This is a genomic window from Algoriphagus sp., assembly GCF_030694375.1.
GTDB lineage: Bacteria > Bacteroidota > Bacteroidia > Cytophagales > Cyclobacteriaceae > Algoriphagus.
Genome location: NZ_JAUXYL010000007.1, coordinates 288,358 through 346,028 on the forward strand (window position 1 = coordinate 288,358; position 57,671 = coordinate 346,028).

At 43.3% G+C, this 57,671-nt stretch carries 49 protein-coding genes (1 of these 49 running past the window's edge); 23 read left to right on the plus strand and 26 right to left on the minus strand.

What is annotated here, in order from left to right; genetic code table 11:
- Positions 1–33: 33 nt before the first annotated feature.
- Both Q8M62_RS02505 and Q8M62_RS02510 read right to left on the minus strand, forming a co-directional pair.
- Positions 34–279: a type B 50S ribosomal protein L31 gene (locus tag Q8M62_RS02505; protein WP_304900049.1), complete on the minus strand. Its 246-nt coding sequence runs from the start codon at positions 277–279 to the stop codon at positions 34–36.
- 254 nt (positions 280–533) lie between these two features.
- Positions 534–1,178: a carboxypeptidase-like regulatory domain-containing protein gene (locus tag Q8M62_RS02510; protein WP_370690538.1), complete on the minus strand. Its 645-nt coding sequence runs from the start codon at positions 1,176–1,178 to the stop codon at positions 534–536.
- 108 nt (positions 1,179–1,286) lie between these two features.
- On the opposite strand from Q8M62_RS02510, the gene Q8M62_RS02515 reads away from it, so the two are divergent.
- The 6 genes from Q8M62_RS02515 (at position 1,287) to Q8M62_RS02540 (ending at position 7,195) form a co-directional block, all read left to right on the plus strand.
- Positions 1,287–1,670, plus strand: coding sequence for a metalloregulator ArsR/SmtB family transcription factor (locus tag Q8M62_RS02515; RefSeq protein ID WP_304900050.1), 384 nt, complete (start codon positions 1,287–1,289; stop codon positions 1,668–1,670).
- Positions 1,671–1,677: 7 nt separating this feature from the next.
- A complete protein-coding gene (locus tag Q8M62_RS02520; protein WP_304900061.1) occupies positions 1,678–2,373 on the plus strand; it encodes a YjjG family noncanonical pyrimidine nucleotidase in 696 nt (231 codons plus the stop codon).
- Between the two features lie 71 nt (positions 2,374–2,444).
- Entirely contained in the window at positions 2,445–4,079 is a 1,635-nt protein-coding gene (gene pruA, locus Q8M62_RS02525; protein ID WP_304900051.1) for an L-glutamate gamma-semialdehyde dehydrogenase, read from the plus strand.
- A 252-nt stretch (positions 4,080–4,331) separates the two neighbouring features.
- Positions 4,332–4,703, plus strand: a complete 372-nt coding sequence (locus tag Q8M62_RS02530) for a VOC family protein (RefSeq protein WP_304900052.1) — start codon at positions 4,332–4,334, stop codon at positions 4,701–4,703.
- A 49-nt stretch (positions 4,704–4,752) separates the two neighbouring features.
- Positions 4,753–5,907 carry an aspartyl protease family protein gene (locus Q8M62_RS02535; RefSeq protein WP_304900053.1) on the plus strand — a complete coding sequence of 385 codons (1,155 nt, stop codon included), beginning with the start codon at positions 4,753–4,755 and terminating at the stop codon, positions 5,905–5,907.
- A 325-nt stretch (positions 5,908–6,232) separates the two neighbouring features.
- Complete coding sequence (locus Q8M62_RS02540; RefSeq protein ID WP_304900054.1) at positions 6,233–7,195, plus strand: NAD(P)-dependent alcohol dehydrogenase; 963 nt, start codon at positions 6,233–6,235, stop codon at positions 7,193–7,195.
- A gap of 11 nt (positions 7,196–7,206) precedes the next feature.
- Here the strand turns inward: Q8M62_RS02540 and Q8M62_RS02545 are convergent, their stop codons facing one another.
- Positions 7,207–8,628: a DASS family sodium-coupled anion symporter gene (locus Q8M62_RS02545; RefSeq protein ID WP_304900055.1), complete on the minus strand. Its 1,422-nt coding sequence runs from the start codon at positions 8,626–8,628 to the stop codon at positions 7,207–7,209.
- Positions 8,629–8,834: 206 nt separating this feature from the next.
- Here Q8M62_RS02545 and Q8M62_RS02550 point away from each other — a divergent pair, with 206 nt between their 5' ends.
- Positions 8,835–9,281 carry an Hsp20/alpha crystallin family protein gene (locus Q8M62_RS02550; RefSeq protein WP_304900056.1) on the plus strand — a complete coding sequence of 149 codons (447 nt, stop codon included), beginning with the start codon at positions 8,835–8,837 and terminating at the stop codon, positions 9,279–9,281.
- 100 nt (positions 9,282–9,381) lie between these two features.
- On the opposite strand, the gene Q8M62_RS02555 is transcribed toward Q8M62_RS02550, so the two are convergent.
- From Q8M62_RS02555 to Q8M62_RS02565, 3 genes are all read right to left on the minus strand, one after another.
- Positions 9,382–10,131: a hypothetical protein gene (locus Q8M62_RS02555; RefSeq protein WP_304900057.1), complete on the minus strand. Its 750-nt coding sequence runs from the start codon at positions 10,129–10,131 to the stop codon at positions 9,382–9,384.
- A 3-nt stretch (positions 10,132–10,134) separates the two neighbouring features.
- On the minus strand, positions 10,135–10,782 hold the full coding sequence (locus Q8M62_RS02560; protein WP_304900058.1) for a glycosyltransferase family A protein: 648 nt from the start codon (positions 10,780–10,782) through the stop codon (positions 10,135–10,137).
- Between the two features lie 385 nt (positions 10,783–11,167).
- On the minus strand, positions 11,168–12,529 hold the full coding sequence (locus tag Q8M62_RS02565) for a M28 family peptidase (protein WP_305668008.1): 1,362 nt from the start codon (positions 12,527–12,529) through the stop codon (positions 11,168–11,170).
- A 272-nt stretch (positions 12,530–12,801) separates the two neighbouring features.
- Between Q8M62_RS02565 and Q8M62_RS02570 the strand changes: the two genes are divergently transcribed.
- A complete protein-coding gene (locus Q8M62_RS02570) occupies positions 12,802–15,606 on the plus strand; it encodes a PQQ-dependent sugar dehydrogenase (protein WP_304901912.1) in 2,805 nt (934 codons plus the stop codon).
- A 118-nt stretch (positions 15,607–15,724) separates the two neighbouring features.
- On the plus strand, positions 15,725–16,477 hold the full coding sequence (locus Q8M62_RS02575) for a DUF1080 domain-containing protein (RefSeq protein WP_304901913.1): 753 nt from the start codon (positions 15,725–15,727) through the stop codon (positions 16,475–16,477).
- Between the two features lie 72 nt (positions 16,478–16,549).
- Here Q8M62_RS02575 and Q8M62_RS02580 read toward each other — a convergent pair whose 3' ends face one another.
- The gene (locus Q8M62_RS02580) at positions 16,550–17,476 is read right to left on the minus strand and encodes a C1 family peptidase (protein ID WP_304901914.1); all 927 of its coding nucleotides are present in this window, start codon (positions 17,474–17,476) and stop codon (positions 16,550–16,552) included.
- Positions 17,477–17,748: 272 nt separating this feature from the next.
- On the opposite strand from Q8M62_RS02580, the gene Q8M62_RS02585 reads away from it, so the two are divergent.
- From Q8M62_RS02585 to Q8M62_RS02595, 3 genes are all read left to right on the plus strand, one after another.
- Positions 17,749–20,073, plus strand: coding sequence for a DUF1549 domain-containing protein (locus Q8M62_RS02585; protein ID WP_304901923.1), 2,325 nt, complete (start codon positions 17,749–17,751; stop codon positions 20,071–20,073).
- A gap of 2 nt (positions 20,074–20,075) precedes the next feature.
- Entirely contained in the window at positions 20,076–21,506 is a 1,431-nt protein-coding gene (locus Q8M62_RS02590; RefSeq protein WP_304901915.1) for a DUF1501 domain-containing protein, read from the plus strand.
- Between the two features lie 294 nt (positions 21,507–21,800).
- On the plus strand, positions 21,801–22,385 hold the full coding sequence (locus tag Q8M62_RS02595; protein ID WP_304901916.1) for a YceI family protein: 585 nt from the start codon (positions 21,801–21,803) through the stop codon (positions 22,383–22,385).
- Positions 22,386–22,560: 175 nt separating this feature from the next.
- Here Q8M62_RS02595 and Q8M62_RS02600 read toward each other — a convergent pair whose 3' ends face one another.
- The 4 genes from Q8M62_RS02600 to Q8M62_RS02615 form a co-directional block, all read right to left on the minus strand.
- Positions 22,561–24,081 carry a Fic family protein gene (locus Q8M62_RS02600; protein ID WP_304901917.1) on the minus strand — a complete coding sequence of 507 codons (1,521 nt, stop codon included), beginning with the start codon at positions 24,079–24,081 and terminating at the stop codon, positions 22,561–22,563.
- A gap of 168 nt (positions 24,082–24,249) precedes the next feature.
- The gene (locus tag Q8M62_RS02605) at positions 24,250–27,021 is read right to left on the minus strand and encodes a carboxypeptidase-like regulatory domain-containing protein (RefSeq protein WP_304901918.1); all 2,772 of its coding nucleotides are present in this window, start codon (positions 27,019–27,021) and stop codon (positions 24,250–24,252) included.
- 238 nt (positions 27,022–27,259) lie between these two features.
- Positions 27,260–28,099: a GLPGLI family protein gene (locus Q8M62_RS02610; protein WP_304901919.1), complete on the minus strand. Its 840-nt coding sequence runs from the start codon at positions 28,097–28,099 to the stop codon at positions 27,260–27,262.
- 274 nt (positions 28,100–28,373) lie between these two features.
- The gene (locus tag Q8M62_RS02615) at positions 28,374–29,207 is read right to left on the minus strand and encodes a GLPGLI family protein (protein ID WP_304901920.1); all 834 of its coding nucleotides are present in this window, start codon (positions 29,205–29,207) and stop codon (positions 28,374–28,376) included.
- A gap of 135 nt (positions 29,208–29,342) precedes the next feature.
- Here Q8M62_RS02615 and Q8M62_RS02620 point away from each other — a divergent pair, with 135 nt between their 5' ends.
- Complete coding sequence (locus Q8M62_RS02620; protein WP_304901921.1) at positions 29,343–30,908, plus strand: HAMP domain-containing sensor histidine kinase; 1,566 nt, start codon at positions 29,343–29,345, stop codon at positions 30,906–30,908.
- Positions 30,905–31,585, plus strand: coding sequence for a response regulator transcription factor (locus tag Q8M62_RS02625; protein ID WP_304901922.1), 681 nt, complete (start codon positions 30,905–30,907; stop codon positions 31,583–31,585). Before Q8M62_RS02620 ends, Q8M62_RS02625 begins: the two co-directional genes overlap by 4 nt.
- Positions 31,586–31,635: 50 nt before the next feature.
- Here the strand turns inward: Q8M62_RS02625 and Q8M62_RS02630 are convergent, their stop codons facing one another.
- A complete protein-coding gene (locus Q8M62_RS02630) occupies positions 31,636–32,901 on the minus strand; it encodes an alpha/beta hydrolase (protein ID WP_305668009.1) in 1,266 nt (421 codons plus the stop codon).
- Between the two features lie 318 nt (positions 32,902–33,219).
- Between Q8M62_RS02630 and Q8M62_RS02635 the strand changes: the two genes are divergently transcribed.
- The 4 genes from Q8M62_RS02635 (at position 33,220) to Q8M62_RS02650 (ending at position 35,796) form a co-directional block, all read left to right on the plus strand.
- Entirely contained in the window at positions 33,220–34,326 is a 1,107-nt protein-coding gene (locus Q8M62_RS02635; protein ID WP_304899123.1) for a right-handed parallel beta-helix repeat-containing protein, read from the plus strand.
- Between the two features lie 93 nt (positions 34,327–34,419).
- Positions 34,420–34,683, plus strand: a complete 264-nt coding sequence (locus Q8M62_RS02640; protein ID WP_304899124.1) for a nicotinamide mononucleotide transporter — start codon at positions 34,420–34,422, stop codon at positions 34,681–34,683.
- A complete protein-coding gene (locus Q8M62_RS02645; RefSeq protein ID WP_304899125.1) occupies positions 34,680–34,997 on the plus strand; it encodes a cupin domain-containing protein in 318 nt (105 codons plus the stop codon). The genes Q8M62_RS02640 and Q8M62_RS02645 overlap by 4 nt, the downstream gene beginning before the upstream one ends.
- A 28-nt stretch (positions 34,998–35,025) precedes the next feature.
- On the plus strand, positions 35,026–35,796 hold the full coding sequence (locus tag Q8M62_RS02650) for an alpha/beta fold hydrolase (RefSeq protein WP_304899126.1): 771 nt from the start codon (positions 35,026–35,028) through the stop codon (positions 35,794–35,796).
- A gap of 75 nt (positions 35,797–35,871) precedes the next feature.
- Here the strand turns inward: Q8M62_RS02650 and Q8M62_RS02655 are convergent, their stop codons facing one another.
- From Q8M62_RS02655 to Q8M62_RS02720, 14 genes are all read right to left on the minus strand, one after another.
- Entirely contained in the window at positions 35,872–36,741 is an 870-nt protein-coding gene (locus Q8M62_RS02655) for an alpha/beta fold hydrolase (protein WP_304899127.1), read from the minus strand.
- An 85-nt stretch (positions 36,742–36,826) separates the two neighbouring features.
- The gene (locus Q8M62_RS02660; RefSeq protein WP_304899128.1) at positions 36,827–37,795 is read right to left on the minus strand and encodes a zinc-binding alcohol dehydrogenase family protein; all 969 of its coding nucleotides are present in this window, start codon (positions 37,793–37,795) and stop codon (positions 36,827–36,829) included.
- A 228-nt stretch (positions 37,796–38,023) separates the two neighbouring features.
- Positions 38,024–39,169 carry an ergothioneine biosynthesis protein EgtB gene (gene egtB / locus Q8M62_RS02665; RefSeq protein WP_304899129.1) on the minus strand — a complete coding sequence of 382 codons (1,146 nt, stop codon included), beginning with the start codon at positions 39,167–39,169 and terminating at the stop codon, positions 38,024–38,026.
- A 26-nt stretch (positions 39,170–39,195) separates the two neighbouring features.
- A complete protein-coding gene (locus tag Q8M62_RS02670; protein WP_304899130.1) occupies positions 39,196–40,170 on the minus strand; it encodes an L-histidine N(alpha)-methyltransferase in 975 nt (324 codons plus the stop codon).
- Between the two features lie 57 nt (positions 40,171–40,227).
- Positions 40,228–40,938, minus strand: coding sequence for a hypothetical protein (locus Q8M62_RS02675; protein WP_304899131.1), 711 nt, complete (start codon positions 40,936–40,938; stop codon positions 40,228–40,230).
- Positions 40,935–41,618 carry a hypothetical protein gene (locus Q8M62_RS02680; protein WP_304899132.1) on the minus strand — a complete coding sequence of 228 codons (684 nt, stop codon included), beginning with the start codon at positions 41,616–41,618 and terminating at the stop codon, positions 40,935–40,937. The genes Q8M62_RS02675 and Q8M62_RS02680 overlap by 4 nt, the downstream gene beginning before the upstream one ends.
- Positions 41,619–41,648: 30 nt before the next feature.
- Positions 41,649–42,173: a DinB family protein gene (locus Q8M62_RS02685; RefSeq protein WP_304899133.1), complete on the minus strand. Its 525-nt coding sequence runs from the start codon at positions 42,171–42,173 to the stop codon at positions 41,649–41,651.
- A 38-nt stretch (positions 42,174–42,211) separates the two neighbouring features.
- Positions 42,212–43,291 carry a hypothetical protein gene (locus tag Q8M62_RS02690; RefSeq protein WP_304899134.1) on the minus strand — a complete coding sequence of 360 codons (1,080 nt, stop codon included), beginning with the start codon at positions 43,289–43,291 and terminating at the stop codon, positions 42,212–42,214.
- A 70-nt stretch (positions 43,292–43,361) separates the two neighbouring features.
- The gene (locus Q8M62_RS02695; RefSeq protein WP_304899135.1) at positions 43,362–43,946 is read right to left on the minus strand and encodes a Crp/Fnr family transcriptional regulator; all 585 of its coding nucleotides are present in this window, start codon (positions 43,944–43,946) and stop codon (positions 43,362–43,364) included.
- A 41-nt stretch (positions 43,947–43,987) separates the two neighbouring features.
- Positions 43,988–45,394 (minus strand): sulfatase, encoded by a 1,407-nt coding sequence (locus tag Q8M62_RS02700; protein WP_304899136.1) that lies wholly within the window; start codon positions 45,392–45,394, stop codon positions 43,988–43,990.
- A 249-nt stretch (positions 45,395–45,643) separates the two neighbouring features.
- A complete protein-coding gene (locus Q8M62_RS02705; protein ID WP_304899137.1) occupies positions 45,644–46,510 on the minus strand; it encodes a sugar phosphate isomerase/epimerase in 867 nt (288 codons plus the stop codon).
- A 142-nt stretch (positions 46,511–46,652) separates the two neighbouring features.
- Positions 46,653–48,347, minus strand: coding sequence for a GMC oxidoreductase (locus Q8M62_RS02710; protein ID WP_304899138.1), 1,695 nt, complete (start codon positions 48,345–48,347; stop codon positions 46,653–46,655).
- Between the two features lie 12 nt (positions 48,348–48,359).
- Entirely contained in the window at positions 48,360–48,893 is a 534-nt protein-coding gene (locus Q8M62_RS02715; protein WP_304899139.1) for a gluconate 2-dehydrogenase subunit 3 family protein, read from the minus strand.
- A 123-nt stretch (positions 48,894–49,016) separates the two neighbouring features.
- Entirely contained in the window at positions 49,017–50,441 is a 1,425-nt protein-coding gene (locus Q8M62_RS02720; RefSeq protein ID WP_304899140.1) for an amidohydrolase, read from the minus strand.
- A 207-nt stretch (positions 50,442–50,648) separates the two neighbouring features.
- On the opposite strand from Q8M62_RS02720, the gene Q8M62_RS02725 reads away from it, so the two are divergent.
- The 5 genes from Q8M62_RS02725 to Q8M62_RS02745 form a co-directional block, all read left to right on the plus strand.
- Positions 50,649–51,632 (plus strand): cytochrome C, encoded by a 984-nt coding sequence (locus tag Q8M62_RS02725; RefSeq protein WP_304899141.1) that lies wholly within the window; start codon positions 50,649–50,651, stop codon positions 51,630–51,632.
- A gap of 186 nt (positions 51,633–51,818) precedes the next feature.
- On the plus strand, positions 51,819–53,495 hold the full coding sequence (locus Q8M62_RS02730; protein ID WP_304899142.1) for a bifunctional UDP-sugar hydrolase/5'-nucleotidase: 1,677 nt from the start codon (positions 51,819–51,821) through the stop codon (positions 53,493–53,495).
- A 112-nt stretch (positions 53,496–53,607) separates the two neighbouring features.
- A complete protein-coding gene (locus Q8M62_RS02735; RefSeq protein WP_304899143.1) occupies positions 53,608–55,713 on the plus strand; it encodes a penicillin acylase family protein in 2,106 nt (701 codons plus the stop codon).
- Between the two features lie 206 nt (positions 55,714–55,919).
- Complete coding sequence (locus Q8M62_RS02740; protein WP_304899144.1) at positions 55,920–56,594, plus strand: N-acetylmuramoyl-L-alanine amidase; 675 nt, start codon at positions 55,920–55,922, stop codon at positions 56,592–56,594.
- 8 nt (positions 56,595–56,602) lie between these two features.
- Positions 56,603–57,671, plus strand: the 5' portion of a protein-coding gene (locus Q8M62_RS02745; protein WP_304899145.1) for a glycoside hydrolase family 10 protein. The gene runs 575 nt beyond the window's last position; the window shows 1,069 of its 1,644 coding nt (coding positions 1–1,069); the start codon lies at positions 56,603–56,605; its stop codon lies beyond the right edge, outside the window.

Consider the following 57,671-nt stretch of genomic DNA (forward strand, 5'->3'; position numbering starts at 1 on the left):
CCGGGAGACTTTTTCGGCGATCGCCGAAGCAAATTACTTCTTTGCGTATCTTTTGTTGAATTTTTCAACTCTACCTGCAGTATCAAGAAGCATCTTCTTGCCTGTGTAGAACGGATGGGATTCGGAACTTACTTCAATTTTGAATACCGGGTAAGTTTTTCCGTCTGTCCATTCAGTAGTCTCGCTAGTCTCAATAGTGGACTTAGTCAAAAACTTGAACTCGCTGGACGTATCGTGAAATATAACGTCTCTGTAATTAGGATGAATATCTTTTTTCATGTGATTATAAATTGTTTTTTAACTGCCACAAGAAATCTTGCTCTGAAAATGAACTTTCCCCTTGAGGATGCTCACCTAATGCTTGATTTCATGATAAAGCAAGTTTTCTATTGCCTTTTCGAAATGAGGCACAAAGATATCCTTAAAATAAATCTGACCAAATGTTTCCCAAGGATTATTTCTCCAAAATCCCTGAATTTCTCATGAAAAGAAGCTGGCAGATCTACAAAAGCAAAATTTAATTGTTCAAACTCCTAGTTATTATTCTTTAGGTCACCCCGCTTGATCGAACGAATAAACTGAGACCATGCAAAAGGATCCAAGATTCGAAGGGGTCTGGGGCCATAGAGATCTTGATTTTGGAGCATTTGCCCTTGTTGGAAATATCGAAAATTCTCTGCTCCGGAGGCCGGCATTGACTCCGCCCATCGCAGCAGCATTTCAGGACTCATGTTGGATCTGCTGATGGACATGGGATCGACCACATTCATGGCAATGACTGCTTTTTTGAATTCCTCCTCTGTAGGGTAGGGCATTACTTCGATTTCTGCTAAAGCAATTTCATCAATTTGCATCGTTAAAATCAAACTGATTCGGTCATTATCCACTTTATCAGGCACTTTGAAGGATTGTTTTTTCAATCCTATGAAAGTGAATACTACGCTGTCACCTTCTAATACAGGCATCGAAAAATACCCAAAACGACCACTGGAAGTCCCTCTCCCCTTCTTTGGAACATAAATATTCACGCCAGGGACTGCGTCAGTGCTGTCTGCATTCAAAATGATGCCTGAGAGCTGAATGACTTTTCGCTCTTGCTGATCTTGAGCAAAAGTTTGTGCTGGATTGAGAAGGATTCCCAAAGCAAAAATCAATACGGAAGGAAGAAGCTGAGTTATTTTCACGAATATTGAATCTGATGATAGCTTCAAGAAGCTTTTGCGATTTTAATCTAATTTCGGTTGAAATTTTATTTTCGATCCGATTTAATAAGTTAAAACTTACTAATGAGACTCAAAAATATCAGTTTAAACTATGGATTGCGAATTTTTAAGGCACTTTCCGAGGAGCCTCGCGTTAGAATCATCCATTTATTGCTGCTAAACAGGGAATTGAGTATCTCAGACTTGGAGCATATTCTTGATTTTACCCAAACAAAAACAAGCCGCCACCTTATATACTTAAAAAATGCAGGATTGTTGGGTAGCCGAAGAGTGGATCAATGGATGTTCTATTACATCTTGGAAGAATATATTGAAATCATTCAGCAGATTTTCAAGTTTATCCAGAAAGATCCCAGTCTTATCCGCGATCAGGAGACCTTCGAGATCCTGAAATCAAACCGTGAACTGGCGATCAACAAAATCCAAAACAATCAATATAGACGCTGATTTTCTCTTGAAAACTTACCAACACCTTTTCTTTGACTTAGACCACACCCTGTGGGATTACGATCGAAACGTCGCCGAATCGCTTTCTGAACTGTACCAAATCTATGGACTTCAAGACATGGGTATTCCAACTTTTGAAAGATTTTTTGAGGCCTTTCATGATATCAACTTCCAACTCTGGGATTGGTATAATGTCGGAAAAATCGATAAACACGATTTGAGAAAAACACGCTTCCCGAGAATTTTCGCCCAGGCTGGTGGACAAGTAAATGCCATTCCGAAAGAATTCGAAGAGGACTTTATGCATAGAACGTCCTCCAAACCCCATGTCTTTCCCTATTCCAAAGAGATTCTTACTTACCTTAAAGAAAAATACAGGATTCACATCATCACCAATGGATTCAATGAATCTCAATCAAAGAAAATGCAATCTTCGGGTTTGGATGTTTTCTTTGAGTTGATCGTGACCTCCGAAACAACAGGACATAAAAAGCCCGATCCGAGGATTTTTCACTATGCTATGAAGCAACTTTCCACCAGCTCTGAAAATTGCTTAATGATCGGGGACAATCCCAATTCAGACATTTTAGGCGCGCAAAATGCCTTCATTGATCAGGTCTTTTTTAATCCAGACAAAAAAGAAATCCAACTTATTCCTACCTATACGATCGCCCACCTTCGCGAATTAGAAGACCTTTTGTAAGCCAGCCACCGCCCTTTTGGGAGCGATCCTTTATCTTTGACACATCAGAAACCAAATAAACTCCAAATATCATGTTAAAAGGATTTTTCAATGTACCCACGCCACTCAATGAGCCGGTAAAATCCTACGCACCGGGTAGCCCGGAGCGAAAAGAACTTCAAAAAGCCCTTGCAGCGGCTCGATCCAAACAAATCGACATACCGATGTACATCGGCAGTGAGGAAGTGAGAACGGGAAATACCCATCCCATGTCACCTCCGCACGACCACAAGCATATTTTGGGGCACTTTCACGAAGGAGACGGTTCCCACGTGGAGCAGGCAATCAATGCTGCTTTGGGAGCCAAAGAAGCTTGGGAAAATCTGGCTTGGGAACAGCGCGCTGCTATTTTTCTAAAGGCTGCTGATCTTTTAGCCGGTCCATATCGCGCAAAAATCAATGCAGCTACCATGCTTGGTCAGTCAAAAAATGCCATGCAGGCGGAAATTGATGCGGCTTGTGAATTCATCGACTTTCTTCGATTCAATGTTAAATACATGTGCGAAATCTACGCACAGCAACCGCCTGTCTCCGGAAATGGGGTTTGGAATCGATTGGAGCAGCGGCCTTTAGAGGGATTTGTGTTTGCCTTGACTCCGTTCAACTTTACTGCCATAGCAGGTAATCTTCCCTCCTCGGCAGCCATGATGGGAAATACCATTGTCTGGAAGCCTGCTTACACTCAGATCTATTCTGCCAGTGTGCTCATGGAAGTATTCAAAGAAGCCGGAGTGCCTGATGGGGTGATCAACCTAATCTACGTAGATGGACCAACTGCAGGGGATATCATTTTTAAACATCGCGATTTTGCAGGAATTCACTTTACAGGCTCAACCTGTGTATTTCAGCACATTTGGAAAACCATCGGCGCTAACATCAACAACTACAAATCTTATCCAAGAATCGTCGGCGAGACTGGCGGAAAAGACTTTGTCTTAGCGCACAAATCAGCAAATGCGAAAGCTGTCGCGGTCGGTTTGGTTCGGGGTGCATTCGAATATCAAGGCCAAAAATGCTCCGCGGCTTCTCGTGCCTACATTCCTTCCAATATTTGGGAAGATGTCAAGAAATATATGATCGAAGATCTGGACTCCATGAAAATGGGAGGGACAGAAGACTTTACCAACTTTATCAATGCCGTAATTGACGAGAAGTCTTTTGATAAAATCGCCAAGTACATTGAAGATGCAAAAAAAGCGCCCGGAGTTGAAATCATCGCCGGAGGAAGCTTTGATAAGTCAAAAGGGTATTTTATCAAACCGACGGTCATTCTTACCCAAGATCCGATGTACACGACTATGTGCGAGGAGATTTTCGGACCTGTATTGACTATTTATGTCTACCATGAGGAGCACTTTGAAACAGTCCTTGAACTGGTAGATCAAACGTCCCCATACGCCTTGACTGGTGCTATTTTCTCTCAAGATCGCTATGCCATCGAACTGGCTACCACCAAACTCAGAAACGCAGCAGGCAACTTCTACATCAATGACAAGCCAACAGGGGCTGTAGTAGGTCAGCAGCCATTTGGAGGAGCAAGAGCGTCCGGAACCAATGACAAGGCCGGATCGATGATCAACTTACTGAGATGGGTATCTCCAAGAACGATCAAAGAAACCTTTGTATCTCCTGAAGATTACCGATACCCATTCTTGGGGAATGACTAAAATTGCAAAAGTCCCGATTTTTCAAAAATCGGGGCTTTTTATTGTTTAATTCTTTTCAGAAAAGATTGAAGTTTAAGGAAATTCCGAAGAAAAAAACATGTATTTTCATCTGTTTATAATTTGATTTTTATTTGCCGCATGGATTCCCCGCATGGATTCCCCGATAGCTCGGGGCATCCCTCTGGGTGTCGTTTGCGACATGCCTGTCTGCCTCAGGCAGGCTCGATTTCAAATACCCAAAACTCCTTCACCATGAAACTCGGCGCTTTTTCCATCAGCCTTTCTGTAAAAAATCTACAGGTATCCAAAGAATTCTATGAGCACCTTGGCTTTTCGGTTTTTGCCGGAGGCGAGGAAATGAACTATCTGATCATGAAAAACGAGGACAGTTTGATCGGACTTTTTAACGGAATGTTCGAAAAAAATATCTTGACTTTTAATCCGGGTTGGGATCAAAATGCCGGCAATCTTGATTCCTTTGATGATGTCCGTAGTATTCAGAAACATTTGAAAGCGCAAGGAATTCCCTTGGCCCAAGAAGTCGATCCCGCTAGTATGGGCCCGGGAAGTATTCTGTTTTTTGACCCGGATGGGAATACAATCCTAATTGATCAACATGTTTAAGAATAGGTGATTTTTTTTTCGGACAACTTTCCCATATTTGGGGAGAGTTATGAAAATCACCCCCCTCATTTTCTTAATAACTTGGATTTCGTTTATTTCTCTCTCACAGGTATCTGCACAGGATAACCAATCTGTCTATGCATTTCCATTTCACATGGAATATAGGTGGATTGTATTTGAGGGACTCATGAATGGAGTCCAGACCGATTTCGTATTTGATACGGGAACGAGTTTGGGTATGGCTAACAGTCTCAGCGAATCAAGAGGAAGAATAACCACAACAGGAAAAAAAATGAAAATCCTGGATGTGAATAATGAGGTCAAAAACGTGGATCTCGGGAAAAGTGATATCATTCAGATCGGTGGCTTTCAATTCAAAAATGTAATCAGCCTGATCAATGACATGGATCTTATGTATTGCAAGGACACCTATCTATTGGGTTCCGATATCATAAGCCAGTTGAATTGGGAAATTGATTTCGAAAAGCAAGTGATCAAAGTTTCAAAAAAACCATTTCCCATACAGGATTCTGATTTAGTATTTAAGGTCGGATACTTGGATCAAAGGCCTTTCACCAGTTTACAAATTAAGGACTTGGCCTATGAGCGCTTGACTTTAATTGATTTTGGCTACACCGGAGTTCTGGACATTCCAAGAGACAACAAAAACATCCAGAATTTTTTGACTGAAAAGGCGAGAAAGGGTCTTTCTAACTCATTTTTCCGTTATGCCTCAGGCGCACTGGGTTCAAATTCTTTTCCTTCTACAACTATCTGGATGGATAGCCTTCGATTGGGACAAAACTACCTTCCAAAAATCCCGGTAGATTTTGAAGACAAGACGAAAACTAAAATTGGTTTAGAATTTTTTAAAACTATCAGCTCAAAAACCATCATCAACAATTCCAAATCAACGTATGCTTTACAACTTAGGGAGCGGCCTGAATTTGAAAAAAGCAATGGCATAGCTGTTTCTTTTGAAGATGGGAAATTTTTTCTCAGAGGAAAGCCTAGAGGGCTCACACCACAGGACTCACTAATTGAAATAGAAGAGGAAATCCTAAGCATCAATGGCTTCAAAGCAACAGATTTTGTAAACAACTGCCAATTTCTGGATTGGTATATTTCCCTGAGACCTCTTGATATCCAAATCACCAGATTGGACGGCACCCAATTAATTTTTCCAAAAATTTCCCTAAACTGACCTCCCTCATCAAATAACAAAAATCAGGCAATTAGTCGGTTGGAATGAAAAAATTTATCTTTCTTGAGGATAAAATAATTCAATTCTATAAATCCCATTTTTTAAACCCGGACTATGCATTAGGTTTCGTTATGAGGACAGTAAGTGCAATAAAATCAGGCTGTTTGGAAACTGAGTCCGCCGCGGCGGATATGGTGATCCCGATAGCTCGGGAGAAAACAGCAACGTAGTTACTGATTTTGAAGCAATTACTGGCCAAAATAACTTGTGCGCCGTGGCGTAGAATTGCTAATGCATATTTCGGGTTAAAACTAATTGACCCACTATGAAAGCTGCAGTCCGATACGTTTACGGTCCTATTGACTCGATTAAAGTAATCGACATTCCAATCCCTGAACCCAAACTGGATGAAGTCCGGATAAAAGTAATGGCAACTACCGTCAATCGAACTGACTTAGGTGTTTTAACCGGAAAACCGTATCTGATGCGGGCCTTTGCTGGTTTTCCAAAACCGAGATTTCCGGTGACAGGGACAGATTTTGCGGGAGTGGTGGATAAAATAGGAGAAAACGTAAGCGGCTTTTCGGTCGGCGACCGGGTGTGGGGCTTTGGCGACAATGGCTCTGCAACACATGCCGAATTCGTCTGTTTTTCAACCAGAAAAGCGATTCTACCAATCCCCGATGGAATTGATTTCCCTCAGATTGTCGCCTGCGCTGAGGCAGCGCATTATGCCATTAACTTTCTGAACAAAGTCAAACTCAACCCCGGCTCCCATGCTTTGCTAAATGGCGGGACAGGAGCAATCGGTTCGGCAGCAATCCAGTTGCTTAAAGCCCAAGGAATCCGGGTGACGGCCGTCTGCCATGAAGTAGATGTGGAAAAAGTCAAAGCACTAGGTCCTGATCGAGTAATCGCTTTGGAAAAAGAGGACTTTACCCAAGAGAAAACCGAATATGATTTTGTGTTTGATGCTGTTGGAAAAAGTCGCTTTTCACTTTGCAAACCTATCTTAAAGCCCGGAGGAATATACATCTCATCCGAACTTGGCCCAAATTGGGAAAATTTGATATTGGCCATGACAACTCCAATTTTTGGCCAAAAGAAGGTTGTTTTTCCACTTCCGACAGACATTCTGTCAAGTATGAAAACTGTACAGGACTTGGTCATCCAAGGAAAATTCAGACCGATGATTGACCGCACTTACACCTTAGATCAGGCTAAAGAAGCCTTTACTTATGTGGCCTCTGGCAAGAAAATCGGAAATGTGATTTTGAAAATTGCTTGACTTTGTTCTAATCAAAAAAATAACCAAGTATAGACCATTACACTTGCAAAAGCCATGAAAGGACCTAGGAGGATCATCAGCAATCCGCCGGGCCTGAAGGATTTTTGGTCAACCATTCCAGTGGAAAATGCAATAGCATTTGCAGGAGTAGAAACCGGTAAAAGCAGGGCGCAGGAGCAACTCAATGCCACGATAAGGGGGACAACCATCCCCCAGATTCCAGGCAGTGAAAGCGACAGCGGAACCAAAATGGAAGCAGCGGCAGTATTACTCATGACATTGGAGATCAAGACAGCAATAAGCGAAAAAACCAAGGCGACTCCGAAAACAGGAATAGGAAGGGCATCTATTTTAGCCATAATGATGTCCGTCAAACCTACCTGAACCATCGCAATCCCCAGAGCCAAACCTCCCGCCACAAGCATGAGTGTATCCCAAGGAAGCTTACGGACATCTTCGGCTTTGATTACCTGCAAGACGGTAAGCAAAAGTATGGGAATAGCTGAAGTGGCTGCAATTGGAAAACCGTGGAGCGGTTCAGAAATCCACATGGAAACAGTAACGAACAATACAAAAATGACTGCATTTCGCTCAAACTTTTTTTTGACAACTCCTTTCCCCAAAACATCACTGAGATCCAGGTCTGACTTTTCCAGATTCATTTTGTTTGTCAAAAACTTCCAAAACGCAAAAATGGAAACACCGGCCATTGGAACTCCGAAAATCATCCATTCAATGAAATTAATTTGGATTCCAATTTCCTGAAGGCCGCCCACTGCAATGGCATTAGGTGTGCTTCCAATGATAGTCCCCATACCTCCCAGGGTTGCGGCCGCTGGAATCCCAACCAAAAGCGCCTTTGAAAAGGAAGAGTTTTTCCCAATGAGGTGTACCAAGGGCAATACTGAGGACACCATCATCGCAGTAGTTGCTGTATTGGACATCACCATACTTCCGCATGCAGTAGTGAGCATTAATCCAAGCAAAAGCCGATCTGGCTTTGTTCCAAATTTTCTGACAGCAAATCGAAAAAGTGATCGGTCAAGACCTGCCACATTCATCCCTTCTGCTAAAAAAAAACCGCCTAAAAGCAGCCATATTACACTACTGGTCCAAGTCCCTAAGTAAAACTCAACAGGTGTCTTGGTCTCTGTTGGAATAAATTCAGTGCCAAACCCAAATACCAAACCTGCAATAATAAAAATCCCGACAGCAAAGGGAGGAATAGCCTCCGTGACCCATAGCCCAATTGCTAATACGGCCAAGAAGAACACATAATTCGCATCGACCCCATAGTCCAACTCTCTGAAAAAAGAAGTGAAAAGCAAGGCCATGCCAAAATTTCCAACAAAGGTGGAAGAGGTGTAAATCCACCCAAACCTAATTTTTCGAAAAAGCCGGACTGCCGCAAGCCTTGAGTCACTGTAAACCATAAAAATTTATTTTAATCCCTGAATAAACTAAACCTCGAATGTATTGACAAGAGAATTCGAAACAGAAAGCAAGGATGAATCGAACTAACCGAGACATACATGATTACAATCAATTGAATTTGTGATCTTTATCAATGTTTTTTGGTCAAAAAGAAAGCAGTTTTATATCGGCAATTAAACTGGTATAAATCTAAAAAATCAACAAGATGAGCAGTCCAACTAAAAGAAATGGAAGTTTTTGGCCTAAGATGGTTCAGGACTTCTTCGGTGCAGAAAACCCCTTTGATTTTGATGAAAAGTTTTTCTTTCCTGGGAAATCAATCGAGGTACCCTCCGCAAATGTGATTGAAAATGACAATTCATTCAAACTTGAATTGGCAGTTCCGGGCTTTGAAAAGAAAGATTTTAAAGTGGAAATCCAAGATGGGATGCTCATTATCTCAGGTGAAAAGGAGCACAAATCTGAAGAGGAAAAGGAAAACTACCGTAAAAAGGAATTTTCCTATTCAAGCATCCGTCGGTCGTTTGCCTTGCCTGAGCATGTGAAAGAAGATCAAATTGACGCCAAATATGAAAATGGAATTCTCAATATAGTTCTTCCAAAAAAGGCTCTGGAAGCCAGTAAGGCTAAAAAAGCGATAGAAGTTGGCTAAAGCAAAATAGGTGTTTTTTTATTGTTTTCAACCCCGGTCTAATTGACTGGGGTTATTTTTATGCTTCACTTCCACTTCAACTCAGCGCAAAATCGTTTACTTATTTATGCCTAAACCAACAATCCATCCGCTCTGATTCATAGCCCTTAAACAACGTATTGACCGGAACTCCATGTTTTAATCGATTAGAAAATGTAGTCCTTGCTACAAAATTAAATGCCCCCATATCCAGGGTAAATGGAGTTTGGTTACTGACTGTAACAGAAGTATGAATTTGGGTGAGCTTCTCCAATAGCAAAAGCATAACGGCTGTATTTCCTCCAATCACTCCACAGTTTAACAGTGTTTGCGACTTGCTTCTCTCCTCGAAATCCAAAAATTCAGGAATCAAATTCCGCAAGTGGGTGCAATGATCCTTCATCCAAGGGTTATCTAAAATCTCCTTTTCATCTCCGCAAAAAAGATGTTCTGGATTTTCCAAAAAGAATGAATCATCAAATGGATTTTTGACGACTTCCACATCCGCGATATCGGTGAAAAACACATTATGAATCTGATCCGCATGCCGTTTCAAAAAATCAAAATACACCGGATACCGATATACATTGGCATTCAGCGGTGTATCAAAGTCCACTTTGATAAAATTGATTTGATCATTTTGTGCTTCTCGAATTGTTTTTTCAGAAAAATTATTGTGAAATACAATCCCTTCCAAACCAAGATTTTGAACGGATTGACACCACTTTTCGATCAACGAGTACTCATCCGAAGGCAGCATTTCATTCCGATTGACGTCGTAGATCCCTGTAAAAAGCGAAGCGCAAATTAAATTGGGAGAAAACCTGATCATCGATTAGGAATGTACAGACCTACTTTGCTTATGAAGAGCGGTGATGCTCGAAGCCAAGTTTCGATAGTAGATGTAAGTCCGTTTTTGAGATCTTTTAACCCTATATTTTTTCGAAGCTTGTTCGTAGAAATACGAGTCCGCAGAATATCTGTTTTCGAAGTGGATACTTTTAAAAACTTCCTTTTTGCCAAAAAGTGTGGCAAAAAGAATGCAGTCATCCACATGGATATTTTTGTGAAGATCATGCTTATCCACCACATAGTAATCTTCGTTACTAGACACGACCGTCTCAGTGAGAGAGGAAATCAAGTCAGCGAATTCCATTTCATGAAGACAGGAAGATAGATGGTTGGGCTTGTATTCATCATCTGCATCGATGATTGTGATGTATTCACCCTTGGCAAAATGAACCGCTCGATTGATGGCAAAAGACTGACCTTGGTTTTTGCTGCGGATATAGCTGATTTTATCCTCGTGATTTATGGAATATTGTATCAAGGATTGACTGAGCTCCAGACCACTTCCATCGTCAACCAACAACAATTCAAAATCTTTGAAATCTTGATCCATGACTGAATCAAGGGCTCTTTTTACCAATTCAAATGGGGTATTAAAAACCGCCATCAACACACTCACCTTCACTTTTGACATTACTAACTTGGGTAAAACACCTTTTCAGGGTTAAAAATCTCTTGCAATAACCGCCTTTCTTTCAGCATTTCAGTCAAAAAAATCAAAATAATCCAATGCAAAGGAATAAACTTTGGCTCCCAATTTCCAATCACACAATATCCCCTTTTTTAAAAATTCGATTTTGGATAAGGTTTTATTTGTTTTTTATATGTTTTTTGATGGCCATCCCGATAGCCACTGGGAGGAATCTCGCATGGTTTATACCCCTTAGCCATGGGTGCATACCCCTGAGAGAGATTCTTTCTCATGGGCATTTCAGCGCTCTAAAATCCGGATAAATTCTCCTTTTGGAAGGCATAGCGGTAGTTCGGAAAAGAAATTCGATTCACGTTTACCGGCTCTTTTAAATCCCCTCCTGCTCCAACAGATAAACCAAAGCAGCCATCGCGGCAGCTCCCAATTCCAATTCCCGCTGAACTACCGCCTCAAAAACGTCGGCTTCGGTGTGATGGTAATAAAAATACCGTTGGGAGTCCGGCAACAGCCCAATCAAAATCGGCCCCTGATCCCGAAGCGGCCCGATGTCGGCTCCGCCGCCTGCCTTTTGTAGATTCCAAAGCTGAAATGGTCTCAGCAAATCCGCCCAAGAAGCAAGTTTGCCACGCTGCTCATCTGTCCCTGTGGACGAAAACCCAATCGGTAAAAATCCGCCTGAATCCGATTCGATAGCTGCGATATGCTTTTCTCCTTTTTCCATTGCTACCCGGGCATATTCTTGACCTCCACGAAGTCCGTTTTCCTCATTCATCCACATCACGGCACGAATGGTTCGCCTCGGTTTCCATCCCAATTGCCTGTAAAGCCTCAAAACCTCGATTGCCTGCATGCAACCTGCACCATCGTCGTGGGCACCTTCTCCCACATCCCAAGAATCGAGGTGGCCTCCTACCGCGATGATTTCCTCAGGCTTTTCTGTACCACGGATTTCCCCGATCACATTGTAGGAAAGCTTCTCAGTTTTCATTTCACCATGGGACTCTAGGTACACTTTCAAATCTGCCTGATCTGCCAGCAGCTGACTGAGCAAATCAGCATCGGAGGTACTGATGGCAAGGGCTGGGATTTTTGGAAAGTCGGGATTGTAACGCTGATTTCCGGTATGGGGAATTTTGTTGACGGTATTGCTCAGTGAGCGGACCAAGGTACCGACCGCTCCGAGTCTGGATGCTTCGGCAGCACCGGAACTTCGCTGTGCATTGGCTCCTCCGTAAGCCTGAAAAGAATCGATTAATTTGGGATCCATGGGACCGTTGAAAAAGACAATCTTTCCTTTCACTTTCTCTCCCAAGCCTTGGAGTTCGGGAATACTTTTCACCTCAATCACCTGACCAACAAGGCCTTTTGGCCCCGTTCCTTGCGTATTTCCAAGGGCCAAAGCATTCAGTTCTACCACACCGTGTTTTATGGAATTGGTGATTTTGACCACATCCTTTCCTCCCCGATCCCAATGTGGCACCATTACTGGCTGTAAATAGACCGTGTCGAAATCATAGCTTTCCATCAGCTGCTTGGTCCATTCCACGGCGGCTGCTGCGCCCGGCGAACCGGCAAGTCGATTCCCTACGACTTTGCAGAGGTAGCGGAGATTTTCGTATGTGTGACCGGATGAAAGTTCGGTATCGTAAATCTTTCTGAGGTTGCTCTCATGATTTTGGCCAAAGGCAAATACAGGAACAAAAGCTGCGGCGAGGAGAAATTTCTTCATGGGATGAGTTACTTTTTGGAAAAAATAGAAAAATGAAAATTGTCCTGAAAAAGATTTTGACCAATGGTTAGTTTTATTTAAGACTTCTTTTCGGACTTTAATTGGATAAAAGCCTTTTTATCCCAAATAATCAATCAGTTCCCTCTGTCGCTCATCCCCAAAATTTACCGATACAGCAAGAGCATTTGGTAGTTAAATATCTTTTGTCCAACATTGAGACAATAGAAAAATTGCGCCCCTTGAAAAAATTTTACTTCAAACTCAGAAAACCTATGTTAAACCGATTCCTTTGGAAAGTCCTTCCTGTACTTTTTCTAAGTCTTGGACTTCTTTCCTGCAAATCCGAAGACGATCCTTCTGTCAAACCAGAAGACAATCGTTTTACTAAAGTCGTCCTTGCCGAAGGAATGGACGAACCGATGGAGATGACATTTCTGCCCGGTAACAGAATCCTTTTTGTCGAACGAAAAGGGGGGGTTAAAATATTGGATGAAAAGACGGGAGAAGTAACACTTGTCGCCACCATCCCGGTCAATACCAAATACACCAACAAACTTGGGGTAGTCCGCGAGGCTGAAGAAGGACTGATGGGAGTAATAGTACATCCTGACTATGCCAAAAACAACTGGATTTACATGTATTACGCGGATCCCTCGGACGCAAAGCACATTTTAGCGAGATGGGAACTGAAAGGAAATGAACTGGTGGAATCCTCAAAAAAAATCGTCTTGGAAGTTCCTACCCAACGTGAGGAATGCTGTCATACCGGAGGAGGAATGGTCTTCGATGCGGAAGGAAACCTATACCTGACCGTGGGTAACAATACCGTCAATCCCCGTGAAGGGACCTCCAACTTGGACGAAAGGCCGGGAATGGAAAATGCAGATGATCAGCGGGCTCCGGGCAACACCAATGATCTCAGAGGAAAAATCCTGAGAATCCATCCTGAAGATGATGGGACTTATACCATTCCGAAAGGCAATCTTTTCCCTCCGGGAACAGAAAAAACCAAACCTGAAATCTACACCATGGGTCACAGAAACCCTTGGAGACCTACATTGGACAGCAAAACGGGCTATCTCTATTGGGGTGAAGTAGGACCTGATGCTTCGGTAGATTCCATTTGGGGACCTAAGGGCTACGACGAATTCAATCAAGCGAAAGGCCCGGGATTCTTCGGTTGGCCATATTTCATTGGAGACAATTTCCCATATAACAGACATAACCACGCAGACAGCTCCTATGGCGCAGCCTATGATGTAATGAAGCCCGTCAATGAATCTGTAAATAATACCGGTTTGAGAGAGCTTCCGACACCGGTTGTTCCGGCGATGATCTATTATCCTTATGGCGTTTCGGAGGTATTTCCGCAGTTGGGTAGCTCAGGTAGAAGTGCCACGGGCGGCCCGATATTCAGAAAGGCAGATTTCAAAAAAGACGCACCCTATGTTTTCCCTGCTTATTATGAAGGAAAATGGCTGATTGTAGACTTTATGCGCGGGTGGATTTTTGCTGTATCAATGGATAAAAACGGTGACATGACCGGAATGGAGCGATTCCTTCCAAACGAAACCTTCAGCTCAGCAATTGATATGGACTTTGGGCCGGATGGTTCACTTTACATTTTGGAATACGGATCGGCTTGGTTCCGTGGGAATGCAAATTCCCGAATAGTCAAGATTCAGTATAACAAAGGCAACCGCAAACCGAATGTCAGCCTAGCAGCCGACAAAACCTCCGGAGCAATCCCATTGACTGTAAACTTCTCTTCTGAAGGAACGAATGACTTTGACGATTACGATCAGGGCAAGCTTTCCTATGAATGGAAAATTACCAATGGGACAGGATTCGATCAGAAGCTGAGCGATGCAAATCCGAGTTTCACTTTCTCAGAAGCCGGAACCTACCAGATCACTCTTACCGTCACGGATACGAAGGGAGAGAAAAACTCCGCTTCCCTAGAAGTGATTGCTGGAAATGAACCTCCAGTAGTTGCTATCGATTTTGGAGGTATTAACAGAAGTTTCTGGTTTGGAGAAAAGGAATTAAGCTACAGCATCACGGTCAACGATAAAGAAGACGGAGGTACTGCGGACGGGAAAATCAAAGCGGAGGAAGTGGCAGTAACGTTCGATTATGTACCGGCAGGTTTTGATCCGATAGAGATCGCCTCAAAGCAAAGTGGAGTAGAGAACGCAGCTATATTGAACCTTGGCAAAAACCTAATCGAAGCCAGTGACTGTAAGTCTTGCCACCAATACGCGGAGAAATCCATCGGCCCAAGCTATCAGGCGGTTGCAGAAAAGTATCCTAACTCCGAGGAAAACACAAAATACCTCATCGGTAAAATCATCAACGGCGGTGCCGGTGTTTGGGGAGATCACGGGATGAGTGCACACCCATCACTGAGTGAAGCGGATGCAAGAAGAATGGTCGATTACATCCTGGCTATGGATGACACTCAAGCCAACATTGCTTCTTTGCCGCTGAGCGGAAAAGTAAATGCGATAGTACCTGAAGGCGAAAACGGACAAGGCAGCTTTCTCCTGAGAGCTTCGTATTCTGATAAAGGTGCGGGCGCTATTGGATCGCTAAATGGAATTGATTTCGTGGCTTTGAAGAATCCTTTCCTCGATCCACAATCCTCGGTTGAAAGAAAAGGAGTTCAATTGCTGACTACTCCAAACATCAGCTTTATGATGGTGGGAGATAATTCCCAATTTTCCATGAAACAGATCGACTTAACGGGAATCCAGCAAATTGACGTCTTGAGTAGTATTACCGAGCGCAATGGTGCAATTGGAGGTTCGGTAGAAATCCGATTGGGCTCACCTACAGGAGAACTCCTTGGCCAATCTGAGAAGATAGGAAGGAAAGCACCCGCCGGGTTTAGGCCACCGCAAGGGGTAAATCCGATAGATTGGAGACGACAAAATGCCAGTCGTGCGGTCGTCAAAATCAAACCGACTACAGGCATGCAGGATCTCTATTTTATCTTCAAAAATCCAGACGCCAAGGGGGAAGCCGTCCTGATGAGTATTTTGGAGATTGAGTTTAAAAACAAATTAGAAGAATAGAATCAACATCCCCTTGGCTTTAAAAGACCATGGGGATTTGTTTTATTTAAACAATAAAATTTGAAGATTGCCCCTTTCAGATTTTACAGTTAACATTCATTGCCCAAACCTAGCATAAATGAAGGCCATCAAAATAAACCTTATCCTAGCAAGTTTAGTCTCACTTTCAATATGGTCTTGCCAATCAAAACCTACAGAATCAGCTACCTCGGAACCCGAAGTAATTCAAGACAACCAACTCTCCGAGGCAGAAAAAGATGCTGGTTGGAAACTCCTGTTTGACGGTAAGACCTTAGACGGATGGCATGTTTACAACAAGGGAAAAGGTGAATCTGCTTGGGAAGCTGTCCATGGTGAATTGAGATGCAATCCCGATAAAACCGACGATCCGGCAGATTTGCTCACAGATGTCCAGTATGAGAATTTCGAGTTTCAATTTGAGTGGAAAATCGAAGAAGAGGGCAATAGTGGAGTATTCATCAATGTGGTGGAAAAGCCTGAAATCTTAACTGCATGGGCCTCGGGTCCGGAGTATCAACTTTTGTCCAATTCACATGCGGAAGTGAATGTGCCCCTGAAGCGATCAGGTTGCCTGTATAATTTTTTCCCTCAAAAAAATCCAGCCGAAACCAAATCCTCCACCGAATGGAATCAGTCCAAAATCATCCAAAAAAACGGGCAAACCCAATTCTATTTAAATGGAGTATTGACAACAGAAGTGGATTTTAAAGCCCAAGCTTGGGCTGACACCGTAGCCAATTCTGGCTTCAGCAAATACCCTGAATTTGGCAAATCAACCAAAGGACATATTGCATTGCAGGACTGGGCTAAAGGAATTTCCTTCAGGAATTTGAAAATAAGAGCGTTGTAGCCCAAAACTGCCAAAAATTTACAAAATCCTCGACTAAGGCACTGGGTTTGGTTATTGTGTGTTCTGATCTGTCTAATTCAAACCAACAAACGCCTGGCAAAGTACCCGGAAAGGATTATTCAAATCAAAAACATTATCAAACGCCTCATAATCCACCCAAACAAATCCACTATCTCCCCAACCATCTCCCCAGGAGTTCACCAATTTGAAGGCCTTAAACTGATCTGAATAGCCGACCACCAACATGGCATGGGACCCATAAATCTCCGATTTTTTGACTTGGTGTGGTCTATAGGCACTCAGCCCAAAAGAATCTTTCTTCCCAAATTCCTGATCCAAACCCATTGCTACAACCACGGGATTACCTCGGGTGAGCAGCGTTTTTACCTCAGCAACCAAATCAATCCCTCTTAGAATTTTGTAATCGCCCATTTTGAAATTACCTGCATTTGCTCTTTGATTGACAGTGGGCTGCAGATTACAACCATTGGCCTGATAGGGGAAAACATCCCATTCACTGGTACCTTGGTCAACCAAGAGCTGCAAAGATTTTGAAATAGAGGTTCCTTTGCATTGACCTTGTGTGAGTTGATTATAAATGTAGGATGGACTAAGTTGGACCTTTTGAGCTCGGGAGGAATTTTCACTGAAATTGTACAACAAACTCCTGCCATAATACGCAGTAGCCCAAGCCGTGCAAGAACCTAGTCTGCCCTGATTCCCGATTTGCGGAAGAAAAGTGGACAGGTCAAAAGAGGCCGGAAGATTATTCGGAATCGTTAGATTTTGAAGTGTCTGATCCCCCTCAGGAGCTGCGCCGGTGAAGCCATAGCAATAGGAATTTTCGCAGCCCATCCAATACTCCTCCCCGTCTTCCGAAATAAAAACTTCTCCAGTCTGGCTCAGGGGATCTGTGCTCAGTAAAGCCGCAAATTCATTTTTCTCCAAACAACCGGAAAGCAGGAAAAAAAATACCGGCAAAAACAAAATTTTTCGCATAGTCCATCAAAGTAATTAGTGTCCGAACGACACTCCCTTTGATTTTGCTACAATACTTCAAACAAAAAATTGAAAATCAGTTTTTTCGCCATACAAAGGACTGTTTTTAGAGCCGAAAGCCTTATATTTTTCGAGTTGATCTATTTACAATGATTTCTCCTTTGACTGAACTTCTTATTCTCCAGCTGCCATTTCTGTTAAACTTCACCATCGGGCTGATTCTGGCAGAAAGTAGTTTTTGGCTCAGCCAGCTTTTCGGCCGACTTCACCCGATGATGGTCCATTTTCCGATTGCTTTGATTTTGGCAGCGGTAGTGATGGAGCTGTTTACATTGGGAAAATTCAGGCATTCGTTTCGTTCAGGCATCCGGTTTCTGGTCATTATTGGCACCATTTCGGCCCTATTTACCGCTTTGATGGGTTGGTTTTTAGCCGAAAATGAAGGCATCACCGGAAGTACACTTGACCTTCATCGAATTGTTGGAGTGGTCAGTGCAGGATTTTCTGTTTTACTTCTCGTTTTACTCCGAAAAAGTGAACTCAATCCTAGCGCTTTATCAATTAAGACTTATCGATTTTTCCTGTTTCTCACTGGAATCGGAATAGGCTTAGCCGGACATTTTGGAGCGGCTCTCACGCACGGAGAAGGCTACCTCACAGAGGTTTTGCCCAAGAATTCTGACGAACAAGCACCCGAATCCCTGACAGTCGATATTGCCACTTTCGCCTCTACACTTTCCCCGGATCAGGAAATACAACTCGTCACCAACGTCCGTTCCATCTTGGCCCACAACTGCTACAAATGCCACTCCGGAGCCAAAACCGAAGGAAAATTGCGATTGGATGAGAAAGAGTTTGTCTTTGCCGGAGGAGAAAATGGGCCGGTGATCATCCCCGAAAATCCCGGTCAGAGCGAATTGATTCGACGAATTTCCCTCTCCAAAAACCATAAAGAGGTAATGCCCGAAAAAGGCAAATTGCTCAGCAAAGAAGAAATCCAATTGCTCACATTTTGGTTGGAAAAAGGAGCTCCCTGGCCGGATGGAGTGGCACAGCAATCCATCTATCGGGTAGCGGCTTTGGCTCCTAGAAAACCAAACTTACCCCCGGCCAAATTCGGTTTGGAAAATCCAATTGACCGATGGGTGGATCAATATTTTCGGGAAAATAAGCTCAATTGGGGGGAGCAGATTGATGACAGAACTTTCCTGAGAAGGGCCTATCTCGACCTCATCGGACTGTTGCCCAGTCCGGAAGAATTGACAGCATTTCAATCCGACACTGAGCCCAACAAACGGGGAATTCAAATCCAAAAACTGCTCGATCGAAGTGATGATTTTGCCCAACACTGGCTGACCTTCTGGAATGATGCCCTACGAAATGACTACACCGGAACGGGATACATCACCCGGGGGCGCTTTGCCATCACAGACTGGCTCTACACCTCCATCAGAGACAATAAATCCTACGATCAGTTTGTCAAAGAACTGCTCAATCCAAATGAGAAATCCAAAGGTTTCATCGAGGGCATCCGCTGGAGAGGGACTGTCAATGCTTCACAACGCACCGAAATGCAGGCTGCTCAAAATGTGGGACAAGTGCTTTTGGGTCTTAACCTCAAATGCGCTTCCTGTCACGATAGCTTTATCAGCGACTGGAAACTGGAAGAAGCCTATGCTTTTGCCAACATCTTCGCAGACAGCACACTGGAAGTCAGTCGATGCGAGCAACCCACAGGCAAAATGGCCAAAACCAAAATCCTCTGGGAAGAATTGGGAGACATTGACTCTCTAGCCACCAAAGCCGAAAAACTCCGCCAACTCGCTGATCAACTTGTCCAACCTGCTAATGGTAGAATGTATCGCACGGTAGTCAACCGAATCTGGAAGCAGATGATGGGCAGGGGAATCGTGGAACCGGTGGATGAGATGGACAATGCGCCTTGGAGTCAGGATTTGCTGGATTGGTTGGCGGTGGATTTCGTGGAAAACGGCTACGATCTCAAGCGTCTGATAAATCAGATCGCCTCCTCCAAAATCTACCAAAGCCAATCCATACCTGTGGAATCTCCTGAAAAGCTTTTGTCTCAGGATTTCAAATTTCAGGGAATGGTGAGAAGGCGACTGAGCGCAGAGCAGTTTTCGGATGCTGTCAGCCAACTTTCTGCCCCTCTTTTTGATTCATTGGAAGTGAAATTCAGACCTTATGAATTGATCCCTGAGGCAAGGAACACGCTGCCTTTTGCACGAGCCTCTTTGGTCGCAAACAATGATTTTCTCAAAGCTCTGGGTCGGCCCAATCGAGAAATTGTCTCCACCGGCAGGGATTCGCAGGCAAGTTTGTTGCTTGCCTTGGAACTTAGTAATGGTGAAAGACTGAATAAATCTTTGCTCAATGGTGGGAAAATCTGGACATCAAACTTCTCAGATCCGATCAAACTCACCTCCGAACTCTATTCCAGAGCACTTCTGAGAAAACCGACACAGAAAGAATTGGACCTTGCCAAAAAAATCTTCGGTGAAAAGACAAGTCCGGAAGAAATGCAGGATTTCCTCTGGGCGGTATTCCTTTTACCTGAATTTCAAATGATTTATTGACTATGAAAATCCGACAAACCCGACGTGATTTCCTGAAAAAAACCAGTGCCGCAGCCATGGCCACGATGGGCATGGGCGCTCCTTTGGCAGGATTGCTTTCTTCCTGCGAAAGCAAAATCCCAAGTACGGCTGATTCGGTAATCTTACTTTTTATGGCTGGAGGAATGGCACACACCGAAACCTTTGATCCGAAAAAATACACCCCTTTCCGCAAGGGGATGGAAGCTAAAGAGATTCTGAGCACCTTTCCTTCCATTCCTACCCGACTCGACGGGATTCATTTTTCCGAAGGGCTGGAAAATATTGCTTCCGTGATGGATAAAGGCACATTGATCCGCTCTTATCAGGCGGCGGACTTGGGTCATATCCTACACACACGTCATCAGTACCATTTTCATACCTGCTATGAACCGCCTCAATCTGTGGTCGTTCCTCACTTGGGAAGTTGGATTGCCAAAGAAAAAGGCCCATTGAATCCTGTTATTCCACCCTTTATCAATATCGGACAGCGATTTACCGTGGGTGAAGGCGAAGAATTGAAGGCTTTTCACAGTGCGGGATTTCTGGGTTCGGAATTTGGTCCATTTTTAATCCCTGATCCGACAGCTGGTTTGGATGCAGTTCGACCTCCGGTAGGGATGGACTACAAGCGATTTGAATCCAGAAATAAACTTTACAAGGACTTGATATCGGCAGGACCTATGGGCGAATTTGGTTCGGATTACCAGAAAGAATCACTCCAGCGATCCATGGAACAAGCCTACATGCTCCTCAATTCTCCCGAAGCGAAGGCATTTGACCTGAGTCAGGAACCACGGGAGAGCTATGAAAAGTATGACACGGGAGGAAGATTTGGCTTGGGTTGTTTGCTGGCCAGACGATTGGTTGAACAAGGTGCGAGATACATTACTGTCACGACTGAATACGAGCCTTTTTTCGGTTGGGATACGCATGACAACGGGCACACCCGGCTGAAGGATATGAAAAAGATGATCGATGCACCGATCGCCCAATTGATCAAAGATTTGGATGAAAGCGGTAAACTGGAGCGGACCTTAGTTATCGTAGCCAGTGAATTTAGCCGGGATATGTTGACCGAAGGAAGGCCGGACCTGAAAGTATTGGATCAAGTCGAAGTACCCGACATCGTTGAAGACATGAAAAACTATGGGATGCACCGACATTTTACTGATGGATGTTCGATCCTGATGTTTGGAGGAGGAATTAAGCGCGGACATGTTTTTGGTAAAACAGCTGATGAGCGGCCATGTAAGACCATCGAAAACCCGATCAAAATCGATGGTATCCATCAAACGATATACCATGCTTTGGGAATACCTGCGGACAAACACTACGAAATTGAGCAGCGCCCATTCTACACCACACCGGATGGGAAAGGGAAGGCGGAATTTGGGCTGCTGACGAAGGGCTAAACTTTGGTGAATAGCTCAAGTTTACTAATACTTTACTGCTGGCACATAAATTTTTATCAGAGTAGCCCAAAAACAACGCTCCGAATACAGTTTGGCAATCCTATCACTTTTTGAAGTAGAATTAGTACCAAGGTTAAAAGGCGATTATCCTGTTCAAACACAAAAATCGCCTTTGATCAAAATACATCAACATTTCGTGACTTGCCCGTTAAACATTTTGACTTGGACAAAGTCTAATTGGCGTATCCAAAAATTTCAAACCAACAAATTCATCAAACCAAATTATTAATTCCTATGAAACTGATTACCACATTAATCCTGGCATTTGGGACCTTTTTTTCCACAAATGAAACTATTGCTCCTGCCACAGTAAACAAAACCGAAAGTCAAGTCACTTGGAAAGCCTCCAAAGTTACCGGTGAGCATTGGGGATATGTACCCATCGCTGATGCAAACCTTGATGTCACTGGAGGAAAAATCACCGGAGGTTCATTCGAAATGGACATGGTCAACTTAACCGTCGAAGACCTGACTGACGAAAAATCAAAAGGTAACCTGACCAATCACTTGAAGTCTGACGATTTCTTTTCGGTAGAAAAATTCAACAGATCAACCTTCAAAATCACAGAGGTAAAATCTACAAGCGCTACAGATTACACCATCACCGGTAATCTAACCATCAAGGGAATTACTAAGGCAGTTTCTTTCCCTGCCAAAGTTGCAGTAGCAGGAAAGAAAATGACAGCAACTGGAACCATCAAATTTGACAGAACCCACTACGACATTAAGTTCCGATCAGGAAACTTCTTTGAGAATCTGGGTGACCGAATGATTTACGATGAGGTGAATTTGGATGTGAAGCTTGTTGCGACTATCTGATTGAAATATTGAAAAATTTCAAAATTGAAAAATTAGGTCTGAGAGAAATCTCAGGCCTTTTTTATTTTTCAGTGCGCCAGTATCCTCTAAGCTTTTAAGGTTAGACCTTTAAGGTTTTGAAAACCTGAAAGGTATTTTCCGCTTTTTAGTGCAAATTATTTTAATTCTTTTGGGCCTAATGCTTAATCAAACTGGCCAAAAAAACTGCAAATGGTCGGATATTTTGCTCCGAGCTACCGGATTCTAGAGCGCTTAAATACGCATCCCTTTGGATCATAGGAACAACAGTCCAAGGATATCCACCTGAAGCAAGAAACAAGTTCATCAAGAACCTTCCCAAACGTCCATTTCCATCTATGTAGGGATGAATGTAGACGAACATAAAATGACCTAAAACAGCCCTTACCGCAGGACTTGATTCATTTGCCAAAAGATCAAAATATACAGGCATCAGGTCTTTGACTGCGTCACTATTCGGTGGTACATGTTTGGAACGCCTGATGTAAACGGGTTGGTTTCGGTATCCCGCCAAATCCGAAGCCTTAATTATGCCCGCCGTTACACTGGGAGCAAATAGCTCTCTATACCAATTCTGGTGTACCTCATCCGCAACTGTCCCGGAGTTTTCTCCCCTCAATACTCGCTCTACGGCCCTTTTTACCTCCATAAAGGCCTGCCAATAACCTCTCGCAGCAATTGCATCTCGCTGCTGCCGATCACTATCAGCATGTTCTGGTTGCCATTGCCCACTTCGCACTCTTTCTATCAAATCCGCAGAAACTCGGTAACCTTCAATAGATAGCGAATTATAAGCATCATTCACAAAATTATCCGAAACCAGCTGGAGATACCCATTGATATCATCAGGTAACCCAGGTGCTGCAGGAAAAACTTCTAAGATAGGCTCCCGCATGGACTGCCACATAAGCTGGAGTCTGTTCACATAGGGAGAGACCTGCCGTGAAGGTATAGAAAATGGGCTTGGGGCAATAAATGGGTCATTTGTTTTGACTTGGTATCCCGCTGAGCGCATCCCAGAAAGGATATCTTCTGCAATTTTATCCCGCCCAATATTTCTGAAAGCTCCTGCAATACGTCCAGCAACCACACTTTGTCCGCCAGCTAGCAGAATTCGCAATAGCTCTGACGCATCTCTAAAGGTTGCCAAGGCCGTCCGCGCCTCTGTGGGATTGTTTCGAAAGAAAGGCTCCGAGCTGTAAATCAATGCCGAAGCCAAAGAAAACATTCTCAACCCATTACTTTCAACTTGAAGTTCTTCAGGACCAGCAATGCTGGCTCTAGTTTCAAAAATTGAGGTTTCAAAGGGAAGTGTCGTGATCTGATTTCGTGCCTGCGGTGAGCGGACAAGAAGCTGTCGGGGCACGGTCAAATTCCCTGCATGAAAAACCACCGACTGTTCCGGCGACAAGCTCCATTTATCCCCAAATCTTTCATTCAGATAAGCTGCTATAAAATCCCAAAAAGAGGTGAACCAAGATGTGCTTTCTCCTGCGGTCTCATCAGGTCTGGCAGGAATATACCAGCCTCGAATCACCTCTTTCAGAAAACCTGTTTTCAGGAGCCTTTCCCGATGAGTTCGAGTCAAGTCGGATGACTTTATTGCTATTCTTCCCAATCCTTGTAAATCCCTCAGGACAGCCAACGAATCTGCGAGTTTTTCTGAAGGGCTTGCCATTGCGCTACCTTTTTTTCCAAAAGTAACATTTAGCTTTTAATGTTGTATAATTTTTAGCTTTTAACGATCTATTAATTTTAGCTTTTATTGACTCACTGTATTTAGCTTTTAATGTATTAATTTTGATCTTCAACAACCTAAAACCAATCTCCCACCAACCACTTTATCCTACAAATCATACTTCACCGTCAGCATTCCATACCTCGGCTGCACCAAGTAGGAGAAGGTACTGATCAGGTTTTCACTGAAACTATCCCGTCGAATGGCCTGTGTATTCAGCATATTCCAAACAGAAAGTCGGAATTCCCAAGGGCTCTTTTTCCCCTGATATCCCAAAAAGGCATTCAAAAACTCAAAGTCACTTCGTACACCACTCTCCTGATTGAGGTAGGAATTATAGGTATAATCCGCATTCAGCTTTAATCCTTTATAGATGTCCAAGTCAATTTCCATCTTGGGACTGTGAGTGGAGAAGGTATTGGACAGCGCTCCGGAATTGTAATTATTGGCAGTGAAAGCATAGCCCAAATCCACTTCCAAAACTTTGAAGAACGTGGAGGTCACCTTGAAATCATAGGTCTGCGAAAACTGCTCATTTCGGGTCGGTCTTTCGTCCAACACCAAATTGGTCGTGAAAGCATTCCAGCGGCCGCCTGCCGAAAGCTTGAAGCGATTGTAGCGCTTATCCATTCGGAGATCTCCATTGAGTGTTTCGTTGACGGCTTCCACATTCAAAGCTGAAAGCAGCCGGTTGATTCCTGCAAAATCCGTCGTCGTGATGATTTCATCCCGCTTACGCTGCCAGTTGACATTCCCAAAGAAATTCAACCCGGAAAACATGTCAAAATGATTGTAATTGAGCGTGTGCGTGGAAAAAAGCCCGTTGTCCAACATCCGATTCCCCTGAAAAATCGAGTTGTAATCCTGCAGAACCAGTCCCTGTGTGAGCTTTTGGATATCCATGAAATTAGCCTCTGTCTGATACCGGTAAGTCAAAGATTTGGTCGATTTGATACTCCATTTGGAATAAAATCCCGGTAAGGCAAGCACTTTGTCATAGGTTAATTCATTCCCAAACTGCTGATCCTGCCAAGCATAACGATGCAGGTAAACCGATGGACTGATGATCATTTTTTTCCACTTGGTCTTGTAGGTCATTCCTAAATAAATGTCCTGAAATCCAAAGTCAGCATCATTTTCAAACTCCTCAAAAACCTGCTCTGAATCCATTTGATCCAAGTTCCCAATCATACTTTGAGCAATGTTTTGATAGCCCAATGACCAATTCAGATGGTTGGTTGCGTTGAGGATTTGGTAGTAATTAAAAGCTCCCTCGATGGTTTGGGTGTGAATATCCTGTTGCTGAAGGAAGCGATAGCTTTCTTGATCCATGACCGGAAACAGCCCGACAAATGGTTTTTGATTCGAAGTCAGATCATATAAGGGATCCTGAAACTTCTTTTCCCAATTTACCTCCATCGAAAATACTCGCTTTACAGTTGGGGCATGGTACCATTCTGCCTTTTGTTGAAGGCTATAGGGTGTTCTGGACTGAACCGTCGCCAGGTTTTGTTCGATTTGTCCAAAATTGGAGTTAAGCGAATTGCCGTTCTCAATATCAGTCAGCTTGCCGAAAAAGCTGTATTTGAAATAAGTTTCTTCCTTGGGGGTAAAGGTCAACCCATATTTGAGCAGGCCCGATTTGTTCTCTACCAGACTTGCAGAAGTCAGCAACTCCTGATTGTTTTCACCCGAATTCAGATAGGTTCGAAAAGAGGAACTCCCAAGCCTATTTTCCGAACTTGATCCAATCAGGAACCCGGAATGTCGCCATTTTTTACTCGGGTTAAAGTTGAAATTGAATGCACCGAGGTGCGTCTCCAGTGAGGCTGCATTGTCTCTGTTCGCCATGGGAATACCAAAATCATCACTTCCGATACTGACTTTTGAGCCAGTTTTACCACCCAAGCCTGCCAATCCTCCGCTAAAGCGGAAATAATCCTGAAGGGTAAAGGTCTGTTCCCCAACATTGTTAGAGCCACCGATCAGGTTGAGATTAACTTTTGGGGCATAATAGAATACATTTGCATGCCCTAGGTAGCGTTCCTGTGGACCAACCCCGGCAGTTACATCTCCAAAGACCATATTCTTTTTCCCGTCCTTGAGCTGGATATTCAAGGCCAAAGTCTCGTCATTGTCCAGTCCACGAATAGGCGAGATTTCATTGAAGTTTTTTAGAACCTGAACCCGATCCACGGCATTGGCGGGGAGGTTTTTGGTGGCAAGCTTGGTGTCTCCGTCAAAGAAAGTTTTCCCATCCACCAATATTTTATCCACCTTTTTGCCCTGCACTTTTACATCTCCATTGTCGTCAATCTGAAATCCCGGCAACTTCTCCAGCACATCTTCCAGTTTTCGCTCATTCCCTGTGGTAAAAGCATCAGTCTTATAGGTAAGCGTATCGCCACGCATAGTCACGGGCATCTCTGAGACTACTTCCACTAAACCGAGCTCGGTATCGCTTTGCTTGAGTACAATCTGCATCTGAACTTCAGAATCCCATTCGGTAATCAGCCTTTCGAATTGCTGATAGCCTACAAAAGAAACCCGGAGTAAATATTGGGATCCCGGCGTCAATGTCACTTTAAATCTTCCCTCATCGTTGGTGATTCCAAAGCCTCCGATCTTTTGGGTGCTTTGGTTGATGGCCACCACGTTGGCATAGGCTATCGGCCTATTCAAACTGTCCAAAACCTGCCCGATGAGTGGCTTGGTTTGGGAAAAAGCGGAACCTGTAATCAGAAGAAAGCCAATCAGGAAAAACTTCACTTTCAATGAAAATAGACTGGGTAATTTCGGTGAGTGGAGACACTCACCGAGGCGAAGGAAAAAGCCAAGGCAAATCAGCGCCCGATTAATTCCATAAAATGATTTTTTCAATGCTTTCGGTGAGTGAAAATATTCCGGTGAGTGGAGACACTCACCGGGGCTAGGCTTTTGAGCACACTCATCGAGGCTAAAAATTTGCATCCAAAAAGGCATAGTTATTCAAGTGTGAAATATGAATGCTGAAATTGAAATATTGAGGATGGATTTTGAGTTCTACAAACTGATCACTGAAAACTGACCACTCTGTCCCGAGTCTCGATACTTGGTACTATGTACTTCGTACTTGGTACTAGTTTCCTACTCTAATCGTAAACTGATTCCCCTCACCAGGTTTCCCTTGGTATTGATTCATCATCTGCTTCATTCCCGCTTCTTGCATCGCCCGAAACTCTTCCCTGTTGACCACCTTCCCTTTTTTGGGTTGTTCGATTTTCACGGGGTTTGTGGATGGGTTCAGCTCGATCTTTTCGCAAATCAGGATTCTTCCCTGATTCTGAACTTCCAGAATCAGCCCGGGAAGTCCGAAAAAGTTATCCGGTCCATGTGACACCGGAATCTCCGGGGTAAACCAAGCCGTCACGCGGATGGTGTCTTTGACGTTTTCCATTTCGGTCATTCCTGTAGAAAACCGCTGCGAATCGACTATTCGAGAATAAGTCGCCTTTTGGGCGGTGTAATTGCCTATTTTTTTGGTTTCACCGGTGAGCTCCCATTCGCTGGGCTCAAGCGTATCTTTGATCAGAAACTCCTTCCCCATCACTTCTTCTTCCCGCAAATAGGACTGATCGGCTAGGTTTTTATATAGAACCTTGTCCTGACTCCCCGTGTTAATAACCATGGTCATTCCTCCTGATGAGGCGGTCGCAGGTCCTCCACCCAAGCTTTCCGCCTGCTTCCAGGTGGATTCAGTTTGGGTAAAAGAAAGAATGTAATCCCGTTCCATCTGCTTTTTGAGTTGGGCTTGGATTTCAGCCATCTGCTCAGGTGCCATTTTGGTGGAATCCATTGAGATCTTGACCTGTGAGGAAGACTTATAGTACGCTCTTCCTGTGAGTCCTTGAGCAATAGCTTGGGGAATAGTCACACTAAGAAAGAAGAGGGAAACGAGTAAAAGAATTTTAGCTTTCATTGTAGAATGGGATTTTTTATGCGGTGAAATTCACTTGAGATTTTATTAATGTCAAACTGATGGGTTTTAGCGGCTGTCGACCGTGGACCGTCTTCCGTTGACGAAATGTTCGTGCTACAAACCAATAAAAATCAAAACAAGCAAAGCGTTAAGCACTGTTAACGTGTGTTAAGCTTGGATTTTAACTTTGCTTTTATTGAATTCGACGGGATAGAATTGCTGTTTTAGAATTTATTATTCTTGAATCTTGGCTATTGATTCATGATTCTAAAACTCATCCTCCAATCCGGATTTTCGATCCCTCGCCCTGTTTTCCCTGATACCGTTTCATCATCTGTTTCATACTTTCTTCCTGCATAGATTGAAACTCTTTACTGTTGACGGTTTTTCCTTTTTTGGGGATGTGAATGAAAATCGGGTCCTGTTCCGGATTGAGTTCAATTCTTTCACAATAAAAAGCCCTCCCTCCATTATGAACTTCGAGGATCAATCCCGGCAAGCCATAGTAATCCTCCGGACCATGGGCCACGGGGATTTCCGGTGTAAACCAGACAATGACCTGAATCGTATCTTTCACATTTTCCATCTCGGCCATACCGATAGAAAATCGTCTTGAATCAACTATTTTCGTAAAAATAGCCTTGTGTGACGTGTAATTGCCGATTTTCTTGGTCTCATCGATAAGTTCCCACTCGGTGGGTTCCAAAACATCTTTGATCAAAAACTCCTTACCCATAAATTCCTGTTCTTGCGCGTAGGATTGCTTTGCTAAATTTTTATAAAGAACCTGGTCTTCCCTTCCTGAAAGATTGATAGTCATTCCATCGGATTGCTCCAAGGTAGACTCTTTATCAATAGTTTCAACTTGTTTCCAATTGGACTCTGTCTGGAAAAATGTCAGGATAAAATTCCTTTCCCAAGGCTTTTTCATGATTTGATGGGCTTCCGCGATTTCCTCGGGATTCATTTCGGCACTGTCGATCCTGATCATGATTTGATTGGAGGCTCTGTAATACACCCTTCCGCTGAGTTGCTGGGCAAGTATTGCCTGAGGAGCTGATAGAGTGAAAATGAATAGTGCGACAAGGAAAACAAGGGTAACCCTCATAGAAAATTTGATCAGATGCGATAAATAAAGATTCTGACACAAACCAATCAGAAAGCCGGTATTCAATTAGTTAAGCACTGTTAACGTGTGTTAACCCCGGTTTTTTTCGCTTTTTTATCCTTCTAATTTAGCGGTATGCAAAAGCTGCAATTCAAGCGAATAGGATTTCTGATCGGGCTCACGCTGCTGTTGAGCATTGGCGTGCAGGCTTGGCGGATGTATTCCCAGTTTCGGATTATTCAGCGCCAATTGGTGATGGATATTCAGCAAAGTTTGGAAAATGCGGTGGAAAGCTATTTTGCCGAATTGGCCAAAACGGATGTCATTGCGTTGACGGATTTTTCCGGAAATCATTCCATCCTCGAAGGAGACAGTTTTCCGGGAAAAAATAGAATCACTCAAATCAAAATCAACCGTCTGGACAGTGTTGGTGGTTTTTTGGATCGTGTGGGACAGAGCAAAAGAATCTTTGAAACTTTAGAAAAAGCAGAAAAAGGTGGCTTCGATTCAATATTTTGGAATGAGCTAGCAACTGACACCTCCTCCGGACTAACTTTTTTTGATTCCTCCCGAAGAAGAGCGGTAGATCAAAAAAATGAACTTCGGATATTCTTTGGAAAAGATCAGGCCGACAGTATCAATCAACTGAAATCCCTGACTAGCAAAATTATAATATCCATCACCCGAGACAGTCTGGATTTTGACAAAATCAAAGAATTCCTCCAAGCCGAACTGGACCGAAGAAAAATTGACATCAATTATCAGCTCATCCAAGTCAATCGAAGGATTCCCCGATTGGGAGAAGCCAATCCTCCGCAAGAAAATCCCGGTGTCGAAAAGCCGGATATGCCATTCATGACCATTTCCCGATCCACATTTTTACCTCCCGGACAGGTATTGGAACTCTACTTTGAAAATATTTCCCTGACTATCCTAAAGCGGGGAATCTTCGAGATTCTGACTTCTTTACTTTTCCTTGGGATCATCGCCTACGCCTTTTATTACTTATACCAAACCATCAAAAACCAAAAGGAAATCGCCGAAATCAAGCAGGACCTGATCGCCAACATCACCCACGAATTCAAGACTCCGATAGCAACCACCCTTTCTGCCATCGAAGGAATCCAGCTATTCAATCCCGAAAACGATCCTTCAAAAACTGATCGCTATTTGGGGATTTCCAAAAACCAGATGTTCAAACTGAATCAGATGGTAGAGAAGCTTTTGGAAACAGCCACACTGGATTCCGATCAGTTGGTGTTGAAAAAAGAGACCATTGAACCCGAAATACTTTTGCGTCAGCTTGTCCAAAAATTCCAGACCTTGGCGCCGGAGAAGACAATCGACTTGATTTTGCCCGCTCATTGCAAGACCATCTTCGCAGATCCTTTTCACTTCGAAAATGCACTTTCCAACCTGATTGACAATGCGATCAAGTATGGTGGAAACGAAATCCGAATCTGCCTGGACCAAAAAGGCATGAACAAAGTCCGCATTCATGACAACGGCGGGAATATCAGTTCAGAGCAAAAGGCCCGTGTTTTTGAGCAGTTTTATCGCATTCCAAAAGGAGATCTTCATGATGTCAAAGGCTTTGGAATCGGACTGTATTATGTGAAAAAAATCATGGAAAAACACGAAGGTAAAATCGAGCTGGAAACCGGGCAACACTCCACCACTTTTATCACTTACTGGCCATGAGCAAAATCAATTTGATTCTCGCCGAGGACGAATTGGCCTTGGGCACGATCATTCAGGAAAGTCTGGAAAGCCGGGAATTCAAAGTTCGGCTGTGTGGAGACGGACAAAAAGCATGGGAAAGCTATCAACAGCAAAAGCCCGATGTACTGGTTTTGGATGTGATGATGCCAAAAAAGGACGGTTTTTCCTTAGCTGCTGAAGTCCGCAAAACTGATCCTTACACCCCGATTATTTTCCTGACTTCCAAAAGCCAGACCGAAGATGTGGTCAAAGGATTTGGACTGGGAGCGAATGACTACATCCGCAAGCCCTTCAGCATGGAGGAATTGATCGTGCGAATCAAAGCCCAGCTGGATCGCCTACGAACCCGCCAAAGCCAAAGTGATTGGATCGGTTTGGGAAAATATGAATTTCATCCAACCCGTCAATTGCTCAAACTCGGAGAAAACGAACTTCCATTAACTTCCCGTGAATCCCAACTGCTTCAAATCCTGCTCGAAAATGCGAATGATATCACTGACCGAACCAAGATTCTGAATCAAATCTGGGGCTCAGACGACTTTTTCAACGCCCGCAGCATGGATGTGTTTATCACCAAGCTCCGCAAAAAGCTTCAGGACGATCCGAATATCCAGATTCTGAATGTACGTGGGTATGGGTTTAAGTTAGTTTGTTGAGTTTCAAACTTTTCCAAAGTTTGAAACTTTGGAAAAGTTATTCGGGAACCTCACTTTTCCTCCTTCGCATTAGCCAAATTCTTCTTGAAAAGCCCCAAATCCCGGTGTTTACTCACTTCACCCAATTCAACCGCCTTTTCAAAATATGGAACAGCATCCTTGGTTTTGCCTAAAGCCACCAATCCATCGCCCATGCTGTCGTAAACGTTGGCTGATTCGGGAAAGCGAGCAAGATTGTGCCGAAATAAAACCAAGGCATGGTCGGGCTTGTCTCTGCGAAGCTGATCATAGCCATGCATATTGATGATCGCTTCTGTAAGCTTCTCCTCAGGAAAATAGGAAAGCAGGCCATCCAAATATTCTTCAAATTCTTCAGCCGAGTATTTTTCTGAGGCTACAGCTATTTTCTCAGAAGGTTTTCCATAGTATTTTGAAAGTATGGCCGAACCCACTTTTTCAGGTTCCTGAAGGTGTAAATAGTGTATGTAGTCGGAAATCAAAACTAGTTCTGAATTCTTAATCGCCAGAATCTGCTCGGTGAAATCAGCGATTCGGTTTTTTTGCAGCACGTTTAAAATTTCTTGATAATCCATCCCCAACGAAGCGCTCATTGGGTTTTCCATATAGCCCACATGCTTTCCCCCCACGAAAATCACCGAAGGAACTTCCGGAAAATCGTACAGCTTGGAATTCGGAGTTTTCCCCTCTGAAAAATCCAGCAACACCTGAGCCTCTGCACGTACTCCCGCAGGTGCATTTTGGAAACCCTCCCTCCTCATCCTAAAATAGTCAGTTGCGATTTTTTCCCCTTCCATTCCGTCACGATCAAAAATGGCAATCATTTTTTCCTTACTGGTAGATCGATCTGTTGGATCAAGGTAAATCATCGCTTCTATGTCCTCCAGATGGGCAAGTGCAAAATCCTTGATCAAAATCCCGCCCCAACCGTGACCCACCAAAATATATGGCGGCGCCAAGTTCAATTTATCCAGCAAGGACTTGAGCTGCTTGGTCCGGTTTGCTGGCGTGGGAATTTCATCGAAGGCTTCCGATTGACCATTTCCTGCCCGGTCATACGCAAAGACCGGTGTGTTTTCAGGAAGCTCACTAATGACTCTGTGCCAAGATTCCAAATTTCCTCCCAGGTCACTTTCTATGATGATCAAAGGCTGTCCAAGCTTTCGGTTTTCAATGCCGATTAATTGATAATGTTGGGACTTACCATCAATTTGGATGGTCTTGGATTGCTTTTGGGCAAACGTTAACCCAGATCCTGTAAAAAGAAGTGCGAGGAGTATTGTGAAGATCTTTTGCATAACTACCTTATTTAAAGGCTATCTAGTTAGCAAATGATTCGAAAAAATCCTACTAATTAAACTTTTTTATTCTGATTAAATCGTAATTCTTTTTATATAGTTCTGATCACAAAAGCTGGAAAATTCTATTGTAACATTTTAGTACAGTAATTATCACTGCGAAAGATAGCCTGACTTTCAAAGTAAGTTTTCTAAAAAAAAACTGACCAAAAAGGAAATCCCTTAATCCAAAACACAAGCGAATTTCTTAATGTAGGTTAAGGGTCATTTTTTTCAGTTTCTCCACTTTTGCATAATCATTTAAACAAAAAAAGAACAATGAAAAGGATAATATCAAATATGTTAGTGGTTTTTTTGGCATTTTTCAGCCAATTGACACTAGCACAGACTACTTCTGTACCCAATATTGAAGAAATATATATTAATCCGGAATTTGGGAAAGACACCAATCTTGGTACAAGAGAAAATCCATTGGCGACAATCAGCCAAGCTGCCAAAATGGTAAATGAAACCGAAGGAGAGGGATCGATCACAATTTATCTTTCGGCAGGATTCTATGGCATGAGTGAAACAGCAGATTTTAATGCCCAAAAATGGAAATTTTCAGCCACAAACCGACTGACTATTCGTGCTGAAATATTGCCTGATGAGCAAAAATGGAGCCCTGCTGAAATGCCAATATTGATATCTATCATGCCGTTTGTTGTAGAAAAAAACGACAAAGGTGAAACCATCGGAGCACAAAACTTTGGGTTAATGTTTCAAAATAGTCACGTAACTATACAGGGAATCAGAATTTTAGGTCAACCTGTTCATGAGAATCCATCCGAGGGAGTAGTAATCAGGAACTATCCAATTATTTGGGAAGGCAAAGATCTGGAAGATTTAAGAGTCACTCAATGTCTATTTATCGGAAGTAGAAATGCCGTTCCAAATCATCTCGGAATTTTGGCAAATGGCAAAACCCTTGAGGTTGACCATTGCGTGTTTTACGGTGTAAAAGATGCTGTTGTGATGTGGAACAGCCCGGCAACAAACTCTTCCTTTCATCATAACCTTATTGTTGACAGCTATGGTGGTGCTATTTGGACTTGGTCCACATCCTCAGATTTCAAGTTCTTCAATAATGCAATAAGCAACTCCAACGTAGTGTGGATTTTGGAAAAAGAGGAAAAAGAATCCTTTACCATTGATAACTCCATAATTGTAGGATACAATTCTTTGGTCAATAAAGGGGGAGGAGCCCAGGGTTTTGGAGAAAAGGGTAATGAGGAAAAATTAAAATTTAGTCAAGATGTGATTTTGAAAAAAGATGGACAATTGGAAATAATTGAAGACCAAACAAACAGAAACTTCCTTCATATTAAACCAGGAACACTGGGTTCAAATCTGGGAGCAGGTTTGTTTACGAAGGAAATCAAATAAAAATTTGTACACCATTGCAAATAGATTCTGATCTAATGCCTTAGTACAGGGTTGCATTCACATAATACCAAATCTTCAACTAAAAATTAATACATGGACTTTATATTAAATTATTACGGTTTAGATTGGTTAGCGATGGCATCAAGTCTTCTAGCAGTGTATTTGATTGGCAATAAAAATAGAGCAGGTTTTGTGTGCTATATTATTGCCAATATCCTTTGGATCTACCTAGGTATTTTTAAGATGGAAAGCTGGGGTATAAGCATTGGAAATATATTCTTCTTTATGATGAACTTTCGAGGATTTATAAAATGGAAAAAACAAATCCTGCCTCAAGAAATTAAAATTAAACAATGATAAAAATTGATCAAATACCGCAAATTGAATTGAAAAGTGGGTTCAAAGCACGTCTTATTCATACCTTACATACGACACTCGGTTTTTGGGAAGTTGATGAGGGTGCTGTTTTACCTATGCATAATCATATACATGAGCAAATTACACAAGTTTTAGCTGGGGAATTTGAATTTACTATTGGCGATAAAACCAATATTTATAGAAAAGGCGATATCGCTATTATTCCTCCAAATATTATGCATGGCGGAAAAGCTATAACTAATTGCCATCTTTTTGATATTTTCAGCCCGGTTCGGGAAGACTATAAGTTTTGATATTTCGCATTCCACCACCCCAATAAAAATGGAAAAATATATTGAAATTAGAGGAACCAATCTCTTTGTAAAATATTTAAATCCTGATTCAAGAAAGCCAACTATTATTTTTCTCCACGACTCATTGGGCTGCACAAAATTATGGAGAGACTTTCCCGAAAAACTTGGAAACGCGACTGGATGTAATTATCTCGTTTATGACCGTTTGGGTTATGGCAAATCTGACCCTATGCCTACGAATCCCCGACCATCCAATTATTTGGAAATTGAAGCTGACATTTTAAATGACCTGCTAATAAAACTTCAAATAGATAGTGCCATTTTATTCGGGCACAGCGATGGTGGTTCAATCGCTCTGATTACTGCAAGTAAATACCCTAGTAGAATAAAAGGAATACTATGCGAAGCGGCCCATATTTTTGTAGAAGAAATTACACTAAGGGGGATTTATGAAGCGAAAGAGTTATATAAAAATTCTAACCTAGCTGAACGGTTAGAAAAATATCACGGTAATAAAGTCGATATTTTTTTTAATGCCTGGGTTGAGACTTGGACAACATCTGATTTTAGAAATTGGAACATTGAACACTTTTTGCACAACATTTCCTGTCCGGTTCTATTCATTCAGGGCGAAGCGGACGAATACGGAACTATGGCACAAGTAGAAAAAACAGTCGCTCAAGTAAAAGGTAAAGCTGAAAAGTACATTATTCCAAACGTCGGGCACACACCGCATAAGGAAATTCCTGATCAAGTATTGGACAGAACTATTGATTTCATACTCCAATTAGCGCATTAAATATCTCTGGCAAAAAACTTCTTTTTGAAGAATATTGCTCTATTTCGATATCAACAGATAGAGACCTTAGAATTTTTAATTCCTGAGAAAAGGAACTATACTGAACCAAACCGCTGGAAAATTTTCCAAAAACACTCCATGACCGGCATTTGGAATAATCCCTAATTGACTGTCTGGGATCATGCGATAACCACTGAGTATTGTTTCTAATGCTGCATTCCTATCATTTTCTCCCGCAATTATCAGGACAGGACATTGAATTTTTTCAAATAAATCCTTGCTGATCGAAGTAGAATTGTAAAAATCAGCGACCTGATTTCCCAACTCCATCAATCGGTCAGGTTCTGGCATCAACCCCAACTGTTGCTCCATAAAGGCAGGGTCAAGCTGAAACAATTCCAACGCATTAAATTCCATTCTTCTCAATTCCGGCGTTTGCTCTCCTGCTCCGATGGCAATCATTTTCTTCACCCGCTCGGGATATAAAGCCGCAAACATATACCCACCAAAACCTCCGTCACTAAAGCCAAGGATATTTACTGAATCAGAGGTCACGGCATTGACCACAGCCAGAATATCGCCTGCTTTTTGTTTGACACTCAGGGGTGCCTTTCCAAGCTCAGATTTTCCATGTCCCCAAGTCGAGATTGCAATCACTTGATAGCGTTTGGAAAGGCTATCGATAAACTGGTGCATTTCGTAAGTCGAACCCAGCAACCCTCCATGAAGGACTACAAAAGGCTCACCTTCACCATAGACTTCATAGTAGATTTTCGCATCTCCGGCTTGCACGTATTTCCCCGCTTTGGGATTGTTTCCATAGGGAATCGCTTCCTCGGGAGAAGGTGTCTGCTGCATAAAATGCCGAAGCGGTTTAGCTGTTTGGGCTTGGCAAATGGTGCTGAAACTGATCAAGAATCCAAGAGAAAACAGAAGTTTCTTCATTTGTATTGGAATAGAATGTTGGGACTAAAGGGCTATTTGGAGATTATAGGATCGAATCCAAGGGCTATTTTCTCATCTTATAAGGCTAAATCTTAACCACAATTTTTCCTTGAGCCAGATTACTTTCCATGAGTTTGTGAGCTTCTTCTATTTCTTCTAGACGAAAGATTTTTGCAATCTCTGGGCGAATTTCACCTCGTTCTATTTGCCTCAAAAAGTACTGAAAATTTGAAGCTGAGATCCGAATTGAACCACTGTCATAAGTGGTAAGACCAACGGTGGATGGAATATAATCCATGGGCGCAAAGTCTGGGAAAGACCAATTTTCTGACAACATCCCGGCAAAACAAGCCATGCCCCCAGGTTTTACAGATTTCAGCGTATCTGCGAGCGTGTTGGTCCCGACTAGTTCCAGTGCTTTGTCTACTCCTTCCGGTAAAATACTTCTGACTTTTTCTTCAAGATTCCCATTATCAACTAACATCATTTCCGCTCCATTTGCTAAGATTTTCTCTTTGCTTTCAGCGTTTCGGGAGGTTGAAATAACCCGTGCACCCTTGACTTTAGCTAGCTGGGCCGCCATCAAACCTATGGAAGAAGTGCCTCCTCGGATCAAAAGGGTTTCAGATTTTTGAAGCTTAAGTGCCAATTCAAGCGATCCGAATACGGTCTGAAACATTTCCGGCAATGCGCCCAAAGTTTCCCAGGGCAGACTACTTTCGAAAGGCATCAAAATGTTTTTTGGAAGCACAACAAACTCCTGATAGCTTCCATCAAAGTCTCGCCCCATTCCTCCCATACAGGCGGCAACTTGTTGACCTCGCGCAAATTCGCCCGATGGATCTTCCACTATTTCTCCAACACATTCTATTCCGAGTACCCTGGGAAAAGTCACGGAAGGAGACAGACCTTTTCGGGTCATCAATTCGGATCGATTGAGTCCAAATGCTTTAACAGAAACCAGGACCTGTCCATTCTCAGGTTTCGGTGTTTGCCTTTTTTCCAAAAGTAAGTTTTCAGCTCCTCCAGGTTTATACAGGACAATTGCTTTCATATAATATATGCTGGATTTCTTTTGGTTGATTTTTTATTCCCTTCTCTGCGGACTTATAGAAATTTGGATTTTCATTTCGATGCAAAACGTGAATTCTATGTTGTATAAATACCTTCTTACCAAAAGCCAAATTATTTAAGCGCGCTGTGGTCTGTGGACTGTTGACGATTATAAGCAAGTATTTTTAGGATTATTCATTTCTGTTTGAATTGCTGACAATAATTTTTTCTATTCAGCCAGCCTAATTCCCATAAACTGCCACTGATGTTTTGCATGAAAAAAATTACGATAGGTCTTGCGGGAATGTCCTTTTGGCGTAGCAACTGAACCTCCTCTGAGCACCATTTGATTGACCATGAATTTGCCATTGTACTCACCGATTGCGCCGGGCGCTTTGCAAAATCCAGGATAGGGAAGATACGCGCTGTTGGTCCATTCCCAGCGCAAACCCCAGTCCAGCTGATCGGATGCAATTTCCCATTCCGCCTCTGTCGGTAGTCGCATTCCCTTCCATGCTGCAAAGGCCGAGGCCTCGTAAAAATTAACATGGGACACCGCTTGATCCATTTTGACTTTTTGAAGCCCTGCAAAGGTGTACTGCATCCATTCCCCATCTACCTGATGCCAATACAGCGGCCCTTTTGCCTGATTCCTTTTAACCCAATCCCAACCTTCTGCATGCCAAAATTCAAACTTTTCATATCCCCCTTCATTCATAAACTCCAAGTATTCGCCTTGGGAAACTAAGTGTTTTTGGATTTTGAAATCATTCAAATAGACTTTGTGCCGCAGCAATTCATTGTCAAAACAGAAGCCCTCGCCGGTATGACCGATCTCGTAAATTCCCTCCGGAAAAGAAACAAATTCTCCCGAATTCAAGAGCTCTCCCTCATCCAATGCCAGATTCAAAGTGGGAAAAAGAGGATTGTGCCCAAGAATGAACTTGATATCTGTGATCAACAACTCCTGATGCTGTTGCTCATGATTCAAACCCAACACAATCAAATCATTCACAGCTGATGGTATTTTGCCCGCTAAAAATATTGCCATCGCCTCATCCACATACTTTCGGTACTCATAAACTTGGTCCAAACTAGGTCGGCTCAGGTTTCCGCGATCGGTTCGAATTACTCTGGCACCGGCTGCCTCATAATAACTGTTGAAAACAAAATTGTAATCCGTGCTAAAAACCTGATAATCCGAAACATTAGCCATTAAGATAAAAGTCTCAAAAAACCACGTGGTATGTCCCAAATGCCATTTTGGAGGACTCACATCCTCCATCGGCTGCACGACATAATCCTCTGTTTTCAGTCCTTCGCAAATTTTAAGACTGTGTGCTCTTACCGTTTTATATTGATCAATCAGATTCATTTAATAGTATATTTTGACATAACCGCCTATTGAACCTCCCAAATAGCATCTACAAACCATTTTTTGGAATCGTACCAGTTTGCGATAACGCTAAAGCTACTATTTACAGCAAGCGCGTCAATCTCTTCGGGAGAAAATTTTTGAGAGACTTCCATATAAATGGGCTCATTCTCCTTAAAAAGAATTATTTGGTCACCAATCGTAACTTTTTGATCAGACAAACTCACCAAATAACTCTTGCATGCTCCTGAAATCGGATCATAGCTTTGGTAGTGTTCAAACTGACTTAGGTTAAAATCACCTCCAAGCTCTCGATTAATTCGACGCAGGAGGTTGAGGTTAAACTTACTCGTGATGCCTTCTCGGTCTGAATAAGCCCTTAGAATGGTGGCGGGATTTTTCCTCAAATCAAACCCCATGATAACCAAATCTCCCGGGGAAAGTAAATCGGACAGATGGCGGCAAAATTCCAGGGATTCGCCCGGACTCATATTTCCGATATTGGAGCCTAAAAAGAGTACAACTTTCCTTTTGTGAGAGGCTGTAACGATTTCTCGAAGTGCTTCAAAGTAATCTCCTTCGGTAAGATGGAAAGACAACTCTGGCAGGGATTCTTGAAGATTTTGACCCAGTATCTCAAGGATGTTTTTAGAAATGTCAATCGGAAAAAAATCAAAATCTTCCCCCTGATCAATCAACTCCTTTAACAAAAACAGGGTCTTTGACCCGTCTCCAGCCCCCAATTCGATCAAATCAAAAAGAGTTCCTCGATTGGTAATCGCCAGTGTAAGTTCACTTGTCTTGTTTCGAAAAATATCCTCTTCACACCGGGTTAAATAATAATCCTCGCTAGCCATAATTTGCTGAAAAAGTAAATCTCTCTCAGCATCATAGAAATATTTAGAAGACAGTTCCTTTTGATCTAACCTAAGCCCCTCAATAACATCTTTTAAAAAAAGCTGCGATTGAGTCAAAACCAGCTGTTCAAGTAACAATGACATTGCGATTTTTTTTGATATCCACCTTTTTAAATTTGTTCTTAATTCCTGCAAATAGAATTAGAAATCATCGTCCGTTTTCCAAATTCTAATTAGCTCCAATTCTGCATTAGCTACTCTTATTCCAATTTTACCCTGGGTTCGGTTATTTAGTTTTTTCACAGAAAGAGCAGGGGCCTGGGAATGATTGATGAATGCCCTAACCGAATCGCCCTGAATCTCTAGCGTCAAGGTAACCCAGTCCTCCGCAGCAGGCGCATTGTCTATTCCCTTTTCATAAATACCATTATGATTTGTTCGTAGAAATGGCCAATCAAAATCTGGATTCGATGAATATTGTATAGCATGAATCTTCCGAACAGGATCTTCTGCTCTAAAGTTGAAAGGTCGGCAATAGACCACATCAAAAATTGAATCATTTTCTGCGTGAAAAACCAACCCATAAAAACTCCCTTGAAGAATGTCTTTTCCCTTGGCTACAAGTTCGATTTTACCTTCTTGAAAATCATTTATAGGCAACCATATAGGCTTCTCAGCTTGATTCTTCCCTACTATTAGGAACTCCCGTCCTCCCTTCTCTCCATTGGTAACTTCATGCTTCCCAATTTCTAGGCTTCCTTCAGTTAGCATTTGAGGTAGACGGAAGACAAGCGGGTCTTGTGCAAAAACCGAAAAAGAGATTAGAAAAAAGGAAATTGCCAATTTCCATTCATTTCTCCTAAAATTGGTCTTGTTGCAAATTATGACCGAAATCCCTACTATCTGCCTCATTGGATAATCTTCAAATCTTTAAAAAACCCTTCTGTTCCGATTTCTACCCAAAGCCCGATGGACCCTGATGTAGTACTTCCTAACATTTTATTAACGATAAAAGCAGGTGCGTGTTGATCGTTGAGATAAAGTTTGGAGGTTTGACCGCTGAATTCTATCCTCATGGTAATCCATTCATCCAATCCGATATCGGCATAGGTTTCATAGAGTTCGGGAAACTCCTTTCGAAGTCTGTCAAACTTGTACTCCGGATAGGCATAGTACTGGATCGAATGGTTTCTGCGAATCTGATCGTCAGCCCGGCCGTTAGAAGGTCTTGCGTAAATGGATTCATAAGCAGAATTATCCCCGTTAACACGGAAAGCCAATCCGATAAATCCCCTTGCAAAAGGGGGCGCATTTGGCAAAAGTCTACTCAAGACTTTTACTTCCACTATTCCGTTCTCCAGATTTACGTTCCTCAATTTGAGAAAAGTAGGTTCATCGACTGTTGCACCCATTCTTTCTGGATCAAAGGGTAGTGACTCCAAATCTCGCTCGATCCGGAGAACTTCTTCACCATCCAACTTCACCACTGAGGCCTTGACATGGTAAATTTCAAATTCTTTCCCCTCAAAATGAATGGTTTGAGCCTGCGCTCCATACATCATGGAGAACAAGCTCAAAAGAGTAAGTTTCATAAAATTCGTCCTGATACCCATAGTCTCAAATCAAAATAATTTTTCCTGAGGAGGCGTAGCTCCTGCCAATCTTAAGTAAACTGTAGTTTGTCCACGGTGATGTGTCTGATGCTCAAAGCACTTTTCCAAGGCCTTTCCTTTGCTCATGTCAAATTGCCCAAATAACTTGGTTGCTTCACTTAACTGAGCCGGAGTCATAGTTTTCAAACTATTGATTACAAAGTCATATCCTGCCATAACAAGCTTGGTAACGTTTTCTTTGGATTGATCGGTGGATTTCTCAGATTCTCCTTGTCCGATTGGACTTGCAACGCCTGTGGCTGCGGAAGCAAAACCGTAGTTGCCATCAGTCAGGTGAAGCATTTGCTGCGCAAATGATCGCATTTCAGGGGTAGGCTTCAGACCGTAATTTTCCGCAGGCATGGCATCGAGGTACTCTTTGGTATAGGCTTTTGCACGTTCCCAATCTTTGACCATTTCCTCAATGGACGTTTGGGCTTGGGATAAAACACTGAGTCCAATGACAAGTGCTAATGTGGTAAGTAACTTTTTCATAGTAATTTGATTTTTATATGGTTGAATTAAATGTCTCGTTATTTTTTATGGTAAAACAGTCCTGCACCCAATTCACTTCCCAATGACCCCGGAGCAAGTTGCAGGTAATACAAGCTGGTCGGATCTTTGACAATTTCCAGGCTTCCTTCTCGCTGAATAATTACATTCTCTCCCAATTTGAGTTTGGAAGCATCAGCAGGTTCACCCAAGTTGGCTGGCCCACCGCCTTTGTTTACCAACTGATTATATCCCACCACCAAAGAATTGGATAGGTTGAAGTTGTTTTTTTCTTCTTTGTCCAAAATCCAAAAAGCCTCCGCCCCGGTCACCACATTGTTGTAGTATTTGAAGTCCTCGGCCACTGACCAGGTCCAAACCGCAGCACCATAGATATTGACGATGAGATTGTGATGCATTTCACAGTTTTCAGCTGGTCGGTCAGAAAACCAAAAAACTACAGCATCTTTTACTCCATAAAAAACGCAATGATCCACCACCACACCCTGCCCACTCGCCAATACAGGCAAATGGTTTGGAGCGGAATAAATATCCCCCAAAAATAAACACTGGGTCACACGTAGGTCATCCAAATCTCTTCCTTCCCTGATAATGGGGTAATTGCGAATCACCATTCCATCCGCCGGCCGCTCATGGACGGGAGAACCCAAAACCCGAAGGCCCTGAATGGTCACGTGGTTTGTTTCGACCTGAATCCCATTGGAAGCTCCGCCCAATCGATCATCGGGAATATTTTGAAAAGGCATAACAGAAATCACCACCGGCATTTTTCCCTGATGCCAATCCTTGTCATCAGGAAGAACCTCCGCCCGAATCGTCAACCTGTTTTCCCTGGTGAATTTCCATTTTGCAGGATCAAATCGCACGGTAGTATCCAAGGCATACATTCCTTCGGAAAGGAAAACCGTCACTGAACCTTCTCCTTCAGTTGCATTAATTCGTGCTGCCGCCTCATAAAGCGAGCGAAGTGGATTTTCCTTTTGGCCTGTATTTGCATCATTGCCAGATTCGGGATTGATATAGAGTACCCCTTTTTCCAGCTGTGCAAATCCCTGAAAGGAGAAAAGTAGCAAGAGGACAATTGTATGTAGCTTCTTCATTTTTGTCTTTTTTGATTAAGACAAAGGTCAGCAGCTCTTTCGGCATCTACCCTTAACCTAGCTTAAGAAATCAGCCCTTGGATTGAATATTTTTTCGGACTTTGCTCAAAAACTCGGGCGTGATTCCCAAATAGGAGGCGATTTGGGTATTTGGCAGGCGATTGCTGAGGTGGGGATATTGTTCCAAAAAACCCAAATACCGCTGTTCCGCTGTGGAACTGAAATTTTGAAGCACCCGGTTTTGAAGTTCGATGTACTTGAGTTCAATCAGAACCTTGAAAATCAGGTTTAACTTGGGTATGTTTTTGTATAAAAAGTACAAATCCTGCTGCTTGATTTGTAGGACCACTCCAGCTTCAAGCGCTTCAATATTCAGTTGACTGGGCTTCTGAGTATGAAAGCTGCCGATATCCGCTATCCAGTCATTTTCGGCAGCGAACTGAATATTGTGCTCAAATCCCTTGTCATCAACGCCAAACATCCGAAAGCAACCTTGGGCCACAAAGGTATGATACCTGCAAACCTCACCTGCTACCAATATTTTCTCCTTTCGTTTGATGTGCCGTAAAATAAACCGTTCATCCAAGAGTGCTTTCTCAATCCCTTTGAGCGGGATAAAGCTTTCAAGATGCTGGATTACGGCTTGATTGGACATGATGGAAATTAGGCAAATTCTTGTTATTTCGAAGCTAAAACTTACTTCCGCACCGGTAACCTAGCATCCGTCTCCCTCCACCAGTTTTCTAATTTAGTCTTCAGTTGGGAGACCACAACAGGAAGCTGTTTGATCAAGTTTTTCTCTTCCAAAGGATCGTTGGAAAGATCGTACAGCTCAGCCTCTGACCCATCAAAATAATAGATCAGCTTGTAATCTCCTGAGCGGATGATGGAATACGGAACCACATCAGGAGCCCGGTAGTGGGGAAAATGCCAGAACAAATCCCTGCTTATTTGCTCATCCGGATTTTCAAAAACAGCTCTCAAATTTTGGCCGTCCAATCCCATAGGCACGTCCTCACCCAGGTAGTCCAGAATAGTCGGTATCCAATCCATAGTGATAACTGGAGTCACTGTAACTGAACCGGGCTCAATGACAAAAGGCCAACTTACGATGGTCGGCACACGAATGCCGCCCTCATAAGGATAGCCTTTATAGGAGCGAAGCCCCAAATTTACAGTGACAGGATTTTGTGGGTTTCCGATCAAACCTCCGTTGTCTGAGGTGAAAATCACAAGTGTATTTTCTCTTATTTCCAGGCGATCCAGTTCATCCAAGACTTTTCCGACATTCTGATCCAGATTTTCAACCAAGGCAGCATAACTTGGGTTTCGTTGCACTCCGGGCGTTTTGTTTTTATACTTTTCCACTAAATCTGCCGGCCCCATGATTGGAGTGTGTACCGCGTAGGGAGCCCAGTGAATGAAAAATTTACTTTTATGATCCTTGAGAAAACGCACGATTTCATCTCCTTCCCGATCGGTCAAAAACTCTCCCTCCTTTCTTGGAGGTACATTTTTTAGGACATAATCCTTATTCCCGTTTGTCGGCAAATAGGGATCAAAGTAACTGGGTGGCTGACCAAGATCATTCCCCCCAATATTGATATCAAAACCCTGATCTTCGGGATAATTCCCCTCCTCGCCTAGATGCCACTTCCCAACATGCATTGTAGAGAAACCCATTTTTTTTAATCGTTCTGCAAGAGTTTCTTCCTCCAAAGGCAAAAAGCCCTGGTTTTTGGGAGTATTCAATGGTTTACTCTCATTTCCTTCAAAATCTGTCGGTAAAGCCAAGCCAGAACCACCCTGGAATTTGGCTCTAATCCAGTCGGTTATTCCAATTCGTGCAGGATATTTTCCCGTCAAAAGCGCAGCTCGCGAAGGAGAACAAATCGAAGCTGCAGCGTAGGATTGGGTAAACAACATGCCCTCTGAAGCCAATCGGTCAATATTCGGTGTATCATAGAAATCACTTCCAAACACGCCCAAGTCCGCTGCTCCCAAATCATCCACATGGATAAGAAGGATATTTAGCTTCTCTTTTTCTTGGGAAAAAGCAGAAATAGAAAGAAAAATCAGCAAACCTAGAATCAGTTTCTTCATTATAGCCTATTCTTATGAACTAGATAAAATCAATTCATGAAAAAATCCAGCCTTGTCTGACCCCTAACTCGTGTAGGGTAGTGTAATTATTCAGTAAGGTGGTTTATTCAGTTTAGTAAGAAAGCCAGAGGAAGCCGGGAAGGTTGGTGGAATCCTTCCCGCCCCTCTGCACCACTTAATTAGCTTTCGATTAGCTGATCAAGTCCTTGATAGAAATAAGGTTTTTGAATAGCAAACTGACTTAAAGCCTCAATACTTCAAGCTTTTCAAATAAGCGATACTTTTTGGCAAAGCCTCCAACTCATGATCACCTTCATCCTCGATAAACATGTGTTTGATACCAATTTTATTGGCTTCACGAAGAATAGCCGGAAAGTCCAATTCACCTTCGCCTAGCGGGACGTCATTCTCAGGTCCTGTCAAGCCAGTCATATCTTTGAGAGCTCCTTTTCGGAAATCCTTCAGATGTAGTGACACCCAACGTTTGCCGTACTTTTTCAATAAAGCAACCGGATCACCTCCACCAAAATGCGTCCACATTACATCCATTTGCAGGGAAACGTACTTGGGATCGGTATTCTCCACCAAGTAATCAAACAAAGTCCCATTCCCATAGGGATGAAACTCATAACCATGCACATGGTATTTGAAAGTGAGTCCATTTTCTTTCAGGACTTTTCCACCCTCGTTGAAGACCTTGATCGCTCGGTCTGCATCTGCCTTGCTGAATTCACCCCGCTTGTGAGGAATCCAGGCGCACATCACATACTTGGCACCAAGGGCTTTTGCCTTGTCAGCCACCGCCCGAGGATCTGATTCCAAAGCTTCAAAACCGGTACCGGTGGATGGAAGGGAAATCCCACGATCTGCCAGCATTTTCACGAAATCTTCTGAACTTACACCTTGTGGTGCACCACCTTCAAACTCGGTAAAGCCCATTTGTTGGATAAGATCCAGAGATTGCGGCACGCCGTTTTTCCACTGATTTCGAAATGTATACGAGGCAAAGCCAAGGGGAACTTGAAGCATGGGATCGCCCTTTTTCTGGGCGGAAGATTGCTGTGGGGAAATGATCCAGGAAAAGGCGAGGATCAGAAGGATTAGGATATTTTTCATAGGTTTATTCTTTTTTTCAACGGTCCACAGTCCACGGTCCACTGCTGCTTGTAAAGCACTTCAATCGATGAAGCCAAATCAAATCACTTAGTTAGTAGAATTTGGCGGCTGTCGACTGTCGTCTGTGGACCGTTGACAAATATTAAAGATTCATTTTATTCAACTCCTCCACCGCATAATTCGCGGCACGGGCAGTCAGTGTCATAAAGGTAAGTGTCGGATTTTGAGTACTTCCGCTCGTCATGCAAGCACCATCAGTGACAAAGACATTTTTGCAATGATGCAGCTGATTGTATTTGTTGAGCAGGGAAGTTTTGGGATCATTTCCCATTCGGACTCCGCCCATTTCGTGAATATCCGAACCCGGAGGCGCACCTGAGTCGGTCACATTGATATTTTTGAAGCCCATCCGCTCGTACATCTCACTTTGTTGCTGCACGAAATCTGCAGTCATTTTATTGTCATTATCCTTCCATTCGACCGACATGATCAACTTGGGAATTCCATATTTATCTTTTTCCTCCGCACTGAGACGGATGTGATTGGATTCCTCAGGGACCATTTCTCCCTGCATCCAGGCAGCCATGCTCCAGAGTCCATATTTTGGATTGAGCAGATTGTCCCGAAGCGCATCTCCGATCAGTTCACCGTTTCCGTCCAACTGACGGCTGCCTGACATTCCGATGGCATAGCCACGCAGGAAATCCGTCTCCTGCCGATAGACATTTCGGAAGCGAGGCACATAAGCGTGACCCGGATTTCTGCCGTCATTAAATTTGTCCTGAAAACCTTCAAACGTTGCGTTTCCTTTTCCTCTGTAATTGTGGCAGGTGATGAATTTACCCATCAGTCCATTGTCATTTCCTAAGCCGTTGGGGAATCTGGAAGACTTGGAATTGAGCAAAATCGCATTGGAGTTGATCGTAGAGGCATTGACAAAAATAATTTTAGCATAAAACTCAATCGATTCTTGAGTGAGCCGATCAATCACCCGAACACCGACCGCCTTGCCTTTTTGCTCATCATAAACAATCGATTCTACCACTGAATCCGGGCGAAGGGTCAAATTTCCGGTCTTTTCAGCCCAAGGCAAGGTCGAAGCATTGGCTGAAAAATAGCCTCCGTAAACACAGCCACGATTACACATGTTTTGGTTCATGCACTTGTTACGGCCCTGATCCTTGTGAATCTGCTGTGGATCAGTGAGGTGCGCACATCTCCCTTGGATGAGGTGTCGATCTCCATACATTACCTTTAATTGCTCACTGTAATGTTTTTCAAGGCAACTCAACTCAAAGCCCGGTTGTACGATTTGATCCGGAAGCACATCCAGTCCATCCCGACTGCCCGCGAAACCCACAAAAGTCTCTACATAGCTATACCAAGGCTCCATGTCTTTGTACCGGATGGGCCAGTCGACGGCATAACCATCCCTTACCGGGCCTTCAAAATCAAAATCAGACCAACGCTGCGTGCCTCTTGCCCATAAAAGGGACTTTCCTCCTACATGGTAACCACGAAACCAGCGGAAAGGCTTCTCCTCAATATAGGGCTGTTCATCTTCTGCCAAAGCCCAATGCATGGTTTCTTCCCTTTTCCAATTGGCAGCACCCACACCGGATCGTTTATCAATAGGGACTGCGCCACGAAATTCAAATTCCCAGGGCGCCTTGGAAGCGGTAGGATAATCTTCAATGTGTCGAACCATCCGTCCCCGCTCAAGCACTAGGGTTTTGAGGCCTTTTTCGGTCAATTCTTTGGCCGCCCATCCACCGGACGCTCCAGAACCAATCACTATCGCATCGTAGGTGCGTTTTTCTTTTGAGTCTTGTAACATGTCGTTTTGGGTTTAGGCTTGGAGGACATCCACACATCCGTGATAGAACCCCGGTGCTACCTGATAGCCTCGATAGTCTGCCATGACTTCCTTGACGGTGGTAAAGCCATTGATCGTCTGAGAACGCATCAAACTGTAAAACTTATTTTCATTTTCAATTTCAGAACTCTTCAACGCAAGCAGCGCTTTTTCTCTCTCCTCCCGAGAAAAGTCACCAAATCCAGACTTTTTTAAAGATTTCAACTGCGCCTTAATCAGCTCCTGCTCTTCTTTTTCATAACAATGCTCGAAAAGCTTGATCAAAAACTGATCTGTACCGGTACTGAGGGCTCCGATGGGTTGTGCATCAGGAGTGGGTACCTTTGGAGGAAGACCAGTTGGAATAAAGGTATCGGCAATTGCTGAAATCAATTGCTCCTCATCAAAGCTAAAAAAGCCGGAGTGAGTCAACCGATCAACGATTTGCCATTTCCAGTCGACTAGCACCAGACCTGCTATTCCAGCAACTGATCCTCCGATGATTTTGAGGGATTTACGTCTATCCATGAATTTGGTATTTTGGGCGAAAGCGTGCCTACAAGTTAAATTTTTTTGAAAAAGTCCAAACAAAAAAAGGCCGGAATTCCACCAACGGAATCTCCGGCCTTTCAGGTCAATTTTCCAGAGCTGTTATTTTCTGTAATCCAATGGTGCCTTTCGGTCACCCACCAATGCTTTATATTCAAAATCAGCTCCTCTTCTTCGGTTCAATTCCTCCAGCGCTTTGCCTGTAACGGATGGATCTTTGAAAATATCCATCGCAGTCAAGGTAAGTGTCTTGGCAGCGACCATCATTCCTTTTTGCCCGATACTCATTCCTCCGGCGGCCACTGCCTGCCAGGTATGAGCAGAAGTGCCCGGAACCCAAGTTGCTGTACCTAGACCTACCGTTGGAACTAGCCAGCTGATATCACCCACGTCAGTGGAACCGCCTCCACCCTCTTCACTCACGATAAAGGGGGTAATTTTTGCAGCATCTTCCGGACTGGATTTGACACCTGCAGGATAGGTTTTAATGATGTCCTCCGCAAATTTTCTTTCCTCAGGAGAGTAATTTACGCCTCCGATTGTCTCCAGATTTTTATGCATGATTCGGGCGAGTGTCTCATTGGGAAGGAGGTTATAGACTCCATTAATGACTTCATATTCCATCCGGGTTTGAGTGCCTAAAGCAGCACCTTCAGCCGTTTTCACCATTCTGGCAAAAATCTCCTGAACTACCAGCGCATCCGGATGTCTTACATAATGGTAAGATTCAGCAAAAGCAGGAACCACGTTGGGAGCTTCACCACCACGGGTAATCACATAGTGCATTCTAGTCTCCATCGGCACGTGTTCACGCATCAGATTTACCATGAAATTCATAGCTTCCACTGCATCGAGAGCTGATTTCCCGCGCTCAGGTGCTGCAGCAGCATGAGAAGCTTCCCCGTAAAATCTGAATTTGGTCGAAATATTCGCTAAAGATGAGGTTGCTCCGGCAGCATTTTGAGATCCGGGGTGCCAGTGCATCATCACGTCTACGTCTTTGATCAAACCAGCACGAGCCATGTACACTTTTCCTCCACCGCCTTCTTCAGCAGGAGTCCCATAGACCCTTAATGTTCCTTTGATGTTATTTTCTTTCATCCAATCCATCACCGAAATACCGGCTGCAACAGAGGCTGCTCCAAAAAGGTGGTGACCACACGCATGTCCCGCGCCACCTTCTACAATCGGCTTGCGAAAAGGAGAAGCCTCTTGAGAAACGCCCGGAAGTGCATCGAATTCAGCCATGATCCCGATGACAGGCTTGCCTGAACCATATTCTGCCACGAAGGCTGTAGGAATTTCCGCAACGCCTGCTGTCACTTTGAATCCGGCGTCCTTCAGCGTCTTTTGCAAAAGTGCAGAGCTCTTTGTTTCCAAATATCCCAACTCAGGATTAGCCCAGATCTGCCGGGCGATATCACCATAAAAGTCAGCTTTGGAATCGAGCTTTTTCAGGACTTCATCTTGCCCGAAAAGGGGCGAAAATGAAAAAAGCAATAGTAGTAGGATTAAGTACTTGTTCATGTAAGGCTTGTTTTTTTGGCAAAATACTAATTGTTCTGATTTGAATTGTCCATTATTCTATTGAACCACCTTAGAATAATCTTCCAAAGTTGTATTTTCTAATTGGAATAAAATTGAAATTTCACACCGCTCACTTTATTTTAGTAATCAATTAATTTTCAGGCAATTGTATTTTTATTATTTTTCGTAACCCAACCTAAAAACACTATGAAAAAACTTTTGAAAATCGCTGCCTACCTGATAGGCGCAGTAATTCTGATCTTGATTTGCGTATTGGCATTTCTGCAACTTGGCTTTCCCAAAGTGGATCCTGCACCAGAACTCAGCATTGAATATACTCCCGATCGAATCGAAAGAGGTGCCTACTTGGCAAATCACGTTACCGTCTGCATGGATTGCCATTCAACTCGCGACTTTTCTGAATTTTCCGGACCTCCTAGGCCGGGAACTTTGGGTGCAGGTGGCGATCGATTTGACCATAGCATGGGACTCCCCGGTGTGTTTTTTGCAAAAAACATCACACCTCACGGGATTTCAGATTACACAGATGGAGAACTGTATCGTCTGATTACTACTGGAGTGACAAATGACGGGCGACCGATGTTTCCCTTGATGCCCTATATGTACTATGGAAAAATGGACCCGGAGGATATTTATGACATCATTGCATATGTGAGATCATTACCTGAAATACCAACAGAAATCCCAGATTCAAAACCTGACTTTCCCGTTAATTTGATTTTGAGAACTATTCCTACCAATGCCTCTCCTACCAAAAAACCAGCCTCAAGCGACCAAGTAGCTTATGGCGGGTACCTTGTCAATGCTTCTGGTTGTGTGGAATGCCACACCCAAGTAAGTCCACAAGGAATGATCCTACAGGATGTGAAATTTTCAGGAGGGAGAAGTTTTCCATTTCCTGACGGTTCGATAGTAATCTCATCCAATATCACTCAAGATACAGAAACTGGCATCGGCAATTGGACCGAGGAAATGTTTGTTGGTAGATTTACGCAATACGCTGATTCTTCCTATGTAAACCCGAAAGTTGCTCCGGGTGAATTCAACACCATTATGCCTTGGACCATGTATTCAGGAATGAAAGAAGCGGATCTCAAGGCTATTTATGCTTACTTAAAAACGATCGATCCCATAAAAAATCAGGTAGTCAAGTTTACCTCCTCAAAATAGTCAGCTCTTAATTTTATCTGAATTTAAGGAAGCTTCAGAGACTGGGGCTTCCTTTTTTTTACTGCCTTTTGTGACACCTATCACCAAGTCTTGGGCAAAAGGATTTCTAATTTTCCCGCAGATTGGAAAGGTATTATCCTTTCTAAATCAAATAGAAACAAAATCAATACGCCCAAAAGTAAGTTTATGAAATCCTCCAGGAGAAAATTTATTGCCCAAATCGGCGCCTTAGGTGCAAGCACCGGATTGGTAGGAATCGCCTCTGGGACTCCATCTTCCGAAATTAATAATCCGGAAAACCCTTCCACTTCTTTTACCCTCAACATCCTCCAAACTACCGATGTGCATTGTCAAATTCATGCACACGATGAGCTCTTTTGGGAAAATGGAAAGGCTGTCTATCGGAAAACCGGCGGCTACGCGCACCTTAAGACTTTCCTGGATCAGAAGCGAAAAAAAATGCAACACAGCTTCCTTATGGATACCGGAGATATGTTTCAGGGTTCGGAGCTTTCGGTAAAAACTACTGGGGAGGCTATGGTTCCTATTCTCAACGCCTTGGATTACGACCTTTACCTTCCGGGCAACTGGGAAGTGATCTACTATAAAAAATCGATGCAGCACCTTCTTGGTTCATTGAGCGCACCAAAGGTCTGTGCCAATATGTATCATGACTTGGGTGAAGGCAAAAAAGGTGAATTGATATTTCCTCCCTACCACATTTGGGCTGTAAACGGAATAAAAATTGGCTTCTTGGGTTACACCGATCATTTGGTGCCACTTCGACAATCCCCTAACTACAGTAAAGGCATCATCTACACCAAACCTGAGGAAAACCTCGCTCACTATGTGGATGTGCTAAGAAATCAGGAAAAATGTGCTTTTGTAGCAATAGTTGCCCATTTGGGGCTATCTCAACAAATCCACCTAGCTAATCATCCAGCCTGCGAAGGAGTGGATTACATACTGGGAGGCGACACCCATGAGCGGGTGAGAGTCCCGATCCAAGCCAAATACGCCAAAGTGGTGGAACCGGGAGCTTTTGGCTCTTTCGTCGGAAAGCTGGAACTGAAAATCAAAGATGGAAAGGTAGTGTCCGATACCTATGAACTCATGGAAGTCGATTCCAAAAAATACCCTGAGTCTCCTAAGATGAAGGAGATTATCGCTCAATATGAGGGTCCGTACCTGGAGGACATCCAAAAAGTGGTAGGCTATTCGACCATACCATTATTTCGCTATTTCGTAATTGAAAACACAATTGACACAATGATCCTGGACGCCATCGATTGGCAAGTGCCGGATGTAGACATCGTACTTTCCAATGGTTTCCGTTTCTGTCCTCCGCGATCCACACCGGATCACACAGGAAATATCCCAATCACAAACGGATTTATTTTTGACATGCTTCCTGTAGACAGTACCATCCGGACAGGGAAAGTGACCGGAAAACAGATTCAAGAGTGGCTAGAACGTGAGCTGAATAACGTATTCGCCGCAGATGCTTCGAAGCGATTTGGTGGTTGGGTGATCAAGTTCAAGGGAATGGAAGTGAAGTTTAATGCTTTTGGCGAAGAGGGGAAACGCGTTCAGTCTGCGATGGTTCATGGCCTGCCCCTTGACCTAGAAAAAGTCTATAAAATCTGCGCCTGTGAACGTGATGGAGATCCGGACGACATGCTTTGTCGATTCAGAGGAGTAAAAGACACTCAAAACACGGCATTTACCCTACATCAAGCGATGAAAAATTACCTCGGAGAAAACTCCCCGGTTACCCCGACTCCTCCTAAATCAGCCGAAGCGCTTGATGCCCCGGCTACCTTACTGACTCAGGTGAGTGGAGTTGATTATGAGTTCAGATAACTAAATGCTGATATCCAAAAAAGGATGGAGAAAAGTGTTTAATCACCCCCGAAGCCGACCAAATGGTCGGCTTTTTTATTAATCTTGGTTGGAAAACGAATTTATACCCTCTATGTCAATCAAATTCAGCTCAGGAAATTTTTTATTAATATGCCTTTTGCTTTCAGTTCTACTCCTTTCAGGCTGCAACTTTGTACACAAATCATCTGATTGGGATACTACCCGGGTAGAAATTGCAAGAGATGAGTTTGGGGTACCTCATATTTTTGGCAAAACAGATGCAGATGTTGCTTATGGGCTTGCTTGGGCGCATGCTGAAGATGATTTTGAAACGATTCAAAAAACAGTTTTGGCTGGCAAAGGCTTGGCAGGACGAGTATTTGGAGAAGAAGGCGTAGGAATTGACTTCTTTGTTAACCTGTTGGAAACAAATAAAATAGCGAAAGAAAAATACGATGAAACCTTTTCATCTGAATTCAAAAAAGTCCTGGAAGGCTATGCCGCAGGGCTTAATGATTATGCTTATGCCCACCCCGGACAGGTGCTTTACCAACCTGCTTTTCCAATAAGCCCCAAAGAAATAGCCTCTGCTTATATTCTGTCACTTGCTCAAATGTCAGGTGCCGATCGGGCTGTTCAGGCGATTGTGAGTGGAAAAGTGGAGCTTATTCCTGAAGACCCTCAGCCAAAAGGCTCAAATGCAATCGCTATTCATCCTTCACGTACTGATACAGGCGAAGCTTTCCTGGCCATCAACTCCCATCAACCCTTGGAAGGCCCGGTAGCTTGGTATGAAGCCCATTTACACTCAGATGAAGGATGGAATGCACTGGGAGGACTTTTCCCCGGGGGCGCGATGATTTTCCATGGCGTAAATGAGTACTTAGGTTGGGCGCATACGGTTAACTCACCTGACTTTTTGGATATCTACCAACTGGAAATCAATCCTGAAAATCAGAATAAATATGCTGTCGATGGAGAATGGCTGGAATTGGAAGAAAGGACCGTTTGGCTGAAAGTCAAACTTTGGGATCTGATTACCATACCAGTCCCGAAAAAGGTTTGGAAAAGTATTTATGGTCCTACCCTTGTCACAGAACAAGGCACTTTTGCCATTCGATTGGGCGCTTTGGAGCGGATCGGCGCAGCCGAGCAATGGTGGAAAATGAATAAATCCAAAAATTTTTCAGAATGGAAAACTGCCATGAGCGCCATGCAGCTCAGCAATTTCAACACCGTCTACTCGGATAAATACGATACCATTTTCTACGTCAGCAACGCCCTTTTACCAAAAAGAACACCGGGGTTTGACTATTCCGGCACTGTCCAGGGAAATACTAAAAAGACACTCTGGACCGAATTTCATTCTTTCGCTGACCTTCCCCAACAGGTAAATCCACGCTCAGGCTACCTGTACAATACCAATCATTCGCCATTTAAAGCATCTGCCTATTCTGACAATTTATCGCCTGACCAATACCCTTCTGAAATGGGATTTGACCTTCGGGACAATAATCGATCTACCCGATTTCGAGAGCTGATGCCGGATTTGGGCCAAATCAGTTGGGAGCAGTTTGAGCGAATCAAATTTGACCAATCCTTGCCTTCTGACTTGGCTTTCCGAACAGACATGAAGGCACTTTTCAGCTTGGATGCCTCCCAATTTCCGGATATAGAAAAACAAATCAGTGCTTTGAACAACTGGAACCGAGAAGCAAACATCGAGAGTGAGGGGGCAGCGATTTTTGCGTTCAGCTATTACTATTGGGGAAAAGAGTTTGCAAAGGCAGGAAAAAGCATTGACACCAAATTGACAACAGCAGAGGCTGTAAAAGGAATTCGCGAAGCAAAAGCGCACTTTGAAACCCATTTTGGAAAAGAACTGATTGGCTTAGGGGAATATCAAAAGTTGATACGCGGCGACAAGATTTTACCGATTTGGGGCATCGATGATGTCTTGACCACCATCCGATCCACACCCTGGGAAAATGGAATGCGAAAAGCAACACAAGGTGAGTCCTATATCCTGATGGTCAAGTTTGGGGACGGTCTGCCGATCATCGAATCCATCAATGTCTATGGCGCAAGCAATCGTGCCGACAGCCCGCATTTTGCAGATCAAATGGAGCGGTTTATCAGCCGCGATCTAAAAAAGATGACCTTGGATAAGGAGGAAGTATTAAAAAATGCAAAGCGGGTATATCATCCGGGGGATTAATAATTTCACCCCTTCGGAGTTCTTGGGATTGATAATACGATAGTGATAATTGAATTTGCTATAACAATTTCATCACCCGATAAAAGAATTCTTGGAACCTTGCTTGGATTCGCATTAAACCAAACTTGATTGGCTCCCAAGGTTACATTTTTAGGTTTTCTGCCTAGTTTAGCCTGAAGATTACAGACCTCCCAAACTCTAAAGAAATGCAAATCAAACTCCTCAAGATTTCTTTCATTTTGGCTTTTGCATTACTCCAAATTTCCTGTGCAACAAGTCAATCTACTTTTCGGATTTTCGACAAACCCATCACCTGGAATGCGGAGCGGGAGCAGCTTTCCCTCCAATACCTCAAAGACCGTCATGGACTGGACAAATCTACCGCTACAATCGAGCCTCAAATGGTGGTCGTCCATTGGACGGCTATAAAAACTGTCGAAGTGACTTTTGATGTCTTTAATCCCCCAACTTTGGGAGGTCGAGCGGACTTGACGGGGGCGAGTAATCTGAATGTTTCCAGCCAGTTTTTAATTGACCGGGATGGGACGATTTTCAGACTTTTACCGGACACCACCTTTGCTCGGCACGTAATTGGCTTAAACTATCTGGCAATCGGAATTGAAAACATCGGCGGCGATGATATGCCATTGACCAAAGCCCAACTGAAGGCAAATGAATTATTGATTCGACATCTCAAACGGAAATATCCCATCGACTATGTCATCGGACATCATGAATATCAAAATTTTCAAAATACGAACCTCTGGAAAGAAAATGACCCAAACTACCGAACTGTCAAATCTGACCCGGGAGATAAATTCATGAACCAGCTTCGTAAAAAACTTTCCGATCTCAACCTAAAACCTGTCCCTCAGCTATAATTACCTCAATGAATTCCCTTCTGAAATACCTTTCCCTTTTTCTGATTTCCATTCTTCTTTTTGCAGCATGCAAAACCAAAAAACCTGTCGCTCAATCTCCGAGACCGAGTAGTCCAGCCTCCACATTCCCTTCAAAAACCAGCGAAACGCTACCTTCCAAAACACTACCCCAGCCTGCTGTAGCCCTGAGGCCGCTGGCCTATCGCATGCCGGATATTCCCCGAGAATTCCGCGGCGTATGGATCGCTACTGTAGCCAATATAGACTGGCCGATATCTTCCACTGATCCATGGGAAAAACAAAAACGGGAATTCATTGCACTTCTGGACTACTACAAATCATTGAACTTCAATGCTGTGATTGTTCAGGTTCGTACTGCAGGTGACGCCTTTTATCCAAGCAACCTGGCTCCCTGGTCAAAATATCTAACCGGAAAACAGGCTCAAGCCCCAAAAACCCAAGAAAATCCACTGACTTGGATGATCAAGTCTGCCCATGATCGGGGTCTTGAATTTCACGCCTGGCTCAATCCCTATCGCGCTACCATGACCCTCAATACGGAGGAACTCAGCCCCGAGCATGACTTCAACAAGCATCGAAATTGGATGCTGAAATACGGTAGCAAATGGTATTATGACCCCGGACTTCCTGAGGTGAAAAATCAATTATTGGCGATCATCAATGAAGTGGTTACCAATTACGATGTGGACGCCATTCACTTTGATGATTATTTCTATCCCTATCGGGAACCCAAACAGGAATTTCCAGATAAGGCTTCCTACGACAAATACAAAAAACCTGGGCAATCCCGGGAAGACTGGAGAAGGCAAAATGTGAACGAGTTGATTTTCGCCTTAAATCAAACTATCAAAAGCCAAAAACCCTGGGTGCAATTTGGGATTTCGCCTTTTGGAGTCTGGAGAAATCAGGACAAAGATCCCAAAGGATCTCCTACCCGTGCCGGGCAGACCAATTACGACGATCTTTTTGCAGATGTACTGCTTTGGATGAAAAACGGCTGGATCGATTACCTCATCCCCCAACTCTATTGGAGCATGGAGCACCGATTGGCTTCAT

Excerpts from the sequence above, each read along its gene's own strand:
- Q8M62_RS02635 (WP_304899123.1), top strand. The coding sequence starts at position 33,220 with ATGAAAAGGATAATATCAAATATGTTAGTGGTTTTTTTGGCATTTTTC.
- Q8M62_RS02580 (WP_304901914.1), bottom strand. The coding sequence starts at position 17,476 with ATGCGAAAAATTTTGTTTTTGCCGGTATTTTTTTTCCTGCTTTCCGGT.
- Q8M62_RS02660 (WP_304899128.1), bottom strand. The coding sequence starts at position 37,795 with ATGAAAGCAATTGTCCTGTATAAACCTGGAGGAGCTGAAAACTTACTT.
- Q8M62_RS02650 (WP_304899126.1), top strand. The coding sequence starts at position 35,026 with ATGGAAAAATATATTGAAATTAGAGGAACCAATCTCTTTGTAAAATAT.
- Q8M62_RS02620 (WP_304901921.1), top strand. The coding sequence starts at position 29,343 with ATGCAAAAGCTGCAATTCAAGCGAATAGGATTTCTGATCGGGCTCACG.
- Q8M62_RS02655 (WP_304899127.1), bottom strand. The coding sequence starts at position 36,741 with ATGAAGAAACTTCTGTTTTCTCTTGGATTCTTGATCAGTTTCAGCACC.
- Q8M62_RS02535 (WP_304900053.1), top strand. The coding sequence starts at position 4,753 with ATGAAAATCACCCCCCTCATTTTCTTAATAACTTGGATTTCGTTTATT.
- Q8M62_RS02630 (WP_305668009.1), bottom strand. The coding sequence starts at position 32,901 with ATGCAAAAGATCTTCACAATACTCCTCGCACTTCTTTTTACAGGATCT.
- Q8M62_RS02555 (WP_304900057.1), bottom strand. The coding sequence starts at position 10,131 with ATGATCAGGTTTTCTCCCAATTTAATTTGCGCTTCGCTTTTTACAGGG.
- Q8M62_RS02725 (WP_304899141.1), top strand. The coding sequence starts at position 50,649 with ATGAAAAAACTTTTGAAAATCGCTGCCTACCTGATAGGCGCAGTAATT.
- Q8M62_RS02615 (WP_304901920.1), bottom strand. The coding sequence starts at position 29,207 with ATGAGGGTTACCCTTGTTTTCCTTGTCGCACTATTCATTTTCACTCTA.
- Q8M62_RS02505 (WP_304900049.1), bottom strand. The coding sequence starts at position 279 with ATGAAAAAAGATATTCATCCTAATTACAGAGACGTTATATTTCACGAT.
- Q8M62_RS02560 (WP_304900058.1), bottom strand. The coding sequence starts at position 10,782 with ATGTCAAAAGTGAAGGTGAGTGTGTTGATGGCGGTTTTTAATACCCCA.
- Q8M62_RS02670 (WP_304899130.1), bottom strand. The coding sequence starts at position 40,170 with ATGTCATTGTTACTTGAACAGCTGGTTTTGACTCAATCGCAGCTTTTT.
- Q8M62_RS02675 (WP_304899131.1), bottom strand. The coding sequence starts at position 40,938 with ATGAGGCAGATAGTAGGGATTTCGGTCATAATTTGCAACAAGACCAAT.
- Q8M62_RS02685 (WP_304899133.1), bottom strand. The coding sequence starts at position 42,173 with ATGAAAAAGTTACTTACCACATTAGCACTTGTCATTGGACTCAGTGTT.
- Q8M62_RS02730 (WP_304899142.1), top strand. The coding sequence starts at position 51,819 with ATGAAATCCTCCAGGAGAAAATTTATTGCCCAAATCGGCGCCTTAGGT.
- Q8M62_RS02590 (WP_304901915.1), top strand. The coding sequence starts at position 20,076 with ATGAAAATCCGACAAACCCGACGTGATTTCCTGAAAAAAACCAGTGCC.
- Q8M62_RS02705 (WP_304899137.1), bottom strand. The coding sequence starts at position 46,510 with ATGAAAAATATCCTAATCCTTCTGATCCTCGCCTTTTCCTGGATCATT.
- Q8M62_RS02735 (WP_304899143.1), top strand. The coding sequence starts at position 53,608 with ATGTCAATCAAATTCAGCTCAGGAAATTTTTTATTAATATGCCTTTTG.
- Q8M62_RS02595 (WP_304901916.1), top strand. The coding sequence starts at position 21,801 with ATGAAACTGATTACCACATTAATCCTGGCATTTGGGACCTTTTTTTCC.
- Q8M62_RS02715 (WP_304899139.1), bottom strand. The coding sequence starts at position 48,893 with ATGGATAGACGTAAATCCCTCAAAATCATCGGAGGATCAGTTGCTGGA.
- Q8M62_RS02540 (WP_304900054.1), top strand. The coding sequence starts at position 6,233 with ATGAAAGCTGCAGTCCGATACGTTTACGGTCCTATTGACTCGATTAAA.
- Q8M62_RS02680 (WP_304899132.1), bottom strand. The coding sequence starts at position 41,618 with ATGAAACTTACTCTTTTGAGCTTGTTCTCCATGATGTATGGAGCGCAG.
- Q8M62_RS02640 (WP_304899124.1), top strand. The coding sequence starts at position 34,420 with ATGGACTTTATATTAAATTATTACGGTTTAGATTGGTTAGCGATGGCA.
- Q8M62_RS02690 (WP_304899134.1), bottom strand. The coding sequence starts at position 43,291 with ATGAAGAAGCTACATACAATTGTCCTCTTGCTACTTTTCTCCTTTCAG.
- Q8M62_RS02545 (WP_304900055.1), bottom strand. The coding sequence starts at position 8,628 with ATGGTTTACAGTGACTCAAGGCTTGCGGCAGTCCGGCTTTTTCGAAAA.
- pruA (WP_304900051.1), top strand. The coding sequence starts at position 2,445 with ATGTTAAAAGGATTTTTCAATGTACCCACGCCACTCAATGAGCCGGTA.
- Q8M62_RS02565 (WP_305668008.1), bottom strand. The coding sequence starts at position 12,529 with ATGAAGAAATTTCTCCTCGCCGCAGCTTTTGTTCCTGTATTTGCCTTT.
- egtB (WP_304899129.1), bottom strand. The coding sequence starts at position 39,169 with ATGAATCTGATTGATCAATATAAAACGGTAAGAGCACACAGTCTTAAA.
- Q8M62_RS02585 (WP_304901923.1), top strand. The coding sequence starts at position 17,749 with ATGATGGTCCATTTTCCGATTGCTTTGATTTTGGCAGCGGTAGTGATG.
- Q8M62_RS02550 (WP_304900056.1), top strand. The coding sequence starts at position 8,835 with ATGAGCAGTCCAACTAAAAGAAATGGAAGTTTTTGGCCTAAGATGGTT.
- Q8M62_RS02610 (WP_304901919.1), bottom strand. The coding sequence starts at position 28,099 with ATGAAAGCTAAAATTCTTTTACTCGTTTCCCTCTTCTTTCTTAGTGTG.
- Q8M62_RS02575 (WP_304901913.1), top strand. The coding sequence starts at position 15,725 with ATGAAGGCCATCAAAATAAACCTTATCCTAGCAAGTTTAGTCTCACTT.
- Q8M62_RS02625 (WP_304901922.1), top strand. The coding sequence starts at position 30,905 with ATGAGCAAAATCAATTTGATTCTCGCCGAGGACGAATTGGCCTTGGGC.
- Q8M62_RS02600 (WP_304901917.1), bottom strand. The coding sequence starts at position 24,081 with ATGGCAAGCCCTTCAGAAAAACTCGCAGATTCGTTGGCTGTCCTGAGG.
- Q8M62_RS02570 (WP_304901912.1), top strand. The coding sequence starts at position 12,802 with ATGTTAAACCGATTCCTTTGGAAAGTCCTTCCTGTACTTTTTCTAAGT.
- Q8M62_RS02695 (WP_304899135.1), bottom strand. The coding sequence starts at position 43,946 with ATGTCCAATCAAGCCGTAATCCAGCATCTTGAAAGCTTTATCCCGCTC.
- Q8M62_RS02740 (WP_304899144.1), top strand. The coding sequence starts at position 55,920 with ATGCAAATCAAACTCCTCAAGATTTCTTTCATTTTGGCTTTTGCATTA.
- Q8M62_RS02530 (WP_304900052.1), top strand. The coding sequence starts at position 4,332 with ATGAAACTCGGCGCTTTTTCCATCAGCCTTTCTGTAAAAAATCTACAG.
- Q8M62_RS02645 (WP_304899125.1), top strand. The coding sequence starts at position 34,680 with ATGATAAAAATTGATCAAATACCGCAAATTGAATTGAAAAGTGGGTTC.
- Q8M62_RS02700 (WP_304899136.1), bottom strand. The coding sequence starts at position 45,394 with ATGAAGAAACTGATTCTAGGTTTGCTGATTTTTCTTTCTATTTCTGCT.
- Q8M62_RS02710 (WP_304899138.1), bottom strand. The coding sequence starts at position 48,347 with ATGTTACAAGACTCAAAAGAAAAACGCACCTACGATGCGATAGTGATT.
- Q8M62_RS02515 (WP_304900050.1), top strand. The coding sequence starts at position 1,287 with ATGAGACTCAAAAATATCAGTTTAAACTATGGATTGCGAATTTTTAAG.
- Q8M62_RS02720 (WP_304899140.1), bottom strand. The coding sequence starts at position 50,441 with ATGAACAAGTACTTAATCCTACTACTATTGCTTTTTTCATTTTCGCCC.